This window comes from Peptoniphilus rachelemmaiella (assembly GCF_943169845.1).
Classification (GTDB): domain Bacteria; phylum Bacillota; class Clostridia; order Tissierellales; family Peptoniphilaceae; genus Aedoeadaptatus; species Aedoeadaptatus rachelemmaiella.
On record NZ_CALPBW010000014.1, the window covers coordinates 1 to 56302 of the forward strand.

The window sequence follows — 56302 nt, forward strand, 5'->3', positions numbered from 1 at the left end:
CATTCATGGGCTTTCTAAAAGGGAAGAGCAGTATCATGATCTATGAACGATGGGGAGACATGAAATTTAAATATAGGGGAAGGCAGTTTTGGTGCCGAGGCTATTACGTCGATACAGCGGGAAAAAACGCTAAAAAGATTCAAGAGTATATACAAAACCAGTTGAAAGAGGATCAAATAAGTGAGCAACTAACCTTTGACACGGCGAACCCCTTTAAGGGGTAGTCGAGTAACGTAAGCACGGGCAGACCACCGACGCCCTTCAGGCGCAGCTAGTAATACAGGCCCTTTGGGCCGAAAAAGGAAAACCCCCGGCTACGCCGGGGGATGTTTATTGTGGGCGAAAAGCCGAAAAAAACACGCCACCGATTTCGGTGACGCGTTCGCTTAACAGTAATTTTCCGCCAAAATACAGCGCATGCTTCCGCCGCCGTAGGTGGAGATCACATCCAAAGGCACGTGGATGATTCGGTGGGTGGCTTCGATCTGCGCGATTTGCTCGTCGGTGAAGTGTTCGTAGGCCTCTTCACTCATTAGGTAGAGCTTTTCATCGCCCATAAGCTCCAGGCAATTGCCGCAGAAGTGATCGATTTGCTCGCCGGTCAGCTCGATGACCGTTTTTTTCGTGGCGCGCAATTGATCCATGAGCCCCTCTTTATTTTCCGTGAGAAGCTCGGCCGCCACCACGGCGAAATCGTCGGCCACAGACAAAATCACATTGGTGTGATACACCGCCGCATCGTGTTGGCGGGCCTTAAAAGGCAGAGGCTTAAAGCCGTAGGTGCGGCAAAAAGCGAGAAAAGCCTCTTTTTCGCAGCGCTTGGAGAGGCAGCCGTAGGCGATCATTTCCTTGCGATCCAAAACCACGGAGCCCGTGCCCTCCAGCACACCGAAATTTTTATCGCGAAAATCCGTCACATCCAGCGCGGAAAAATTAAGCAGGGCGTCCAACTGATCCTTTAGCTTGGGAAACTCCCGCCGCCGGTTTTCGCTGTACATGGGGGCGATGAAAAGCTTGTCCGGGAAAGTAACGAAAATATTGTTGGGAAAAATCGAATCCGGCGTGTCGTCGCCCTTATCGTGCAAGACATCCACCTGCACACCGGCTTCCTCCAGGGCGCGAACCACGGCGGAAAACTCCTCGTTCGCCCGATCCTGCACCTCGCTGGCCGTGCGGGTCGTGTCGTTAATTTGATAGACATTGTCTGCGGCGGTTTCCATATTAAAACGAAAGGCCGAGGGGCGAACCATTATGACCTTACGAGCAATCATAGCCACTCCTTTCATCTGCTACATAACATTTACATCCCGTCTATTTTACAACAGATGGCGACCTTTGCCCAGAGGGCGTGGGGGAAAAGGGTCTTATGGCTTTTCAGAGAAGAAAGTTCGCAGACGAAAGCGTGAAAAGCTTTTGCGTTTTTTGCATTCTCGTAAAAACCACACGAAAAGAACGGTTAAAAAAGCACGGATAAATGAATCAAATTGCCAAGATCTGTTTGAAACCCGTGAAATAACACGGATTCAGGCTGCTTTGGGGATTGATATTTTCTAAACCACCATGGAAATTTCAATTGCCTTGTGTTATGATGAATACGTTGGAGCGAGGGCGTTCTCACGTGGCAAATAGTCACCGCATTTTTTATTTCCCGAAAGGGAAAGCCTTTGCTCTTCTAACGAGGCATTAAGCCAACTCATTTTCTTTAAGGAGGAATATTGTATGAGCTATCTTGAAAGTGTAATCGAACGTGTTAAAGAAAGACACGCCAGCGAACCTGAATTCTGCCAAACCGTAGAAGAAGTATTAGGTTCTTTAAAACCGGTTATTGATCAACATCCGGAATACGAACGCGTAGACCTTTTAGGCCGCATGGTTGAACCGGAACGTCTCTTCAGCTTCCGTGTTGTATGGCAAGACGACGAAGGTCAATACCACACCAACATTGGCTACCGTTGCCAATTTAACGGGGCGCTTGGGCCGTACAAGGGCGGTATCCGCTTCCATCCCACCGTTAACCAATCCGTTATTAAGTTCCTCGGCTTCGAACAATGCTTCAAGAACTCCATGACCGGCCTCCCCATCGGCGGCGGCAAGGGCGGCAGTGACTTCGACCCCCGCGGTAGAAGTGACGACGAAATCATGCGTTTCTGCCAAAGCTTTATCAGCACCCTTTATCACTACATCGGGCCCGACACCGACGTTCCGGCAGGTGACATGGGCGTTGGCGCAAGAGAAGTCGGCTTCATGTACGGTCAATATCGCCACTTAAAAGCTAAATTCGAAAACGGTACCTTCACCGGTAAAGGCTTCAGCTTCGGTGGTTCCCGCGTACGTCCCGAAGCTACCGGCTACGGCGCAGTTTACTACCTCTTGAACGTCCTCGATCACTTCGGCGAAGACATCAAAGACAAGAAGATCGCTGTTTCCGGTTTCGGTAACGTATCTTGGGGTATCTGCAAGAAAGTTCAACAACTGGGCGGTAAAGTCGTTACCATCGCAGGTCCCGACGGATACATCTACGATAAAGACGGTATCAACACCGAAGAAAAAGTTAACTACATGCTCGAGATGCGTGCTTCCGGTCGCGACAAGGTTCAAGACTACGCAGACAAATTCGGCGTAGACTTCTTCCCCGGTGAAAAACCCTGGATCAACGCAGAATACGACATCGCTATGCCGGCTGCTTACCAAAATGAAATCACCATCGAAGAAGCAAAAGCCATGGTTGAAAAGGGCGTAGAATACTACATCGAAGTAGCTAACATGCCTACCACCAACGAAGCTTTGAACTACCTCATCGAAAACGTGAAGGTTGTTGCTCCTTCCAAGGCTGTTAACGCCGGTGGTGTTGCAGGTTCCGCACTCGAAATGAGCCAAAATAGTGCTCGCCTGAGCTGGCCCGCAGAAGAAGTTGACAAACAACTTCACATGATCATGGACAACATCTACAAGATGTCCGTCGAAGCAGCTGAACAATACGGCTTAGGCTACAACCTCGTAGCCGGTGCTAACATTGCCGGTTTCGTTCGCTTAGCAGACGCCATGATGGCACAAGGTGTATTCTAGAATACAAAAAGAGCAGTACTCTTTTCGTAAAAGAATAAAATGACTACAAAAGATCGCGTACGACCTACGCGGTCTTTTTGTATGTTATGAGTGGCGGGCATGATTTCGGAAGAAGCGGGTACAAGAGAAAAAAGGGGGAATAGGAAATGAATGTAAATGAAAAAGACGCACTGAATCTGCTTATGAAATACAACACCGATCCCTTTCACCTGCGCCACGCCCTCACCGTAAAAGAAGTGATGGCATCCTTCGCACGGGAACTGGGCTACGAGGATGAGGCGGACTTCTGGGCCATGGCGGGCCTTTTACACGACGTGGATTACGAGCAGTTTCCCGAGGAACACTGCAAAAGGGCGCCGGAGCTCTTGGCGGAAATCGACGCCCCCGATGCACTCGTTCGCGCCATTGTGAGCCACGGCAGGGGAATTTGCGCCGACGTGGAGCCGGAGCACACCATGGAAAAAGTGCTTTACGCCACCGATGAGCTCACGGGCTTGATTTACGTCTACGCCATTATGCGGCCCTCGGGCTCCGTGCAGGACATGAAGCTGAAGAGCTTAAAGAAAAAATTCAAAGACAAGAAATTTGCCGCCGGCGTGGACTGAGACACCATTCTTCGCGGCGCGGATATGCTGGGCTGGGAGACGGACGAGCTCCTTACCCGCACCATGGCCGCCATGGCGGAAACGGAAGAAGCCGTAGCCGAGCAGCTCGCTTCTTTAACCGCAGAAAAATAAAAGCAAAAAAAGAAGGCGCCTTGAAAAATCAAGGGGCCTTTTTCGTATCCTTTGTTCCTTTCTTAAAAACGTGCTACACTGAATTTAGCGGATCTCAGCCACCACATAGGCGAGGATTTTTTCCGACACGTCGATGCCCGTGGCTTGTTGAAAGCCCAAGTAGCTCATATTGGAATTGATTTCCACCAAAAGGGGGCCGCTGTGGGAGTCGATAAGGTCGATGCCCGAAAAGGCGAGGTGTGCCCCTTTATGGGCGGCGAGGGCCAGTTCTTTTTCTTCCTCGGTGAGATCAATGGGCCGTGCCGTGGATCCTGCGGCGATGTTGGCGCGGAAGTCGTGCTCGTTTCTGCGCTCGATGGCGCCGAGGATCCCGTCGCCCACGACGAGCACCCGCTTGTCGACCCCGGCGGATTCGGCGATAAAGGGCTGAAAGAGATAATCTTCCGCCCCCATGTTTGTCGCAATCACCTTCGCTTCGTCGCGATTGTTTGCGAGAAACACCTGCTCGCCGAAGGAGCCTTTGGCGGCTTTAATGACCATGGGGTAGCCGAAGCGGCCTTCCACATAGGCGAGAAAGTCGTCTGTGGGCACCTGCGCCCGGTAGTGGAAGGGGGCGGGGACGGTGTCGATCATGGGAAGGAAAGGCGCCAGGGCGTCGAAGGTGGCGATTTTGTCGTCGGCCAAGGCGATGGCGTTCGCCGGATTAAAGAGGGGGCATTGCTTTTCCAGTGCCCGGGCGAGGCGCACGTCTTTGTCGAAAAACAAGATGGCGTCGGGGGCGGGATCGCCCTTTATGTCGCGGGCGAGGAAGCCCTCTTTTCCCGCCGAAAGCACGTAGTCTGTGTGGGGCTTGGCAAGAATGTCCGCCCCTTTGGCGGCGAGATCCTGCACCACCTTGTGGATGGCGAAGGAAAAGTAACCGTGATAAATAATGTGAATCATGAAACCTCCGGAGGTAGTATGTCTATAGAATCTATTCGAAATGAAATCGACGCCGTGGACGACGCGCTGGCGGATCTTTTAAAGGCCCGCTTCGATTTGTCTCGCGCCATGGGCGAGGAGAAGAAGAAGGTGGGCCGGGCGGTTTACGATCCCGACAGGGAGGCAGCCCTCCTCGCCCGAGTGGAGAAGAAGGCTGCGCCCTATGGCGGCGAAGTGCGTGCCCTCTATGAAAAAATGATGGAACTTTCCCGAAACCTTCAGGAGTAAAACCTCCTCTTGATTATAACCGATTTCACCTATGATATAATCAAGGGAGGAGGGATCCTATGAAAATTTTAATTACAGAAGACGAATCGGCCATTGCCGAAATCATCGCATACAATTTATCCAACGAAGGCTACGAAACCGCCATGGCAAAAGACGGCGTAGACTGCTTGGAAACCTTCGACACCTGGGCGCCGGATTTGGTGCTTTTGGATGTCATGATGCCGCGCATGGACGGCTTTGAAACCTTGCGGGAGATCCGCAAGAAAAGTCGGGTGCCGGTGATTATGCTTACGGCGAAAGATTCCGAAGGCGATCGCATTCGCGGTTTGGAACTGGGCGCCGACGATTATGTGGTGAAGCCCTTCAGCATGGGGGAATTAATCGCCCGCGTGAAGGCGAATTTCCGCCGCCAGGATTTCGAAAACGAAGGCTATTTGCCCGACGAGGTCATCGAAGAGGCGGATCTGAACATCGATCCCGTGAAGTATGAAGTGACGAAGCGGGGGAAAGTGATCGAGCTCACCCTTCGTGAGTTTGAGCTTCTGAAGTACTTAGCCCAGTCGCCGGGCACGGTCTTTAGCCGGGAAACCCTCCTGGAAGAGGTGTGGGGCTATGAATATTACGGCGACATTCGCACCGTGGATGTGACGGTGCGCCGTTTGCGTGAAAAAATTGAAGATGCGGGGGAAGATTTCCGCTACATTCTGACGAAGCGAGGAGTGGGCTATTACTTTGGAGGATAAGCATTATTCCAGCATTAAGTGGCGATTTATTTTTATCTACGTTCTTCTCGTCTTGGTGGTTATGGCCATTATCGGCGCTTTTATCGTCAATCGACTGGAAGACGCGCAGCTGGAGAAAGTACAGACGGACATGGAGCAGACCCTAAGCTCCATGGCCAATTCATCGCCCTATTTGACGGAAACGCCCTGGGATGAGGTGCACAGCCGCATTCAAAACACCTTGGACGCCTGGCGCATCGGAAGCGACGAGGCCATTTATGCCATTGGCCCCGGGCGGGTGCCCAAGATTATTGCCTCCACCAACAATTCCGGGGAGCTGGTGGCGGGGCAAAATGCCCTGGGCGATTCCGATTTATCGCCGAAACTGATTTTAGACGGCTTCCGCGGCGAAGGCTCTTCCGTGATTCGCGAAGACGCCAAGACCAAGGTGCGCCACGCCCATTACACCATGCCGGTTTTCGCAAAAGACGGCAGCGTTATGGGCTTATTTTACATGGTCTCCGATTTAAGCGGCCTTTACGGCGTGGTAGACGACGCCCGGGTCATTATGACCTACGCCATGGTGGTGGCCATGGGCATTACCACCCTTCTCGCCTATATTTTGGCCCGCTCCATCACCTTGCCCATTCGGGATGTGACCCGTCAGGCACGGGAAATGGCCGAGGGGAATTTCAATCAAAAGGTGGAGGTTAAGAGCAACGACGAAATCGGCCGGCTGGGGAGCATGTTTAATTACCTTACTACGGAACTGGAAGAGACCATCTCCCGCATGGATTCCGAGCGTTCCAAGCTGGACACCATGTTCCACTACATGTCCGAGGGGATCGTCGCCGTGGACGCCATGGGCCGATTGGTTCATGTGAATCCCGTGGCGAAGGAGATTTTGGATCTGGCCGACGACGCCGTGGGCGAAGCCTTCGACATGAAGCGGCTGAACATTCAAAAGATTAATTACTACGACGCCGGCTCCTTAACGGGCCTGAGCCAAATCGAAATTAAAAACAAGTTCTACAACATTCGCTACGCCCCCTACAAAGGGGAGAGCAAGCGGCCTCAGGGGATTATCGCCGTGTTGCAGGATATTACGGAAGAGCACAATTTGGACGTGCTCCGGAAAGATTTCGTGGCCAATGTGGGCCACGAGCTGAAGACGCCCATTACCACCATTAAATCCTACACGGAAACCTTGATGACGGCATCTTTAAATCGAGATGCTCAGCTGCGGTTTTTAGGCATTATCGACCGTGAAAGCGACCGCATGACTCACCTGGTCACGGATTTGTTGCAGCTTTCCAATATGGATGCCAAGCGCACCAATTGGGAGCCCGTGTCCATGGATGCCTACGAGGTGGTGACGGCGATTTTGGAATCCTTGCAGCCCATGATTAAGGAGCGCCACCACAAGGTGTATCTGGACATTCCCGTGGACATTCGCCCCTTCTTGGCGGACAAGCACGGGGCCTATCAGGTCATTACCAATATTTTGACCAATGCCTTTAAGTACACTACCTACGCGGGAAAAATCGAAGTCATCGGCAGAAATTTCGGTTCTCGGGTGCATATCCAGATCAAGGACAACGGCATCGGCATTGCCCGCAGCGATCTGGAACGAATTTACGAACGCTTTTACCGCGTGGAAAAGGGCAGGAGCCGCGCCATGGGCGGAAGCGGCCTGGGCCTTTCCATCGCCAAGGACATTATGGAAAACATGGGGGGCCGCATCCGCATTAAAAGCGAGCTCAATGTGGGCACGGAAGTGCTTTTGAGCTTTCCCATGGATCAGGAGGAAGCATGAAAGAGCGACTTAAAACCATCGTCCTCGCTGCCCTTCTGGTGCTGACCTTGATTCTCGCCAGGCAAATCTGGCTCTCTCCGCCGCCGACGGGCAACAAACTCATTGCCGCAGCGGATCCCAAGCTTACCGATGCCGTCATCGGGCGCATGATGCCTGCGGCCATGGTGGTGAATTTCGGCGGCGGCGCCCACACGCAGACGGTGCAGCTGAAAAACCTCTGGCCCTTTTACCGCAACATCTTAAAGCAAAGTTTCGACGGCAAAGAAGACATTCACTGGAAAAAAATGCCCTACAAAGACTATTTAAAATGCCACGACAAGCCCTCGGTGGTTTTCGAAGTGGCCAAGGGCACTTACTCCGATCTCTTTAAAAACGTGTACAATCTTCACGATTTACACGGCGAGATTTCCGCCATCTATTTTTCCGAATCCGAAGGCGTGATTTTCGAAACGGAGGAAGGGGCCATGAAGCCCGAGTTCACCGTGAACCTTTCGGACATCAACAAATACATTCGCTCCCTGGAGCGGGAGACCAATCCGCCCTACAGCTCCCTTTGGGAGCGCTACGGCATTCAGCGGGCGGTGTACCTTCCCGACGAAAAGCCCGTCTTTGAAGGGGGCGTGGTCTATGAAAACGACCTGGCCCACATGAAAAACACCTACAAAAGCGATTTGCTTCGCCGCCTCTTGAAGGCCAACATCGACGACCTTCACGAAATCGGCGAAGAGGATTCCACCCTCTACGTCTACGGTCAGCGCACGGTGCGTTTGTATAATAACGGCCTTTTGGACTACAAAGACCAGACGGAAGTGGCGAAGGAAGTCATGGATCCCGCCGGTGCCGTGGAGCGGGCCTTTGAGTTTGTGGCGAAAAACACCGGCACCATCGACGACGTGTATTTGGAAAAGCTGGAGCCCATTACAAACGGCGGCGTCCGCGGCTTTCGCGTCACCATGAACCATTCGCAAAAAGGCTTGCCCGTCTTTCCCGTGCAAGACGAAAACACCGATTACATCGTGGTGGATTTGTTTAACAATCAGGTGAAGCGCATGACCTATCTCTACCGCAACAAGGCCGAGGAAGAAAGCGAAAGCCACGCCGTCAAAGGCATGGACTTCGCCGAGGTGGTGGCCATGCATCCGGAGATTTTCGGCGCGAAAGGAGAAGGCTACGATCAATTACTCAAGCCCTTAAAGCGGGTGAGCCTTTGCTATTTAGACGACGGCAGGGAAGAGAAAAAGGCCCTCGTACCCGGCTACTACGTTCTTTACGGGGAGCAGGTTTATCTTTTCGACGCCATGAGCGGGGACTGTGTAGGCGGTGAGCGACCATGAATTGGGAAAAAGCAAAAACGGTGCTCATCGTGGCCCTTCTTATCACCGATTTGTTCCTTGCCGGCGTCCTCTACGTGGACCGGATCCGCGTGGCCCCGGCGGAAAATGCCGCCGCCTTTCACCGGGAGACGAAATCCCTTTTGAAAGAGGCGGGCATTACCGTGGAGGCGGACATTCCCAAAGACGGATCCACCTTGCCCGTCTTGGATGTGGCCTACGAAACGGACACGGAAAACAATTTGAATCGCCGCTTTTTTAGAGGCCATGGCCGCATTGCCGAGGGCGACGACCGACGCCTTGTGCTTCGTACGGCGCGGGCGCAGCTGAAAGTGCTGGACAAGCGGCGGCTTATTTATGAAGCCGACTCCACCTCCAATGCCTTTTTAAGCGAGAAGGAGGCGGAGAAAAAAGCCCTGGACTTTTTAGAGGCCCGGGAATTTCCCACCGACGACCTCGCCCTGTTTTACAGTGAAGCTTCGGGCAATCGCAGGAAGCTCATGTTCACCAAGACCTACAAAAACAATTACGTGGAATCCGCCTACACGGAAATCGACCTGGTGGGCGACAAGGTGGTGCGCATGGACCGGCTCTGGATCGACGTCATCGACGAAACCGACGAGCGGGAGCCACTGCCCATGGCCACCCAATCCCTGCTCCGCCTTCTCTCCCACGACAGCTTAAAGGGCAGGACCATTAAAAAAATCGATCCCTGTTACTACTTCAATCCCGAAGAGCAAGGCGCCGTGGAAAACCTCTCCCACGGCATTCGCGGCTACGCCACCGTGGCATGGCGCATGGAACTTGACGGAGGGGAAGAATTGGTACTCTTACACTAAAGACCGCGCGGGCGGTCTTTTTTGTTGCATAAAGAAAAAATTCACCCGATAAAAAGCGAGCGGCCCTGTGGTTCGAATGATTGCACAGCGGTGAAATCCATGGCATTTTCCGTGTAATCACCTTGAAGAAGGCGTGTTTGTGCAATGCATTGTGAATAGTGTATACAAAACAGAAAAAAGTGCTGAAAACCTGTAAATTTGCCGATTTTTTTTGCTTTAAGCTGTTGTGTTTTTCACAAACAGCGTTATAATAAATGAGTAAGTAGTAGAAGCCTTAGTAGATGATTGGCTTTTATTTAGACATTAATTTAAGGAGGTATTTATGACCACATTTCTCATCGGCCTCGCGATTTTGCTCATCGGCGGAATCGCCTATGGTCGTTTCACCGAGAAAGTCTTCCAACCGGATGACAGAGAAACGCCGGCCATTAAGAGTCAAGACGGCGTAGACTACGTCCCCATGGACAAAAAGAAAAACGCACTAATCGAATTATTGAACATCGCCGGTACGGGCCCGATCTTAGGACCGATCCAAGGGATTTTATTCGGACCTTTAGCATTTATTATGATTCCCGTCGGCTGTGTTCTCGGCGGTGCCGTTCACGACTACATGAGCGGGATGATTTCCCTGCGCTCCGACGGGGCACAAATGCCGGCATTGATTAAGCGCAATTTAGGCGGCAAGGTATACTCCGTCTACAACATTTTCGTCATCGTACTCATGATTTTAGTCGGTGCCGTATTTATTTACACCCCCGGGGACTTAATCGTCGCCAATGTATTGCATCAAGAAGCCATCGCCTCGAATCCCGTGGTATGGATTGTTTATGCCTGCATTTTCGCATACTACATCATTGCGACGCTGTTCCCCATCGACAAGATCATCGGCCGCGTTTACCCGATTTTCGGCTGCATCCTCTTGCTCTCGGCCATCGGCATTTTCTTCGGTCTCTTCTTCAAGGGCTATCAATTAGATAATCTGACCATGAGCAACTTTGGCAGCATGCACCCCCAAGGCACACCCATTCTGCCCGTCTTCTTCGTCACCGTTGCTTGCGGTATCGTATCGGGCTTCCACTCCACCCAAGCAACCTTAATCGGTCGCTCCGTGAAGAGTGAAAGAGAAGGCCGCTTCGTCTTCTACGACATGATGATCTTAGAAGGCTTCATCGCCATGATCTGGGCCGCTGCCGCTATGGGTATTTACAACAAGGGCATCGACGCCGGGTTAATCGGCAAACCCGCCGTTATCGGTCTCGTCGCCAACGACATGTTAGGTTCCATCGGCGGTTTAATTGCCGTTATCGGCATTATCGTGCTCCCCATTACTTCCGGGGATACGGCCCTTCGTTCCGCCCGCTTAATGATCGCCGATCACTTGAACATTTCCCAAAAGGATATGAAAAACCGCGTAAGCCTTTCCTTGGCTATTTTCGCCGGCGTGCTCGTGATCTTGATTTTCGCTAAATTAAGCCCCAACGGCTTCAATGTTTTATGGCAATACTTTGCTTGGGCAAACCAAACCATCGCAGTCTTTGCCTTTGCCATGATCGCCATTTACCTGAAACGCCACGGCAGAGCCTATATCATCTCCTTGATTCCGGGAATGTTCTACACCTATATTATTACGTCTTACATTTTCGGCGCCAAGATCGGTTTCCGCCTGCCCTACATGGCAGCCAATGTCATCGGCATTGCCATTGCATTGGTCTATGGCTACGTTGTCTCCAAAGAAGGCGGCAAACAAAAAGACCTCGCCAATGCGTAAATTTTATTGAAATGAAAGAGTGCGGCATGCTCCGCGCTCTTTTTTTGTGCAAATTTTTAAAAAATATCGGCGGCCTCACCCTTTCGGGCGATGTTTCCTTTCCGTGAAGGTGGTAATTTATAGACAAGAAAATTCCCTTGCACAAAAAGAAGGAGGCCGTTTATGAAAAAGAAATTACTGTGGATCGTCCTGGCGATGATGATGCTCGTAGCCCTTCCCGCCTGCAGCAAAAAATCTGACACGGATCTGGCGAAGGAATCGGTCGAAGGCTTTATGACCGCTCTCGGCGAAATGAAAGTGGATGACGCGCAAAAATACGTCTTGGAAAAGGATAAAGGCGCCTTAAAAGACGACGACTTCATGAAGGAAATGGACAAACCGGAAAATAAATTTTTCGTAGACATTCTTAAAAGTGCCAAGTTTGAATTTAAGTCCGGCGAAATTAAAGACGGCGCCGAAGAAGGCAAATTGGTTTATGCCATTACGGCGAAGGACATGATGAGCATCATTTCCCAATCCATGGATGACATTCTGGCAGGCAAGTCGGAAGAAGAAATCATGGCCGGAATCGACGTATCGAAGATGGAAGAAAAGACGAAAGATGTGGAAATCGAAGTGAAGAAGGAAGGCGACAGCTGGAAGGTTGCCGATCCTGAAACCATTATGATGGAAATGTCCGGCGTCGGCGGCATGGGCGATTTAATGGAAGGCGGAGAATAAATACCATCCCTTGCATGAAAAAATGCATGAAAAAAACCGAGGTGCATCCTCGGTTTTTTGTGTGTAATCAATCGTTTTGCCGCTGGGGCTCGTAGTGGGGATAGTATTTCCGCGTGGAGATGCGCCGGCGCATGTAATCCAGCCAGCGGGGAAGGGAGCGGTCTTTTTCGTACCACTGGGTAAAGGTGAAGCCGCCTTTCAGAGAGGCTTCGATTAAATCTCGGTCTTTTTCGCTGCCGTATTTTCTTAAGACGGCGGGATCCACAAAGAGCCAGAGCCCGCGGGCATCGTGGTAGTGGCAGGGCGTGGATTCACAGGCGATGAGATCCTGCACCGGGTAGGTCATAAAATTGCAGCCGCCGGCGGTCATGTAGTAGGATGAGCGGCCCTGGCGAATGTTGATTTCGAAGACCTTGTAGGTATTGTCCCGCACGTCGTATTTCAAATCGAAATTGGCGAAGCCGCGGTAGTCGATGGCCTTTAAAAAGGCTTCGTACTGATCGTAAAGGGCCTGATCCCCCATGGTCAGAAGGGCATTGTAATTGCCGATTTCATAGGGCAAACATTCGTCTAGAAGGCATTTGCCCAGACACATCATGGTCACCGCACCGCGGGTATCCACATAAGCATTTAATACATACATGGCCGAGGAGTTGCCGGGAATAAAATCCTGGGCGATGAGATCCCCCTTGTAGCCGGCGGCATAAATGGCATCCACCACCTGGGCCATTTCCTCGGCGTCTTCGATTTTGTAAAACTTCTTTTTCCCCTCGAAATGCAGATGCACAAAGGCGATGCTGTCGTTGGCCTTCAGGCCCACGGGGTAGGTGAGGCCCAGATCCAAGTTGTCTTTGTTTTCTTCCGTAATAATCACGGTCTTCGGGTAAGGGAGCCCGTATTCCTCGCAAATGGCGTAGAAATCTTCTTTGTTTTCCAACTTTTGTTGAAGGTCGTAGTCGATGTAATTAAAGCGGAAGCGGCCGTTCAACTGATCCTTGTACTTGGCGATGAGGGCGGTGTAGCCGTCGGAGCAGGAAGTGAGGAGCAGGGGTAGGCCCTCGTCCTTGAAACGATCATAAATGGCATCCATGACGGGCATAAAACCCGCCTCCGTGTCGAATCCTTCGTGAATTTCCACATCCACGATTTTCGATTTCCGCGTAAAGCGCAGGGGCTTGATGCCGTAAGCGTGGGAATGTATGCCGTAGGCCTCGTGAAGGGAGCGAGCCACGCCGTAGGCATTGTTGTCTGTGCCTAAAATAATTGATATAAATTCCATTAAACCCTCTTTCTGCCGCAGCGGGCGATAATGACGTCGCCTAAGACTTCGGTGGTGTCCACGACCCGCGAATGGTCGATGCCGATGGTGGAAAGCTCCGTACAGGCGAGAATCACCACGGCGTCATTCGTGTACTTGGCGATGAGTTCGTCCATGACGGGGAAGCGGGTCTCGCCCAGCTCCTTCACGTCGTAGATCACCCGAGTAATCTGCGCCTGTTCCTCGGCGGTGGGATAGATGACGGCCAGGTCGTGTGCCTTTGCGTAGCGATCGTAAAGCTTTGCGGATCGGGTGCCTTCCGTGGCGAAGACCGCCACTTTATCCGCTCCCATGGCTTTGCAGCGAGCCAAGGTTTCGTCGATCATATTGATGATTTTGCCGTCGGCCATAGCCTCCATGGCTTCGAAAAAGTAGTGGCCCGTGTTGCAGGGAAAGGCGATGAGGGGCACCTTCAGTGCGTTTAAAATGTCGTAGTCGCCTTTTACGGCGTCGAGAAAATCCTCGTCTTTGCCGCGGAGGATCACCTCCGTGCGATCGGGCAGGGTCGAGTGATTTAATATCAAGGCGTTAATATGGTCTTGGTCTTTATGGGCTTCGGTGTGGCGGACGATGTAGTCGAAGAGGACGGAAGTGGCCAAGGGCCCCATGCCGCCGACGATGCCTAATTCATAGTTCATAGTCTCAGATCCTTTATCCTGTTTTCTTTATTGTACCACACCAATCCCCGAGGCGAATCAGGTGCCGCAAAAGGTTTTGTAGCCGGGAATGGCCGGGGCGCCCCTTAAGGCCATCTGCTCCTCGTTGTGGGCGTAGGGATCTTCCAAAAGTGTCATAAAGTGAAGCAGGAAGCTTTTATCTCCCGCCTCCGCTTCCTGAATGGCCCGCTCCACCAGGTAATTGCGGGGGAAAATGGCGGGATTGTTTGCGCGGCGAATGGTATCGCCTGCATTTCCTGTGGCTGCGATGATTTTTTCGTAAAGGGCGGCGAAAGCGGGGGACCAATCCTTGCGCTCGTCGCCGTAGGTGAGGCGCAGGAAGGATTCGTTGTAGTCCAATTGCTCTTTCATCAAGAGGTCAAGCCATTCATTAATCAATGCGTAGACCGATTCGTCTGCATCATCAAAGCCCAAGCGACGGGCCATGTAGCGGAAATAGGCCTTTTGGAAGGTGTCGCCGTAGATTTTAAGGGCAGCCGTGATTTTTTCATCCCGGGCCTTTTCGTCGCCGAGAATGTCCCCTAAAGCCTCGCCCAGTTTCGATAGATTGTACACGCCGATTTGCCCCTGATTTTCAAAGCGGTAGCGGCCGAAGTGGTCGATGGAGCTGAACACCGCCTTGGGATTGAAGGTATCCAAAAAGGCGCAGGGGCCGTAGTCGATGGTTTCGCCGGAAATGGTCATATTGTCCGTGTTCATGACCCCGTGGACGAAGCCCAGGGCCATCCAGCGGGCGATGAGATCCGCCTGCCGCTCGGCCACACGAACGAGCCACTTCCCCCCGCGATCCGGGGCGAGGAGCAGATCCGGGTCGTGGCGCTTAAGAGCGTAGTCTAAAAGCACGGCCACGTCGCCGCCGATGGAGGCGAGCCACTCGAAGGTGCCCACCCGCAAATGGCTCTCGGCCACCCGCGTTAAAATGGCGCCCGGCTCCCGCTCTGTGCGCTGCACGTATTGCCCCGTACTCACCACGGCCAGGGCCCGTGTCGTGGGCACGCCCAAGTGGTACATGGCCTCGCTTAAAATGTATTCGCGGAGCATGGGGCCCAGGGCCGCCCGGCCGTCGCCCATGCGAGAGAAAGGCGTCTGCCCCGCCCCCTTCAGCTGAATGTCCACGCGGCGGCCATCGGGCGTGATCTGCTCGCCGAGAAGAATGGCCCGCCCGTCGCCCAGCATGGCCGGGTAGCCGAACTGATGGCCCATGTAGGCCATGGCAAGAGAGGCGGCCCCTTCGGGCAGGGCATTGCCGCTTAAGAAAGCCAAGCCTTTCTCGGAAAAAAGGGCCTCGTCGTCGATGCCCAAGTCCCGGGCCAAAGCATTGTTCGTAATAAAAAATGCGGGATCCGCCACCGGCGTCGGCTCCACCTTTCGGTAAAACCGCCGCGGCAGCCGCCCGTAAGAATTGTCAAAATTAAACATAGCATCACCGGTAAATAGATACCCAAAGAAGGGGAAATTACAGGGTTGTGGTATAATGCCATAGACAGAAAAGGAGGCATTATGGCGAAAAAATATGTAGAAGGCGAAATCATTCAGCGGCATTTCCCCAACAAATCCGTGGTGGAAACGGAAGACGGCACCCGTGTCGTGGTGAAAGGCGGTCTGCCCGGGCAAAAAGTGGGCGTGCGCATCACGAGAAACCGAAAGGACAACAAAAAGGGAAAAATCGTGGAGCTTTTGGCCCCCTCACCCATGGAAGAGGCGCCCGATTGCCCTCATGCGGCCATTTGCGGCGGCTGCACCTACCAAAGCCTGAGCTACGAAAAGGAATCGGCCCTGAAAAAAGCCATGATCGACGATCTCTACGGCAGGGATGTGCCCTACACGCCGGCGCCCAAGGAATACCACTACCGCAACAAAATGGAATACACCTTCGGCGATGCGGAAAAGGGCGGCCCCCTCACCCTGGGCCTGCACCACAAAAAGGGCTTTTACGACATCGTCTCCACCGCAGGTTGCCTCCTGGTGCCGGAAGACATGGAAACCATTCGCGGGGCCGTGGAAGGCTATTTCCGCGAGCTGAACACCCCCTTTTACCACCGCATGAAGCACGAAGGTACCCTGCGCTTTCTCGTCGTGCGACACGCCCGGGCCACGGACAGCTATTTGGTGAACCTGGTCACCTCCTCCGATGAGGTGGACGAGGTGGCCTTTGTGGATTTCCTTCGTGGTTTGAAGCTAAAAGGCACCGTGGCAAGCATTTACCGCACCATCACCGACGACTGGGCCGACGCCATTAAGCCCGAAGAGGTGCGCCACCTTTTTGGCGAGGAAGTCATCGGCGAAGAGCTTCTGGACCTTCACTTCGACATCGGGCCCTTTTCCTTCTTTCAGCCCAATCCCGACACGGCCACGTTGATTTACGAAAAAGCCCGGGCTTTGGCGGCGGAAGAAAAAGGCGTGGTCTTCGACCTTTATTCCGGCACCGGCACTATCGGCCAGGTGCTGGCCAAGGCGGCGAAAAAAGTGGTGGGCATCGAAATCGTTGAATCCGCCGTGGAAGATGCCAATCGCTCCGCCGCGCGTAATGGCATCGACAACGCCCGCTTCATTGCCGGCGACGTGCTGGAGATGATCGACACCGTGGATGAGGCCTGCGACCTTCTCGTCGTGGATCCGCCTCGCGACGGCATCCACCCGAAAGCCATCGATAAGCTGGCCGCCCTCGGCGCGGGACGCATCCTCTACATCAGCTGCAATCCCGTAACCCAAGTAAGAGACATCGAAATACTTGAGGCGAAGGGGTATAAGGTGCAACATTTAGAGGCCGTGGACCAATTCCCCAGGACGGCGCACTGCGAGGCGATTTGTCTGCTGTCACGAAAATAAGATTTAATAGAGAGCGTGTAAAATGCCATGATAACTGATAGCTTCTAAAATAGAGATTAGAAATACATGAAGCGCTAGATCAAATGACGAGGAAAGGAATATGGAAAGAAATATTATAGATAAAATATGGGTAGATGCAAAAATTTTTGAAAACAATACAGTCAGTAGTATTAAAAACATGAGTAGAATTAATGGATTAATTAATGCTTATAAAATTTGGGAAGAAGCAAATAATACGATACTGAATTGCAAGGGAAATGAAGAAAAGTTAAATCAAGGATTTTTATCTTTAAACAAAGTATAAATTTCTAATTATCTTTTTATATTTTCTTAAATGCTCGTAAAGCCTTATTCTATGTGCTTTCGAGTATTTTTACTGTAGGAAGATACTTCACGTTTCTTTGCATATTTCCTCATGTCTTAGCTGTCAGAAGTGGTAAATAAGTAGTAAATTCATTTGTACTACTAAGCAACAAGACGCTCCTGTTGCTTCTCTTTATTCAAGCGTTTCATTTCTGCCATTGCAGAATCGAATGTTGCATGTGCGTAATAGTTCAGCGTCATGGCTATATTAGCATGTCCCATAATGTACTGTAATGCCTTTGGATTCATTCCTGCATTTGCATAGTTGGTACAGAATGTATGTCGCAAACTATGTGGAGTGATGTGTGGCAATTTATCCTCGTTATACTTATTGTATTTCTTAACAAGACCTTTCATCATGCCGTTGTAATCACTTGCCACTTTTGGATAGTTCTTTCTATTAAGAAAGAGGAAATCACTATATCCATCAATCTCAACACGCTTATCATTCTTTCGATTCGCTAACACTCGCTTAAATGCTTGATAGGCTTCTTCAACCATAGGAACTTGACGTTCGCCACTTTTGGTCTTTGGTGTTTCAATGTAGTACCCAATTTCAGTATCTCTCAATAGCTGATGGTCTATATTGACAAGACGATTCTCAAAATCTAAATCTGGAAGTGTCAAACCACCAAACTCTGAAATACGAAGACCTGTTTTTAAGAGTATCAGAATTTCATCATAATTTTTGCTGTAGGTTTTATCAGCTTTTGCAAAGGCTAACAGTTTTTCTTCCTGTTCTTCTGTTAGTACGGTCTTAGGGACAGTATCATCATCAAGAACTGCTTTCAGTTGAAAGTCAAATGGATTCTTCCGAACACAATCATCTTGTATAGCAATATAGAATGAAGCCTTTAAAGAACGTTTGTAGTTATTGATGGTTTGATAAGCATAACCATTTTCACTCATTCTAATAGCCCATTCTTTAGCGTCTGATGGCTTAATACTGTCAATACTTCTTACACCTAACTTGTCTTTCTTCAAAATATCCATAAGATATTTGCGTCCAGTTTCAGTGTTTTTTCTAACCTTTGGTCTTTGAGCGTTCTGTTTTGCGTAAAGCTGGCAGAGTGTCATTTTCTTTCCTACAACATCAATACCATCATGAATGTCTTTCTGTAACTCTGCGATTTTCTCTCTAAGTGAGATACAATCACGCTTTCCTGCTGGTACTCGGTCTGTAGCCACAAGTTTCCACGAGTAAACAAATTGCGGTTCTCCAAATGAATCTACATATTTATATAAGTATCTTCCGTCTTTTCGTTGGCTCTCCCCAGTCTTTAAAATGCGACCTTTATTGTCACGTCTTTTCTCTGACATGGCTTTCGCTCCTTTCCAAAATGGAAAGAGCCTTGATACGACTTAATGCTATTTTATCATATCCAAGACCCTTTGGCGACGCTAGATTGCGTCCAATTTATCAATAATTTTTTCAAACTGTTTTCGCTTTATCTGAATACGATTGCCATTCATAATCAGCCAATCAGCATTTTTATTTTCATCTGCCAAACGACGGAGCTTATTTTCGCCAATACGGAAATACTTAGACGCTTCTTCAATGGTCAGGGTATAACGCTCCCAGATAGGAATATCTGTCTGCTTCATAAAATCCTCCTTTCCCAATCACACGTTAGATTTCATAAAAGTAGTTTTACAAGCAATCGAACAGCTTTAGCAAAGCTCACGGGAGTTCCACCCTTGCACGGTTCTCGTCCAACTGTACTCATTGCCTGCGACGCTTTTAACGCTCGGACTATGACGATACAGGAGTATCATTATTACGATAAGAATGTCTTCGCTGGCAATCCTGCTAAAGATTACTTCTCGGATCACTGACATGAATCGCTCGCTATCTTTACAGGGCAGGTCATGGCGGTCAGCTCCGTTGGCTCTTTTCTTATCGAAATGTATTCGACTGCTGTTATTCAGTTTTCAAAGAACAGATGGCTTGTCAGCCTATCAAAACATACTGAAAGACAATATGCTTTGATGGAATAACAAACCTCCCCAATCGGGAAGTATGGAAAGCTCGTCCGCACTTCCACGAAAAGAGAGATAAATCGGTGCTACTCAATCTCAAATGACAGGATTTTTGTAATCAACCTGGTTTCCATTCGTCCACGTAAGACCTCATCAACGACCATACTTTGATTGCCATATTCATCTTTCATCAACCGTAGAGAGCGTTTAGCAATGTACCCTCTGTAATAATGTAGAATCTGGTTAATCGCTTCTGTATCGCCATCACAAGCCTTTACAATCAATGGGAATGGAATTCTGGAATATTCTTTTCTCATTCTTCGTTTTCCTCCTCCATAAACTTCTTGATTAAGGCTAGTCCACTGGTTCTATGCCGATAGACAGTAGAACGGTTCAATTTCAACAGGTCTGCAATTTCTGAATCGCTCATGTCCATAAAGTAAAACAGCAGTAGAATTTCACGTTTCTTGTCTGGCAACTCACGTAATGCTTCACTCAACAAATCATTTTCAACGCCTACTGATAACCCATTGAGTGTAAAAATCTGAAAGTCAGTTGAATAGTTATCTGTTGTCGCAAACTGGCTAACAAGATAATCGCCAACATCCGAAAAGGACACCTCACGCTTTGCAATCCTTGAAAGATAAAGCATATAATTCTTTCGCTCGTCTTCCATAGCACGTTTACAGATATAGTCAAACTGATTTTCTATTGTGGTCTGAAAAGAAGATGGTTTCATGTTTCTCACCCCCTTTCTGTCTAGGAAAGGAAGTGAGCCTTGCTCGTTTATCTCCTTTCACTCTTAGTCCCAATGTGAAAGGGGGATTTGTTGCATTACTGATAAATAAACTTTGTAAAAAAGTTCTGAATAGCCAAAAAAGCATATAAACAGATTTATTTCTCTGTTTACATGCTTCTGTTATTCTATCTATATGATTTATAAAACCACATTGGTGGACGTACTTATCTATTGCAGATAGACGACTTTTTTTGACAAGAACCCAATGTAAGGAAATTTATTGTATATGATGTACTTCATGGCGACGTTGACCTCCAACAAACCGCCATTTGGAAGTAATATACAATATTTTAACAGCGTAAATAGCACTACCATATAACGGTTTTTTTTATTGGCGTTTAGTAGTGCTTTTTATTAAATATAAACCTATAAACCATATAACACGTTTTTCTATACCTGTTTTTAATTCAGTAGGAACAATAAAATGTATAGAGGTGGTCTACTATGCGTAAAAAAGAAGATAAATATGATTTTAGAGCCTTTGGTTTAGCCATTAAAGAAGCTCGATTGAAACGAGGTTTAACTCGTGAACAAGTGGGAGCATTGATTGAAATTGACCCACGGTACTTAACTAATATTGAAAATAAAGGGCAACACCCCAGCATACAAGTTCTTTATGACCTTGTATCGTTACTTCATGTTTCCGTTGATGAATTTTTCTTACCTGCTAATAACTTGGTAAAAAGCACCCGACGATTACAGATAGAGAAATACATGGATAGCTTTACAGACAAAGAACTATCCTTAATGGAATCTTTAGCCAGCGGTATCAACGAAGCAAGAAACATCGAAGACTAATTAAAAGAATCCATACATAACGGAAAGAGCCGATAAAATGAGATTGTATTAATCTCATTTTATCGGCTCTGCGTCTTTGCGTCTGGCTCTGTAATCACAGTTACTTTGAACTGCTTTATTTCAATTAAATTTTCTTGTCTGCATTTCGGACAATAGAGGGGGAATTTTTTTAATTCAGTATCTTCCCTTATCTTTAATCGTGTTTTATTTCCACATACAGGACACAATATCCACTTGTAGTTTATAATAACTATCTCCTCCTTTACACTTTAATTCAAATCTTTATTAAAAAATATTTCATCTTATTTAACAAGAAACCATATTTATATAACAACATAAAATACACTAAGTTATTTTATTGAACATATATCGTACTTTATCTATCCGACTATTTGGACGACGGGGCTGGCAAACAGGTTCACCGGTAGTAACATGGTACCCTTTTAACTCTGTTAAACAAACACTACGTCCATTTGTAAAGAAAGTTAAATCACTACGATATTCTTGAATACACCGAGCAGGGATTTCTCCACTAAGAATGACCTCATTATTTTTCAATTGAGTGTCTACGATGTTCGCACAATATTTAGGAGCATCGTTGTATGCTCGTGAAAGATATTCCTGTGGCGCATAAATTTTAAAACTAAGATATGGCTCTAACAATTCTGTTCCAGCTTTTTTTAAGACTTGTTCCAATACAATAGGAGCAAGCATCCGAAAATCTGCTGGGGTACTAACAGGGCTATAGTATAAGCCATACTTAAAACAGATTTTACAGTCCGTCACATTCCAACCATATAATCCTTGTTCGCAACCATAGCGTATCCCTTCCATAACTGCATTTTGAAATGATTGATTTAAGTATCCAAGAGAAACCGAGCTCTCATACTGCATTCCACTTCCCAACGGAAGCGGTGATACAGATAAACCAATGGAAGCCCAGAAAGGATTTGGCGGCACTTCGATGTGAATGGTATATTCTGCATTTTTTAACGGTCTCTCCATATAAATGACTGTAGGCTCTTTTAGTTCTATCTCCACATGATACTTTTCTTGCAACAGTGCACTAATCACTTCCATTTGTACTTTCCCTAAGAAAGAAAGTATAATTTCATGTGTCGTAGAATCCACGTAATATCGTAGAAGCGGATCACTATCTGAGATTTCCAAAAGGGCATCAAGCAACATTTCTCTCTGTTCAGGTTTACTCGGTTCAACAGTTGTTTGTAGTAGAGGGTGCGGATTTTCAATCTTTTTTCTCTGTGGCAATAGTTTTGTATCTCCAAGAACACTATTTAACTTCAAAAACTCATTTTGCAAAATAACAATTTCTCCAGAATAAGCTCTATCAATCTTACATAATTCACCATTTATTGAAGTATACATTTCTGTAACTTTTATTTTTTCTTTTTCTGATACTCTAACCGAATCTCGTAAATGTAGTACTCCACTATAAAGGCGTATATATGCAAGACGTTGTCTTTTTTTTGTATATTCAATTTTGAAAACATTTCCGCAAAGTTCAGACGGACCTCGATGTGTTGATGAATAAAATTTATTCGTAATCACTTCTATAAGGTTATCAATCCCTATATTGTTTTTTGCACTTCCGTGATAAACAGGGAACAGGGAACAATTATGAAATCTTATGCTTTCCTCTTGTTCGAGTTCCAATGCTTCTAATGATTTACCGGACATATATTTCTCTAAAAGGTCATCGTTTCCCTCTATTACCGTATCCCATTGTTCAGATTCGGTAAAGTTCGTCACACACATATTAGGATACAGTTCTACCTTCTGTTTGATTACAATTTCGGCAGAAAGTTTCTCTTTAATATCCTGATAAACCGTTGATAAATCAATTCCATTTTGGTCAATCTTATTGATAAAAAAGATTGTGGGAATCCCCATTTTCCTAAGTGCATGAAATAATATACGAGTTTGTGCTTGTACGCCATCTTTTGCAGAAATCAGTAGAATTGCCCCATCTAAAACTGATAATGAACGATATACTTCTGCTAAGAAATCCATATGTCCTGGCGTGTCTATGATGTTCACCTTCGTATTTTCCCACTGAAAAGAGGTTATTCCTGTCTGAATTGTAATTCCTCTCTGACGTTCTAAAAGCGTATTATCCGTCCTCGTTGTACCTTTGTCCACGCTTCCTAATTCTGTAATCGCTCCACTGTTATATAATAAGCTTTCTGTTAAGGTAGTTTTTCCTGCATCAACATGAGCTAAAACTCCAATATTAATAATTTTCATGTGATTTTCCTCCATTCAAAAACCCAAAAGGGCATAAAAATCCCAGTGATAAATACTTTTATCACTGGGATTTTTATGCATAACCATAGGTATACAAAGCATACAGATATTCTCTGGATACTTTAGAATCACATGATAAAGGTATTCTTAAACTGGGTACAAAAAACTAAGCCCTCCTAAAAAAGGACATCTAATTATTTGTTCCCGCTATCAAATTGACAGTTTATTTAAGAATACCTTGCCGCATATTTATTAACTCCTTTTAAATAGTCACTTAAATAATAGCACGTAAGAGCATATTTGTAAAGGAATCTCCAATTTTTTATCAAAAAGAGTACATGATTACAAAGTATCTGTAATCATGTACCAATATTTGTTATTTTACAATCTTCCAATTACTCCCGTTCTTTTCAAGTACCAAATCAAATTGAGATACCTGCGTTGCTTTGGTCTGCTGGTCGATATACTCCACTGTCAGCGATACCGTGACTTGATTATCCTTACGATTGTGAATAGGATTTACCAGTTCTTGAAAGATGTACTCTTTTCCGATTGGTTTTAATATCCCGTCATTCACATAGTAGGAAAGTTCACTGGCTGTCGCTGTAGGATAGAGCTTGAAGAACGTCGTTAAAAACTCATTGATTTCATTGGTTGTAATGGAATCAACCGTCCCCTCACTTTCAATGGCTTTTGGTTTATAACTTGATTTCTTAGGTATGTTGGTAATGGTCGGATTCTTAACCAGTACCATATTTCCAGAACCATCTACATAGACACTCACTATATAAGCAGAGTGGACGGTCTTTGTATTTTCTCCCTCTGTAATGAGCTGGTCTACACTGTAGGTTACATTAAACTCATTGTCGCCAGTTGGCTCTACCGTCCATATCTGAAATCCTCTTACAGAAGACGATACAGGAATATCTTTGCGTACTGTATCAACATTGAGAGCTTGAAGTTCATCTGTCAGATAGCCTTTTAGACTTTCCATTCGATTATCAATGGACTTATCGGATTGCTCCCATGAATAGTAGACTTTCGCAAAGTTCTCTACAAAATTTTCTACATGATGAGTATCAACGTATTCCTTTTCTATGATAGTTGTTTCGTGAATAGTATGAGTATCTATAGCTGTAAAGTGCTTGAATATCGCAAAGCTGAAACTAAGCCCTAAAAGTACCCACAAGGCAATCACAACCTTTTTATGAGGATTGACCTTATAGACACGAGGTTTCTTTTCCTTTGGTATCTGTTTTTCTTTATTCTGATTTTTTCTAAATTTCATCATTAAATCTTCCTTTCTCATTGTTTGATTCGTCCTGCTCCCACTAAATGCTGTTGCCAGTAGGGGCTTGTTAAGTCGGCATAACCGATTGGGTCGCCTGCATGAAACATACGGTTATTGCCAAGGTATATCCCAACATGAGTAATATAAGAGCCAGCGTTATAGGTAGAATGAAAGAAAACCAAATCGCCAGCTTGTGCTTCCGATAGTGGGATATGCTGGGTCACATCATATTGCTGTTGTGCGGTTCGTGGTAAGTTAATTCCAGCTTTTCCATACGTCCATTGTGTCAGTCCGCTACAATCAAAAGAAGTAGTCGGGGAAGCTCCACCGTAAACGTATCGCCAGCCCTCATATTTCAGTGCTTCGTCCATGATGGCTTGTACCGTATCATCATCAAACTCTGTTATGACAAGATACTGCGTTACCAGTTGCACATAAAACATATTGCCATAGTTGTATCGCCAGCCCCCATTGATAGGTATGGCTATGGGATTGGGGTAAGACACTTTTTCGCCACCTGAATACTCTTTTGAGAAACTTTGAGCCAGTTCAAAGGTATATTTATTTCCACGATTAGCCACATACCCTAAGAAACCACCACCATAATTGTAGGACTGGATAACCGATTCTAAATCTACACTGAGCCTTTCGCTACTGGCTAATAATTCACTGAAATACTTCACACCTTGCTTAATGGATTCTTCTGTACTCAATGAATTAGGTGGAAGACCGAGGGATTCCGAGGACTGCATAACATCTTCCGCAGTACCGCCCGATTCCACCTGTATAATCGCAAGAAGTATGTTGACATATTCTTCAACGCCATATTCTTTGGCATATTTTTCTACCATAGGCTTATGAGCCAGCACTTCTGCGGAAACATTCACACCTCCATAATGAATATTGGAAATTCCGCTGTCCTGTTCATCTGAAAATAAAATGGCAACAAACAGAAGCAGTGAGAAGACCATCAAGAATAATCCAGAACCACCAATCACTAAAGTTTTCAACTTCATGGTTTCTTACCGACTTTCTTAATGGTGGCGGTTTTGATTGGTGGTCTACTTCTTGTATTTTGTAGTGGTACTCTTTGAACAGTAGACGGACGTTCTTTTGTGATTGGACGTTGTGAAGTTCTATCTGCTGTAGTGGTTGAAGTTGCTGGCTTTTGAACGGTTTTTTCTTGAACGGTATTGCCTTGGCGTTCCACTTTTGGACTTGAAAAATCGGACTTAACTGCTGGACGCTCTTGTTTGGCTTGTTGAGATTCCTTATATGAAGTCTGAATATTAGACTGTTTTGAGGTCTGTTCATCATGATATTGTTCTTGTCTTGTAGTCGGTCTTTCATGAACAGAAGAAGCAGGCTGTTTTTTCTGTTTGACCTGTTCCATTTCAGAGCGACGCTTCGCAATGGTTTTTCGCCTTTGTTCCTGCTGTTCCTTGCGTCCACTGGCTCTGTCCGCTTTGGTTTGAGAAATACTACTGGTTAAATCACGGACATTCTCTTTTACTTTGGATTTTCCTTGATATACTGCATATCTTGCATTGGTCGGCAAATCTTTAACCTGTTCTTTCAAACCACTAGCAGTGTCTACCATTCTGTCTTTGGTATCAGCTACTGTACCGATGGTTTGACCGATACGTTTTCCAAGTGTTGATTTTTCCTTTCCGTCTGGTCGGGAGTGATCTGCTTGTGTCCTTGCAGAACTCCCCGAACCCGACTGTCCTTTTTTACCTGTAACAATGGCAGACCCAGCCCCTAGAGTAGTCATGGAACGTCCAAGTTTCCGCTGTAGACGGTGCATGTGAGCGTGCATAAGCATACGAGGTTTTCTCATCACACGACTTCCCACACTTTGAGAATCGTTACTCTGTAGAGAAAACATACTCATTAAATCGCCCAGCTTGAAGTAGATTCCTGCAAAGGTCACAATCTGTAGAAAAGCAATCAAAAAGAACGGATAACCAGCCGATAAGGTATAGAGCATGGTTGAAATACTAAATGCTGTCGTAATAATCAATGTGATTCCAGCTCGTGTCAAAATGGTATTAAAGAGCTTTGTTATGGCTCGTTTTGACATACCATCAAATGATGGAATCATGCTTAAAATAAAGCTCACAGGCAGAAACATAGCATAGATGATAAAAAGTACCTGCGAGAAAATCATGATTCCTGTTAATAGGAATACAAATATGGAAATCCCAATATTGAAGACAAATAGGAAGAAGACTGTACCTAAACGGTTAATGGTCTTTGTAATGGTTAGATTGGTATTGCTTCTGTCTTCAATTTCTTCCGCAACAATTTTTTCTCTGTCTTCGCCATTGTTGGAATCTGGGCTGGTGGAGAGCAGGCTTTCCACACGGTCAATACCGATACTTTCAATGTCTGAACTGTTGTATTGAAGCAGTAGCCACGGTTGCTGAACCTGTATGGAAAACAGGCTATCTCTGATTAAGTCCACGCTGTCCTTGCCTTGACTATCGGAATGGGGCATGACAATCTTCGTGCCAAGTGATAAACTGGCATTACTGATGTCTGATGAAAAGTCATTGATTTTTTTAATGTAGTCGGGAGCGTAGGCAATAAAGGAAGCCGATAGGATAAACACCAGCACAAAATTCATAATGGCATGAATTGCCTTTGTGGTTTCTCTCTTTATCAGTCCCGTATAGGCAACATAAACCCCAAGAACCAAAATCAAGAGTAAGAGGAATCCAACATAGAAACCCTCTGTTGAAAATCCGTTTGCACTCACACCAGCTAAGGTCTGCATATTCTTACCAATGGAATCTGCTGTAGCGGAAATGAAGTCTAAGGAATAGGCTTCCTGTACTAAGTAACCTGTCGCATTGGAAACATACAAACTGATTGTCCAAATAAAATTGGTAATGGCATATAGTCCATACATGACCTGTTTTCCAATCCCGTCCGACCAGTTCCACGGAAGCCAGCCCCAGCTATTATCCACATAAAAATCCAGTTGATAGTTTTCAAGTGGGTATCGGCTGTATTCATTTGCCACATTGACCGTATCATCTACCAAGCCCGCAGCTTGAACCACCGTTCCCAGCATGGCTAAAAGAAAAATGGCAATCACAAGTGTGAAAGCCACTGTCATTGCCACTTTACCTAGACGTTTCAGCGTCCAGTTTGATTTTATTCTGTTTACTATTGATGGTTTCACATTTACACCTCTTTTCGCACAGGTGGTCTGGTATCAAAGGCATGGAGCAGTTCTTCAAATACAGGGTGGAACTGTATCACACCGACACGACCATATAAATCACTGATAAGGCATTGCCCGTTTTCCAAATCACGCAATCGCTTCTGATTGTTTTCGTCCTCTGGGTCTACACCAAAAAAGGCTAAGGTCTTTTTAATCTCGTTAAGGTCAGTGGAACGAAATGCAAATTTTAAGCCGAGGTTATTTTTCAGTTTTTCATCTAAGAGGTCGTCTGTATTTTGGGTCACGAAATATACCCCAGCGTTCATAGCACGACCAGCCCGAACCAGCTTCATAGATAGTGTTTTTCCTTGTGCTACCTGTAAAAAGCTCCATGCTTCGTCTAAATCTACAATCTTGAAAATGCTTCGGTCTGTATGGATAAAGTCTAAAGCAAAGGTACTAATGACAATCAGCATAGCAACGGATAAAAGCTCCATAGTGGTATATTCCTCAAAGGAAGTTTCCTTGTCGGGAAGTACCAAGTCCGCAACCTGTATAATGTTCAGTTGTTTTTCTAAGCTGATAGACTGCTCCACATAACCATTACTGAATAATAAATGTGCAAAGTCATAGTCTGTAAAACTTTCGATATGGTCGGCTATACTGGTACTTAGTGGCGTATTCTCAACCCGTAATTCCTCAATCACTTTCATCAACCCTCGTACTTCACTATTGGTTACTGCACGAATGGCTTTTCTAAGGATTGGGAAGCGTTCCCCATCACGAGAGGAAATCCCCGTAAGGAATGTCAGAATATCAATAGCCAGTGATTCAGAATCTTTGGGATTTTTCATAATCACATAAGGGTCAAGTAAGCCTTTGTTTTTCTCATCAGAAGTCAGAGTGACGATATTGATTTCATGGGAAATCTCTGGCAAGGTTTCTTTCCATCTGCCACGTTCTGCTTTTGGGTCTACAATCACTGCTTGTGCCCCATAAAGCACCGCATAATAGACGATAAGGTTATTCGCAAAGGATTTACCACCACCCAGCGAACCAACAAAAGCCGACGCTAACGCATTGGTTACTGAACCCTTAACCCCTTGACTGGCAAGAGCAGGTTTCAGATAGACATTGCGTCCAGTATCTAAGCTGTAGCCAACATAAATCCCCTCATTTTCCCCCAGCATTTGAGTAGCACCAAAACCTAAACCAGCGAGGAAATCAGAGGTCACGTATTGAATATAATCATTCATATAACGCTTGCTGGCAGGTAAAAATTCTTCATGTAAGCCGAGCATATCCCCAAATGGTCGTACCAGTTTTACGCTTAAATCGTCATAAAAATCTTTCACTTCATTACAACGACGTTTGAGTTCGTCAAGATCATTTGCTGATACCCTTACCACATAAGACAGCTTGTACATAGATTCCTTGCTTTGGTCTAAATTGGTTTCCAGCTCATTCACACTTTCCAGAGCTTCCGCCACATTGGAGCTGGTTTCATTATCACTTTGCCAAGCGTGGTTATCCAAGTCTTTCAGTTCTTTCTTTTTATTGCGGACAGTAGATAGGGCTTTACGATTCGCTACAATTTCCACATTCATTGACGTATCAATCGGGAATGTAAATTGCTGTTGCTGGTAGTAGAAGATTTCAGAGGACGGGAAGTCCAGTTCTCCGACAATGCTGTTAATGGTAAAGTAAGCTACATAGACGGTTTCATCTTCCTGCTGGATTTTCAAATATCGCTGTTTTTCTTCCACCAAACAGCGAGTAGGCTTAATCAAGTCATAGTATTTAATCAGCGTTTCATTATCCAGCTTTTTCTTTGATAGATGGTACTCATACTCTTCATAGGCAGTGCCTGTCTGTCCGTAAAGGTGTTCAATCAGATAGCCGAAGTCGTCCTTATCTAACCTGCGGATTTTGAAACGACGAGAGATTTTATTTTCTAAGAGCTTTTCCATCTTCTGAAAACGCAGGATTTCATCATTACTCATACTAACAAAATCGCCCATCAGCTTATGGTTCACATCATAGACAAAATCAGACAAAGCATTTTTTGCTTCAACGGTAAGACTTTTCATAGAAAACTCCTGATCGTTGAGAAGCAACTTAAAGCCGATAAAGAAACGGTAGTTCACTTGATTTTCGCCAATCATGGATATTAAAGCGTCTGTCTGTTGGTCGATTTTGTCATAGGCAACCGCTTTGAGCTTGCCAGTGACTTCATTTTTGGAACGCTCTTGTGCAGAACGTATGCTGGATTCTGTACTGATTTGTAAAGCATGAATTTTGCCATCACGATTTTGTGCGATAAGCTGTCTGAAAGAATCATGCACTTGTATTTTCTGTTCTGGACTTAGAAATGAGTAATTGTAAGGAACAAGCTCATAGTAAGCATAACATTCCCCGTCTTTATTCCAGACGAGATTGTTTTCAATGTATTTAATTGGATATGCCATAAAATTCACTCCTAACTGCTGTAATGGCTTCTTGTGGCTGGTTTCTGCCAAGCGTTACTTTTTTTCCTGCATAGGTCAGCTTTGGTCGCAGTGCATAAGCAATGACAGACTTCAAAAATCCATAAGGCTTTTTACCATCAAAAGTTTTTGTAGACATAAACCATGTGAAAGCCACAGGAATCCCAAAGTATTTGAGAAATGCTCCCTCTATCATGGAAAGAGGGGGCAAGTTGCCAAGTATCATCACTGCAAAGAGTGACACGACAAACCATGTCATTTGCGTAAAGGTTATGGGAAACGGAAGTCTAAAATCATTGATAGAATACAGTACCTTTTCCACAGACCAGATACTGGTATAGCTTCGTATTTTCTTCATGTAATCAATCCTTTCATAAAAAATAGGGGTAGCTGATTGAGCCACCCCGTAAAATAGAAAATCTGCCAGTAGTAATGTACCGACAGATTTAATAGACGATTTCAAAAATCCCATGATTGGTTGAGATAAACGTTCCTGAAAGGTCTAAATCCCGACCATAGGCTTGATAATCAATATAGTTTTGAAGACTAGCTGGTACTTCGCCTAAAGCACCCGTTTCTTCAATGTAGTAGCGTGCCACGTCATACATATCATCACAATCGGAATGAATGATAATATCCTCTTGATGTTCGCTTAGTTCTTCAATGCTTGAAAAATGAGTGAGCAGAGCAGATAGCTCCGATTGTAATTCTTCGGGTAATTCCGATACCATTTCCCATAGTCGATTGAGTTCGCCAATGGAAGTGTATTCGTCAACCGTAAAGGGTAACTCGTAGTCATGAATGGCGTATTCCTCATATTCATCATTCAAGCCGATTTTCTCTTTGACTTCCTCAAAGTCAATGGGAAAGGTAAACCACGCACCGACCAATTCGCCCTCATTGTATTTGCCTAAATTCGCAATATAGACTTGCATATCGTCCATATATTCACGTCCTTTCTTTGTAGAGATTCAAAAATCCCTACCGCACTTCGTTTGGTGTACCATTCCTTTGCGGAACATAAGAAAACCACTTATATTCCACAAAAGAACGGTTTTATTTAAGCACCAATAATGCGATTGAATAGCTCTAGTAAAATGTCTTTTACTCCAGCAGCGTTGAAGACTAAGCCAACCGCAATAATCGCAATAATTAAAAAGCCAATCAGTTTGCTAAACTCACGCTTGAAGCCAAGATACAAGCCAATCACAACGATTGCTAAAAGCACCAGTGATTGAGCGTTTGATAGAAACCAGTTATAAAGGTTTTGTCCAAAATTCATAAAAATGTTCTCCTCTCTATATTCAATGAATTTGTATTTGAGTTATTTTTTTGTTGTTATCACGTCCTGTTCTTTTACTGACTGTTGCTTCAAAATCTGCTTGTGTCGGTCTGTCAGTTTCGCATGGTCGAGAATGTCTTTTACAACCTGCGTCTGGTTGATTTCATCAAGTTTAATCGCAACCTTTAAGGTCGGGGCAACTTGATGAGATAGCCAGTTCAGCGTCCTTTGGAAGGAGTAAGGCTCTGGTTTTGTGGTTAGTTTTAATCGTTCACGATTGTTCCCAATAAACCAAGCCCATTCTTCATTCAGTTTCCAATCAGAACGAGGTTTGGAATCGTCTTTATCTACAAAACGGATATACCGATTGATAATTTTAAAGGCGGTATGCTCTGGATTGTCATAGACGAGTAAATCACGGACTGCATAATAGGCACGCTCATTTTTCAATCGAATCTCAAAACGGTTTTTTACTTCTGCGTCTTCAATGGGAATATCATTTTTCTTGTACTGCTCGTAGTCCTTTTCATAGATACAGAAATAAACTTCACTTTGTAATGAACCGATATAGAGGGTGTTTCCCATACATTCCTTTTCCTCTTTGCGTACCAGTTCGCCACTGCGATAGCTTTTAAAACTGCGGAAGACGGAGATACATTCTTCCTGTTGGCACTTTTCAGTGAGTACAGGGATATTTAAAATCCCTGTCTTATCGTTAATGGCAAGGTCAAGGCGTTTCATCACACCGCCAGCCACCAAAACGTCCATAAAGAACTCATACCAGCTTCTTTGTTGTGCCAGAAGATAGCTTTCAAATTGTCTGCACCCACGACCTTTCAATTCCACCAGAACTCCTTTGTCCAGTTCATGGGAGCAAAGGACGAATATGTCGCCTAAAGCATAATGCTCTGAATAAGAATAGAAACCATAGTCCTCATGAAGAAAATAGGACAGTTTCAGTTGTAAGATGTTTTCGACCACCTGCTGTACGTCTGTTGTCGGAAAGCGAATTCTTACATAATCAAACAGCATTTCAAGGGGAGCGTCGGGATTGAAGCGTTCCAGAGCTTCCCAAAGGGACTGCTGTAAATCCTCTGATGGCTTGACTTTTCCTGTTTCAATATCGCTTAGATACTGCCTTGTAATACCAGTCGCAACAGCTAAACGGTTTTGAGATAGTCCATAAGCCAAGCGTTTTTCTTTTAAATGCTGTAACCAAGTTTGTTCATTCAGTAAAAATCCCTCCAATCAAAAAGGCGTATGTCAACTTTTAAAGCCCATTTGACATACGCTGAAATTTTGTAAATCCCTTGTAACCAAAGGATTTTCTAATGTTTTTTTGACTGTTTCCTGTCGATTTGTACCCCCCTGTTAGATACGGGGGGTTAAGTGCTGGCGTGGCTATTGCCACACCAGCCAGCAAGATCAGTCCACACCTGCGACTTCCGCTTCGCACGTCGCCTGCGTGGACTGTCTGCTGTTGGATAACTTTTTAATTTCCTCCAAGAAATCATATCCTTTTGGTACAAGGGGAGTATAAAACTCTGATATGACACTTGTTCCTACATCAACATAGCCACGACCTTTGATTCGCTTTAAGAAGAAATCCTTTTGTACGTCACTGCCAAACATCATGCCATAGCCCATTTCAGACATACGACCTAAAGCCACTCTGAAATTAAACTGATCACGGATTCCGTCGCCTAAATATTTTGCGTCTGGACGTTGACAAGCCAGTATTAGAAAGAAGCCAGCTTGACGACCTAACATGACAATCTGTTTCAGCTTATTCATAACTGCGGTGTTTTCTTTTGTTCCCAGCATTTCCATGAAAGCGACGTATTCATCAAAGATTAAGAAGTGTGCCGGGAGACCTAAGTAAGCATAATTTTTGCCAGTCTTATAGTTCTTCATCTGCTTCATTTCCTCACTACGTTTCATCATTTCTTCATAGAATGTTTCAATGCAAGAAAGCAAGTCTTCTTTTCTATAGTAGACATTTGCCATCACAGAACCTAAGTCCGCAAGATCAGCATTTTTCGGGTCAAGAATATACAGTTTTGAATCTGTATGAAGCAAGGCTTCAATCAGTGTCAGTATAAAGTAAGTTTTACCGCCACCTGTACCACCAGCAATCAACATATGAGGGAGCTTATCATATTCCCACCATACGTTTTTCATTAAGCGAAGTTTACCATCTTTAGCTTCTACTTCATCAATAGAAATACGACTGGCTATGGTGTCATAGAGCAAAGTATATTCCACATAGGAATCCTTTAACTCTTTATCCGTCAGCTCACAGTACAAGCCACTCTCTAATTTCTTTTCCAAGTGTAAGAGTTGGTCTTGATATTTTCCCAGCGTGATTTCCACCCGTATCTGTATCAAGCCATTTTTAAGTCGATAATACATTTTAGGGAAGTAGGTTATCTTTTCCTTTGTACGACCAGCACTATCTTTAAAGAAACCCTCTGTTTTGACCTGTTCAGATTCATACCACTTGTTTTCAAGTATCATCTTTGCCAGTTTTTGACGGTGGTAAAGTTGTTTAACCGTATCATAGCGAACCCGTTTGAATACAAACGCTACCAGCAAGCAGATAAGAATTGCGACACTGAAACTGATAATTAAATAGGGAATGTCAATCTTATCTGCTTGTGATAGGTTAAAATCCTGCCAGTTGATCTGCTGGATTGTCTTCACATGAAACAGTCCGACAACCAGCAGGAAAACAGGCAGGAGTGACGCTATCGTAAAATGAAAGACTAAATCTTTACCAGATGGGCGAATCCTTTTACCACGCTGTTTCATGCGAAAAAGTCTCCTTTCTACCTAGCGACTATTTGTCTTGTGTCGGTTCTTTCTTTGCTTGTGGTTGAGCTTTGAATGAACTAGAATCCTTTGTCAGCACAATATCGTCTGCCTTGATATACCAGTCAACATCTGCTCCTTGATAGGTGGCAGTAGCAACGGTGTCCGCAATGGGATTGATAAGTTCCACCCGTGCGTTATAATCAAACTCTTTCAAAGGCACGCTGGCAGGAATACTTACTTGAATCATGCGTCCTTGTCCTTTGGATTTTAAGTCATAGGTACGTTCCTTGATTTCATCTGAAACCGACCCGTCTTCATTTTGGATTCTCACTTCACGACGTAGAGCAGAGAATTTCAATTCTCCAAAAGTCGTGTCTTTATCTAATACAATGCCATTTGCTAATCTCATCATTTTTCCTCTCTTTCTTTATTCTTTTATCATGTCGTCAGCATGTAAAAGGTAATTTGTAAAACCACGAGTGCCGATTTTGTAGCCCTCTGCGGTAATACGTGGATTGACTAACTTCACACGTTCCTCAAAGCCGAAATGTTTTTCGCCAGCTTCAGCAGGAAGCACCACCACAATATCATCTGCTCTTTGAACATCAGAATAGAGATTATAGCTTCTTGATAAGACAGTTAGCCGTCCGTTGATTCTTCGCTGAACGACTTTATCCTCGCCAGCAAATTCTAAATTGCCGAATGTTTTTTCCATGTTGGGAATCACAAATTTAAGTTCCATATTTTTACCTATCCTTTCTTTTTTATTGGCTGAATGAATGTTTGATGGTCTTAAAGAGTGGGGAACGACCTTTTGATTCTTGATTTTTTGTTTTCATAAGTTCACTTCCTTTCAAAATCGGGTAAAAAAATAGACACCTCATTTTTTGAAGTGTCTACCTATTAAATATTCAAATTTTATTGGAAGTATCTTTATATCTTCACTTTTCAAGGATAAATCGTCGTATCAAAGCTCATTCATAAGTAGTAAATTAGTAGTAAATTGAGTGGTTTTGACCTTGATAAAGTGTGATAAGTCCAGTTTTTATGCGGATAACTAGATTTTTATGCTATTTTTATTAAAAAAAGAGCATTTAATGTAACTTCTATGGAACTAAGAAAAAATTTAGGTATCGATAAGATAAAATATAAATCTAAAAGGAAAGAGAAAGATTTTCTAGGAGATTTAGAGTACTTTGAAATTATAAAAACTTTGACATTAAATAAGTATCTAAATATCAGAAACTTAATCGAGCATGAAAATCATTCGCCGCCTTCAGTTGAAGACTGCCTATCTTTATCTGAATATATATGGAATTATATTAGAAGTACAGTGAACATTTTCAATCAGTTTATAGAGACTATTAGTTTTACTAGCTCAAGTAACAGCAAAATTCTATTTGAATATACAATAGAAGAAAAGAAAAAGGCGTATATTCCTCATTTATATGTAACTGCATTTGTAGGATCAAGTTACATTTCCTTCGTCCATAAAGAAAACGCGATGAAAGTAGAAAAGATAAAGCTATTAAACAAGTTCGATCTACAGAGAGAAATAGAATTTGAGAAAAAGGCGGGTTTTATAGATGATTTAGAGCATATTGCATTTAAGGGAGAAATTCTTGATCCAAATGTACTTGCTGGGTATATAAAAGTTTTGACGTTACCGGAGTATGGGGGGTTAGATGACACATCAATTCAATCGATTTTCTCAGAAGTATGAAAAAAATGATTTCGAAATCTTTTTAACATCCGCTCACGATTACGAAGATGTCATAAAAGGGAAAATGGTATTTTTTGATCATTTATGTTCAGATGGAGTAGAAGCTAAAAAGCGAATAGCTACAATAATTTTTTATATTTTCAACATTTATGATCTTAAAGATATGTTGCCATTAGCAGATTGTATTTCTGGTGATTTGGAATATGTAGCAAGTGCTTATAATATTTATTGTAACGAATTCGGAGGATTAGGATCTATTGCCATATTAGATGAATTCATTCTGACAGATGACGTAAATGACTATAATGAAGAAATACAAATGATTAAATGTTTTTTAGCGAAAACAATAGAAAAATTACAAATAATAGGTACAGGGACACTACTTTTTATGTCCAAGGCTTTAATTTTTAGCCTTAATAAATCAGATAGAATTTTCTTAATAAATGAACTACTCGATATTAGTTGCATACCAATATACCAAGATGAGAAAGATGTAGTTTTAGCTAGAAACCTTGACTATTCAGTATAGTTTAATTAACATTGATTAACACCATATGTAGGGGCTAAATAAAGTTAATAATGGAACTGACACATAAATTGTTAAAAGGGAAAAATATTTCGTGATTCTAAATATCTTAAGTGGCACCATTACGTAAGAATTATTATATTTGCAGATAATAAAGTTAAAAATGATTTATTGGAAAATATTGGAAGTTTTTAGGTTGAATGTAAGTGGAGTATATATATGACTAAAGAAATGAAAACATCGAAAGAAGAAATATGTGAGTATCGGTTTTCTAGAATTGATGAAAGCGACTTAAGTGTGGATGCATCGGAAGCACTAGAAAGATGCTGGAGATGTGGATCTAAGAGAAGCCTTGAGAGATGTCATATAATTCCAAGATCCTTGGGTGGTGAAGATGTTCCATCGAATTATGTGTTACTTTGCGAAAGATGTCATTTAGAAAATCCTAATGTTTATGATCCTGAAATTATGTGGGATTGGCTTAAAGCATATAAAGAAAATTATTATGATACGTTTTGGATAAATCGAGCATTAGAGGAATATGAAAAAATTTACAAAAGAAAGTTTAAAGATGATATTGCCCCATTTAATCAATATTTAACAGATGAAGTAGCCAAAGAATTTTTAGACAAAGAAATGGATAATTATGCTACACACCATTTTGGGCAAGCATATTTAAATTCTGCAACGATAGCTGGTTTAATGAGAATTTTAATTAAGAAATTAATAAGAAAATATGATGTTAATATTTAAAGGATGAAATTAATTTTTATAAAATACAGTATAAAAACGACTATAGGGGGGTAAAAATAAGTTACAAGTCTGGGTTTAAGTTAAATTTGATAAACAGAGAAGGAACAATGGCAAAAACAAACCTATATGTGAGTTTGAAAAAATTGACAAATCGCGGTAATTACTGTATTATAATAAATAACAGTACCCGACACGCCTCTTAACAATGCGGACCAAGTCGGGTCTTTTGATTATAAGGAGAAATAAAGTGAAGAAGTCCCACCAAGCTCCAATAGATTTAAACGAGCAAATTGAAAACTTAATATCTTTAGGTTTAGAAATAGAAGATAAAGGTTATGCAAAAAGTGTGCTTAACAAAGTATCTTATTATAGGATTGTCAAGGCTTATAGTATAACTTTAAAAGAAAATGGAAAGTACATAGAAGGAACCACTTTTAAAGATATAGTTGACCTATATTTATTTGATATGGAACTTAGACATATTTTGTTTTCGTTAATAGAGCATATAGAAGTTTATTTAAGAGCTGTAATTACTAATTACTTTTCATTAAAATATGGGAATTTTGGATATAAAGATTTAAGTAACTATAAGAAAAAGAATTTTCAGAAGAGTACCCTAAAGGAATTAGAAAGAGAAATAAAAAGAAATAAGAAATCACCATTTATACATAACTTCGAAAAAAATTATGAAGGCGGAGAGATTCCATTCTATGCTGCAATAGAGGTAGCAAGTTTTGGTACACTTTCTAAAATGTACAAGAATATGGAGAATGAAGATAAGAAAGAAATTGCCAAAGAATTCGAGGTTGACTATATTTATTTAGAATCTTGGATTGAAAACTTATCTTATGTAAGAAATATATGTGCTCATTATGGACGATTATATGGTGCGAAACTGACAAAAACTCCAAAGCTATATAGAGAATATTTAAGACAAGGCATATCTAATAATACTATCTTTGCTAGTATTATTAATCTGAAGATACTGTCTAATCAAGAGTATTTTGAGAAATTTTATAGTGACTTATTAGAAATAATTAATAAATATCCAACAGTAGAATTGAAGCACTTAGGGTTTATAGAGACTTGGGAAAGCATTTTTTAATGATTTCAGAATAAGCCAAAAGAATAATTACTTAAAAACAGCTTCAAGTGAGCTGTTTTTTACATAATACAGGATGGTATAATAAAATCAGCAAAAATAGTAATGGAGGTGATTTTTTGACAGGTATGGAAAAAATTATAGATTTAATCAACTTAAAACAAGAAGGCAGTTATTGGGATTTTAAGAAAGAATGGTATAGATCTGATAATAAAGGTAAACAAGATTTACTTCATGATGTTATTTGTATGTCTAATAATTTGGAAAGTAAGGATGCGTTTATAATAATTGGAGTCGATGAAGATGATAACTATAACATTAGAGATGTAAGTGAAGATGAAGGAAGAAGAAATACACAAAATATCGTTGATTTTCTAAAAGATAAGAAATTTGCTGGGGGTTTAAGACCAACTGTATATGTAAAAAGCTATCAAATTTTAGGTAAAACAATTGATGTAATAGCGATATTGAATGACAATAACACACCATATTATTTGACAGATAACTTTCAGGGAATTAGAGCAAATTACATTTATACGAGAATTCAAGATACTAATACACCTATAGATAGATCAGCAGATTTAGATAAAGTTGAATTTTTATGGAAGAAGAGATTCGGATTAACTCAATCTGTATTAGAGAGATTAGAGATTTATCTTGAAGACTATGAAAATTGGAATGATGGTCCATATGGTGAGATGCAGAAGTATTATAAGTATTTTCCAGAATTCACTATAGAATATGAAAGCGCTAGAGAAGAAAGAGATGGATATAGATATTATCTTTTTTCTCAAACAGATTCAAGGCCACATTGGTATGATATAAAATTTAAATATCATCAGACATTATTGAAAGAATTAGGTGGAGTTGCTTTAGATGGAGGTAGGTACTTCACGCCTTGCCCTGAAATAGATGGAATCACATTAGACAAAAACAATAGCTTTAGTTGGGATTTTTCATATAGATATTTTACGAAGGGTACTTTTCTTTACAAATTAAATCAGTTTTTCTTTTTCCAAGAAACCTTCAGTGATGAGTTCTCAAGACAGGAATTCTTTGAAGTAATACTATTATTTCAATCGGAAGAAGAACGTATGGAATTTAAAGAATTTATTAGGAATAATTGGTATAAGAGAAACGAATATTTAAAACATGTACATATGCCAAATATTCCGAATTTTCCTCAGTACAAAGAGGGAGCATTTGTTGAAGAATATGAAAACGCATTGGTTTTAAATATAATGTTAAAAGAATTTAGAAATAGCTTAGAATAAATATGTTCCCTCATACGAGGCTTTTGAGAAATCTTAAATTTTATTCATACTGACCACTCGAGCCATGCTGAAGCCCTAACCCTCTTGGTACGAGATTCGCAAAGCGAATCGAAGTAGCAATAGAGGTAGGTCTCATGCCAAGAATCTCCAAGAGAAGCGCCCGCAAGGGTGATTCGATTGGCAAGATTCGACGGCCGAGAGTGTTGTTTTGATGTTAAGAAAATAAAATAAGAGACTCTAAGACTGTTGAAATCAATGGCTTTTAGGATTTTTAAAGAGATCTTAAAAGCCATTTTTTTTGATAAATACCTTGTAGGAACATATCGATGGTAAAAATCGTAGGGGTGTGTAGACAGGATAGATATTTATAAGGAGAGTGGAGAAGAGAAACTGAAAGTAATATTTAAGTCAGGAATTGAAATTGATATCAACAAGTAGCAGATCCGTAAAGGGTCTGCTTTTACTTATAATGGTAATGGTGTTAAACTAAATTGAGTGTATTTTTGTACTTATAATGTATAATCTAACATAGATTTAATGATTTTCAGGAGATTTTATATGAACAAGATATTACTATTAGAAGATGACAAGAGCCTTATTTATGGTTTGTCATTTTCTTTTAAGAAGCAAGGGTTTAATGCTGATATAGCTAGAACTATAAGCGAAGCTTTAGATTTATGGTCAAAAAACAAATATGAATTATTAATTTTAGATGTATATCTTCCTGATGGATCAGGGTTTGAATTTTGCAGAAAAGTCAGAGAAAACTCTGATGTACCTATTATTTTTCTAACAGCCTCTGACGAAGAAACAAGTGTAATTATGGGTCTGGATATTGGTGGAGATGACTATATAACTAAGCCATTTAGATTAAGTATTTTAATCTCAAGAATAAATGCACTTCTTAGGAGAACAGAAAAATATAATAACCAAAATATCGAATCAAATGGTATAAAAATTCATTTATCAGAAAGTGTTGCTTATAAAAATGGTCACGCTTTAGATCTAACGAGTGGTGAATATAAACTTCTTTGTTTATTAATGAAAAATCCTGATATTGTCCTATCTAAAGATCAAATTTTAGAGAAATTATGGGATATTAATGATAATTATATAGACAATAATTCCGTAACTGTATATATTCGCAGACTTAGAGTGAAAATTGAAGACAATCCTAGCCATCCCAAAATGATACAAACTATTAGAGGTCTGGGATATAAGTGGAACGTTTCTTGTTGAGGTAAACAATGATGTCAGTATTTTCAGATGAAAACAATAAAAGATATTTCAAACATATCTTTACAGTTAATATCTTATTCGCCTTATTAATTCAAATATTTACTTGGAAAGAGTTCAAAACTATTTCTACTCCTTCAATTTTTATAAGTCTTATTTTTATTTTTTTGACACCTGGTATATTTTATCTTTATTTAAAACGCCAAGAAGAAATTATAGAAAATGCAGAAGCACAAATCAATATGTATCTTGAAGGCAATCATAATGTTCAGATTGATTCTGACAAAGAAGGGACAATTTACAGGTTATTTAATTCCATAAATCAGATGGCTTCAATATTAAATGCCCGAGCCAAGAATGAAACGAAAGAGAAGAAATTTCTAAGAGATATTATATCTGATATATCTCATCAACTAAAGACACCATTAGCAGCTTTAAACATATATAATGAACTTATTTTTAATGAGGTTGATAAAGATTATCCAATTAAAGATTTGTGTGAAGCGTCAGACCATGAGCTTAATCGAATGAATACATTAATACAAAACCTTTTGAAGTTAGCTAAGTTTGATGCAGGTGTGATTGTTCTTGAAAAATTGAATGAAAATGTGTATGCAATGATTAAAGACGTAGAACTCCACTTTACATACCGTGCGAAAAGTGAAAAAAAACATCTACAAGTTTCTGGAGATGAAAAAATAAATCTTACTTGTGATAGAGATTGGCTATTGGAAGCAATAAATAATATTGTGAAAAATGCTTTTGATCATACCAAAAGCGGTGATGTAATTAAAATTGAATGGGAACAATTCTCTTCTATTTTACAGATAAAAATTACAGATAATGGCTTTGGTATACATGAGGATGATCTTTATCATATTTTCAAGCGTTTCTATAGAAGTAGACATTTAACAGATTCGCAAGGGATAGGCTTAGGACTACCCTTAGCAAAGTCTATCATCGAAGGACATGGAGGCACAATTGAAGTTTCTAGTGAATTAGGTTATGGGACTAATTTTATATTAACTTTTAGAAATCCTACAAAATTGTAGGATTTTAGTAATTTAATTGTAGGAATGGAGTGTTATTCTTTAATAAATAGAATAAGATCGAGGTGTTTTATGAGTTTATTAGAAGTTAAATCTGTTTCAAAAATATATGGAAAAGGCGACAATGCAGTGCATGCTTTAAAAGATATTAAATTTTCTGTAGATAAAGGAGAATATATAGCTATAGTAGGAGAGTCAGGTTCTGGGAAAAGCACCCTCCTAAATATAATAGGTGCGCTAGATACACCTACTGATGGTAAGGTTATTATTAATAATAAAAGTTTGTTTTCAATGAAAGATAGCGAGCTTACAGTATTTCGTCGCAGAAATATAGGTTTTATTTTTCAGGGATTTAATTTGATTCCAGAGTTGACTGTGGAACAAAACATAATCTTTCCAGTTTTATTGGATTACAAGAAACCAGATAGAAAATATCTTGAAGAACTATTAAATATATTAGGATTACTAGAGAGAAAGAATCACTTGCCAAGTGAACTTTCTGGTGGTCAGCAACAGAGGGTTGCTATAGGTAGAGCGCTTATAACAAAGCCTTCTCTAATTCTAGCAGATGAACCAACGGGAAACCTAGATTCTAAAAATAGTTCAGAGGTTATCAGTTTACTAAAAGAATCTTCACAGAAATATGAGCAAACTATAATTATGATTACACATAGCCGTTCGATAGCTCAAGCAGCAGATAGAGTTTTAAGAGTTTCAGATGGAATACTAGTTGATCAGGGAAGTGCTACAAATGAAAAGCTATCTTAGTTTAATTCCAATATCAGCTAAAATTCGTAAAAAACAGAATCATTTAACTATAATGTGCATAGCTATTTCAGTATTTTTGGTAACAGCAATTTTTAGTATGGCTGAAATTGGCTTACGAATGGAAATTGATAGATTGAAGTTAAAGCATACTGGTTTTAGTTTCAATGATGTATTAAAAAGTAACTTGGGGCAAACTTTAATTCCTGTAGCGATAATATTATTTATTCTAATACTTGTAGCTGCCGCTTTAATGATTTCTGGAAGTATTAACAATAGTATTGCTCAAAGAACAAAGTTTTTTGGGATGATGCGTTGCCTTGGTATGAGCAAAGGTCAGATTAAAAAGTTTGTAAGGTTAGAGTCACTAAATTGGTGCAAAACAGCTATTCCTATTGGTACGTTAATAGGTGTTGTTTCAACTTGGATTCTTTGTGGTGGACTAAGATATATAGTTGGGGAAGAATTTTCTAACATACCTATTTTTACAATAAGTGTAACTGGTATTCTAGCAGGTGTTCTGGTAGGACTTGCAAGTGTTTTAATTGCCGCACAAAAACCTGCGAAAGAAGCCTCTAAGATTTCTCCAATTGCGGCTCTTTCTGGAAATACAGAATCTAATATAGGAAATAAACAATTAGTAAATAATAGATTCTTTCATATTGAAAAATCACTAGGAATAAATCATGCTATAGAAAATAAAAAGAATTTATTTCTAATGTCAGCTTCCTTTGCATTAAGTATTATCTTGTTTCTAACATTTATAGTTTTCGGACAATTTGTAAATTATATAATGCCACAATCTTCTGCCAGAGCAGATATAGAGATTACAAGTAAGGATATTTCAAATAATATTGATCCAAATTTGTTGAATAAATTAAAAGAAGTAGATGGAGTCAAAAATGTATATGGTAGAAGAAGCGCTTTTGATGTAAATGCAATTTTAGAATCTGAATCTAACCGTAGAGAAAAAATAGATATTATCTCATATGATGATTTTGATTTAAAAAGTCTAAAAAAAGATAAAGCCCTAAAGAGAAAAAGTGATTTATCGAATGTATTTGGCAATAGCCATTATGTTTTATCCACTTGGGATAGAGATAGCAATAATAAAATTGGAGATAAAATAAAAATTAAAGGAGAAGATTTTGAAATAGCTGGACTATTGAAATATGATCCATTTAGTAGCGATGGTGAAACTGGAGGTAAAACTACAATAATAACTTCAAATGAAACATTCAAACAGATAACAAATGAAAATGGATATAACTTAGTCATGTTACAGACTGATGAGAATTTTTCAAATGAAAGTATAAATGAAGTTCAAAAGATTATGGGGAACAAGAATACAATAAACGATCGTAGAGAACAAAAGACAACAGGAACATATATGGCATTTATGTTTTTTGTATATGGTTTCATAGCGATTATCGGTCTTGTAAGTCTATTAAATAGTATCAACAGCATATCCATAAGCGTATCATCAAAAATAAAACAATATGGAATGATGCGTGCAGTTGGTATGGACAAACTTCAAATTAAGCGAATGATTAAAGTTGAATCAGCAACCTATGGTTTCTTTGGCTGTTTTATAGGGATTATTGGTGGTGTTTTGCTGAATAAAATTATATTTACAAAATTGATAGAAAATCATTTTTCCTATGCCATTTGGCAGTTTCCAATTTTGCCAACGATGATTTCGATAGGATTTATATTGATTTCAGTAATTCTTTCAACTTATAAACCTATTAAGAGAATTAATAAGATGTCCATAACTGCCAATATAAATGAATTGTAAATTATTCTTTCTTATAGCTATATTTGTTGGTCATCTTAGTAGTATTATAATTAGTTCAATTAGAGGTTTTAAACAGCTCTTTTATGGGCTGTTTTTTCTTAGTTCTAAAATGATATAATAATTATAAGATGTTTATTTATTGACATATTCCCACATACGAGGCTTTTGAGAAATATTAAAATTTATCCATACTGACCACTCAAGCCATGTTGAGACGGTAGCTCTGTTGTCCAAACTAAATACAGAACATCATTTAGATATAGAAATAGGGGAAGATGAATTATCTGAAATTGACTTTTCAAAAGACGCAACTTATGGAGAAATTAAAAAGTATGTGTTAGATAAATACGGACTAAAAGTTTCAAGCCTATATATTGCACAAATAAAAAGGAAACATGGTCTAATAGAGAGAGAAAATTATAATTTTAGTAAGAAAGAAAATCAAAGAGTGCCAAATTGCCCAGAAGAAAAAGAAAAAGCAATCGAAGATGCTTTAGAGCATTTTGGAATGATTTAAATAATATCTAAGATTGAAAATTTTAAAATGAAGACTTAAAAACTTTAAGATTAAAAAGATATGTACTTCTTATATAACCTAAGAAGATTAATTGAAAATCAGGGGAACGATGATGGTAAAATAAAAAATTTTAACAACTAAAGAAGAATTAGGCATTATTGCCAAAGAGGTTTTTATGAAGTTAAAAATACTGAAAAAGACTTGTTAGAATTGAAAATTTTAGATCATTGTGCAGGGTTTCGTGTCATAATAGTGATAGAGGCAAATAGTTATGTAAATATAAAGAGTTCAAGACTTCTACCAAAGTTTAAAACTCAAAAAATAAATAGTTGGTGTGCTGCTTAGAGTAACCATTTTGATAATGTGGATGCGAAACAAAAAGAGATAATCAGACTTCGTAAAAAATTGAAACAGGTTGAAATGGAGAATGATATTTTAAAGCAAGCTGCACTACTGTTAGGCAAAAAATAGACCTCATTATCTCGAACCGAGATAAATATAGCATTAGTGCAATGTGTAGACTACTTGGGGTCACAAGAAGTTTAGTCTATTATCATTTGAACAAAGAAAAAGATGTGAAATTAGATGAAGATGAAAAACTAATAGAAGAAATAAAAGAAATATTCAGAAGAAGTAGAAACAACTATGGAACACGCAAAATAAAAAAAACTAGGGAAAATTGGATATAAAATATCGAGAAGAAAAATAGGCCGAATAATGAAGAAAAATGGCCTAGTCTCAAACTATACAGTAGCACAATATAAAGTAATAAGATCCAAATGCAACGAAGAAGACATCCCTAACCTTTTAAATAGATAATTTGACAATAGAGACTATTTAGAAGCAATAGTAAGCGAGCTAACATATGTAAGAGTAGGAAAAACATGGAATTATATATGTTTTAATAGACTTAAACAGCCGTGAAATAATAGGATACTCATCAGGTAAAAACAAAGATGCAAATCTAGTAGCAGAAGCATTTTACTCAATAAGGCAGCCACTAAATCGTATAAAAATATTTCACACAGACAGAGGAAGAGAATTTAAAAATATAAAAATAGAAGAAATATTAAAGGTATTTGGGATAAAAAGATCGCTAAGTAAAAAAGGAAGCCCATATGATAACGCAGTAAGCGAAGCAGTCAATAAAGTAATGAAGACAGAATTCATATATCAGGAGAACTTTACTAATTTCCAAGAACTTAATCTAAAATTAGCAGAATACGTATATTGGTATAATAACCTAAGAATTCATGGATCTTTAGGATATAAAACACCAGTAGAATATAGAAAAGCAGAATAAAAAGCTCTGGAAGTTTCATAAATTAAATAAAATATATGAACAGACTGTCAAGGGCAAATTTCAACGAAATTTGGGCGAAGCCTTTACCCTTGATTGTCTGAGAATATATTTTATAATCTAAAGAAACTTTCAAGCTTGATAATGTTCGGTTATAAATTGTCTAAAAAAGGGTTGCCATTCCATGTATTTGGGTTCATTAGAAGAATGCCGAGCAATGGGTAACATGACGCTGATGTGTTTATACACAAAAAAGCTACACGTGCGTTGGCTGACAACAGGGAGCTAAGTAAATTAACACCAGCTAAAATGTTTGACGCTATTAATAAATGACAAGTATATGAAATTGGCTTTACCTAGTTTAAAAAAGAAATTATAATGAAAATATGGAGGCTAAGAATATGAAGATTAATAATGAATGTTGTTGTGGATGCAAAACAGAAAAGCCGGATCAAATTAAAGACAATTGTCCTGTATGTAATAATGAAGGGATTTCCGTTAGTAAAGTAACTGTTGAACATCTAGTGGTAGATGATTATCGTAATGCTGTTAACGGAGATCAATATAAGATTTGCATGAACGAGGACTGCGACGTTGTTTACTATAACTTAGATAATGAAATAAAATTCTTGAAAGACCAAGTTAGAGTTCCTATCTGGTTTAAGAAAGATGCAGATCCTAAGTATGCTTGTTATTGTAGCGAAGTCACAGAAAATCAGGTAATTGAAGCAGTTGTAAAGCATGGCGCGAAATCCGTAAAAGAAGTAAATGCCATCACTGGGGCAATGAAAAATTCTAATTGTAAAGAAAACAATCCGTTGGGAGTTTGTTGTCATAAGATTATTCAGGAAGCTATCGATAAAGGCTTGAAAATGAAATAATTACAGTCGATATGTTCCTACAAACGAGAGCCAATCTTTGATATGTTTCCATCTACGAGCGTGGATATGTTCCCCATAACCATAGGGGTTGAAGCTATAGCGTTGATACAAAAGATGTAAATAAGGAAGATACCAAGACGTTTTCATCAGTTTTTTCACCCTTAGTAATGTAATCTATTGTCAAATTTAGAGTTGATTTTATAGGATGTATTTTTGTAATTGCCACACTAATCATCAGAACTTTCTTTTGATTTATTAAGAAGTAGGGAATGGATCTGCCATATTTCTCTTGACAGTTTTTCTATCTGTTTATTCATTTCTTCAATTTCATTTTTGTAAATAATGCCAGTTGTATTAGTAGCCTTGGCGATCTGGTTTATATTATTTGTTGCATTTGAGAGTAGCCATTGTAAGTTTCTAAATGGTTCTAAATCTACAACATAAATTTCTTTCTCTAATACACATTTCCTAAGAAAGTGGGACATAGTTTTGCAATTTGCAAGTTTCATTTTCTTTTCAAAAAATTTTTTCTTCTTTGGTTAATTTTATTTCTATTCCTTCATTTCTAAATCTATCTGCCATTTTATTGTCCTTTATAAAATATATTTCGGGGTCTTAGGGTTCTCCCTAACAAGGTTAAAATTAAAAAAATGGAGCATTCCGTAAAGGTCTGCTCCATTAATTTTTTTGTAAGTGTCCGTACACTTACTGTGCTTGCTATTAAAGTTATAAGCGTAAAGCGTTTATTAAGTTTTATTAATTATACCGTATTTAAATAAATTAATTAAGAAGTATATGGTAGAGTAGAGCAAAATTTATAATTTGATCGATATTGAAAATACTTTCCAATTAAGCTATAATAAAAACCGAGGGAGTCCTCGGAAAAACAATCGAATGACTGGAGGTATTTTTTGAAAGATAAGGAAATAAAAGTTGGTCAAATAAGAAAAAAAGAAATTCGAGATGCAGCAATGAGATGTTTTTTGAATAAGGGATTTCAGAATACAACGATGGAAGATGTGATTAAAGAAGTTGGCATGAGCACAGGTGGCGTCTATCATCATTATAAAAGCACAGCTGAAATGCTTAAAGATTTAATGCTTGACGGAAATCAGTATAGAAATAATTTAATTGATAATTATTTAGAAGCTCACATAGGTCAAGATAAATATGAACAGATGAGTGAAATTTTAGTGGATAAATGTCTACCAGATACTGATATTACTAAGGTTTATTCTCTATTATTACAATCAAAAAAATATAATGAAGAATTAGAGAGGATGTTTCAAGATTTGAAAACAGAAACAGTAAATCAATTAGATTCAATATCTAATAAATTAGGAATTGATTCAAAGATTTTTGAAGATGGTTTTTTAGTAAATTATATAAATGGAATGATATTAAGCTCGCAAGTTCTTAATGCAAGAGATTCATATGATGAGAATAGGAAATATCTAAAAGATACAATTTTAAATTATATTTTAGATTTAGAAAAAAATAGATAACTAAGGAGGTTTCAGAAATGAATAAAAAATTAGAAGTTAGAGATTTAATTAATGTTGGTCTGTTTGCGGTACTTGGGTTTATTTTTATGCTAATAGGCTCATTTACAGCTATGGTTCCTGTTTTGATGCCAATTGTTCCATTAGTACAGGGGATTTTAGTTGGACCTAGTAACATGCTTTTTTCAACAAAAATTAAGAAGCCAGGAATGCTTTTTATTCAAACAATGCTAATATCTTTAGCTTATGTCATCATGGGTCATGGTCCATGGGCACTTTTAACAGGAGCAATTGCAGGATTTATTGGAGAAATAATATTAAAATCAGGCTCTTATGACAGTAAAGGAAAATCTAGATTAGCATTTTCTTTTTCAAGTCTTTGTACTTTAGGAAACTATGTTCCGATTATCATCTCAAGAAATGAGTATGTACAAGAGCTTTTAAATCAAGGTTATAAACAAGAATTTATTGACACGATGATGAAAGTTATGCCTGATTGGATTTTAATAGTCATGGCTATTTTAGGATTTATTGGTGCTTTTGTAGGTTGTAGCTTAGGAATTGTGTTTTTGAAAAAACATTTTTCAAAAATTGGTAAGTAAGAATTAGGGAGCAGGTTATTAGATATGATAAGGATAGATTTTAGAGCAAAATTATTTTTAATGTTGGTTATTTCTTTTATAATGACAATTGGAAATATTCAAAGTCTAAATCCTATATATTATGTATTAATATGTATGCTCCCTACTTTTTTATTATTTTTATCTGGACATATAAAATCTGGGATTAAAGCAATCATATTTTTCATAATATTGAATATTATAGAAATTAATATTAGGGAATTAAATGATTCCATAATATTATCACTTATACACATAGTTATAATTATAATAAAAAGAGTTTTTGCACCTATGGTTATGGGAAATTATATAATTTTAACAACTAGTGTAGGAGAAGCAATTTGTTCATTAAAAAAGGTGAAGTGTCCTGATCAGATAGCCATTCCTGTTGCGGTTATGGTTAGATATTTTTATGCAACAAGAATTGAGTATAGACAAATAAAACAAGCTGTTTATTTGAGGGATATAAGTTTTAAGAAATTTTTAAAGAATCCTATTTTATTAATTGAATATAGGATAATCCCACTATTGATGACCCTATCAAATTCTGCTGATGAATTGACGGTAGCTTCATTAACTAAGGGTCTTGCTGTCAATCAAAATAGATCAAATATTAGAGAAGCAAAGTTAACATTTGCTGACTATTTAATTTTTTTTGTTTCTATTTTAGTTTTATTTTTTTATATAAGAGGTAGAAAATATGCTTAAAATAAGAAAGCTTGATTTATCTTTTGATGATGAAAATATCTTAAAAAATCTAAATTTTGAATGTAAAGCTGGTGAAATTACAGTTATTACAGGACATTCTGGATGTGGAAAAAGCACACTATTAAAAGCAATTAATGGGGTAATACCTGAATACCTTGATGCTAATATTAGTGGAGAAATAAAATATAACAACCTAGATTTACTAAGTAAAAATATATTTGAAAGATCATGTATTATTTCAAATGTATTTCAAAATCCAAAATCTCAATTTTACTGTATGAATTCCACTGAGGAGTTAGCCTTTCAGCTAGAAAATAGAAATACTGACATGTTAGAGATAATCAATAGAATAAAGAAATACTCAAAACTCTTAAATATAGAATACTTATTAGACAAAAATATATTTGATTTATCTGGTGGAGAAAAGCAAATGATAGCACTTGCAGCTTGTGCAATTTCTGAAAATGATATTATCTTATTAGATGAACCATCTTCATCATTAGATAATGAATCTATAGAAAGGTTAAAAGAAGCCTTAGTGAAATTAAAAGAATTAAATAAGATAATAATTGTTGTGGAACATAGATTATTTTATTTAAAAGATATAATGGATAGGCTCTGCATTATTGATAATGAGTCTTTAAATTCATACGAAAAAGAAGATTTAAATGATTATAATTTGAAAGCTATTGCAGAAGGATATGAACTTAGAACATTTAATAAAATAGAGAAAAGTGATTTAGAGATTAATAAATATTATAAAGTAAATTTATTGGATGATAAAAATAATTTTAGCAATGGAGATTTATCGTGTCATAATTTCAAGAAAAAATATGAAAAGAATAAAATTATTGACTTCAGTATTTCCTTTAATAAGGGAGTAAATTTTATCATTGGAAAAAATGGAATAGGGAAAAGTACTTTCATTAAATTATTGACCGGTACTACAAAAGGTCACGGAGATGTATTTGTTAATCAAAAAAAAGTTACAAAACAAAATAAAGAAATTTTTATGGTAATGCAAGATCCTAGCTCCCAGCTTTTTACAGAAAGTGTATTATCGGAAGTATCAACAGTAAGTGAAGATAAAAGCCTAAATGAAAAAATGTTGGAAAAGATGGGATTATTATCAAAGCTTGAAAAACATCCTCAAAGTTTATCGGGAGGAGAGAAGCAAAGATTGTTGATTGCTATAGCAAGGCTTAGTAGTAAACCTATTATTATCTTAGATGAGCCTACAAGTGGATTATGTAAACCACAGATGGATACATTAATTAATTTCCTACACGATATGGAGAGAGAAGGAAAACTCATTATAATTATTACACACGATTATGAGTTTATAAAAAACTGTGGGGGTAATATTTATGAGTTTTCAAAATAAAATATTTTAGAATGGAGGAGTGTTGTGGACTATTTAAAACGCATTTGGGAATATGCAGAAACAGAGAAAAAGTGGATTAAACTTGCTATTTTTCTTTCTAGTATAGGGGTTTTATGTGGAATTATGCCATATATTTTTGCTAGTAGCATTATAAATAATCTAATTCAAGGGAATCATGATACCAAATATTACATGTTACTATGTCTATTTATATTTCTTGGATATAGCTTAAAATCAATTTTATATTCATTTGCACTAAAAATTTCTCATAAAGCAACCTTTTCAATTTTAAAGAACTTAAGAATAAGTATAGCTCAAAAACTTCCTAGAATGCCTTTAGGAAAGATTATAGACACAAGTAGCGGAGAATTTAAAACAACCATTGTTGACCAAGTAGAAAAAATGGAAAGACCATTAGCTCATTTGCTTCCAGAAATGACAGCAAATATATTAGGACCGCTATTTATCATTATTTATTTATTAATCATTGATTGGAGATTGGCAATTCTTTCTTTAGTTTCAATTCCAGTTGGTATGATGTTTATGGGTTTAATTATGAAAGATTACGCAAGTGATTATGCTAAATCTGTTGAGGTCAATACCAATATGAATAAGTCAATTGTCGAATATATCAATGGAATTGAGGTTATAAAAACTTTTAATCAGGGTGAGAATTCCTATTCTAAATATGAGAATAGTATTTATGCAAATGCTGAATATTTTTATAAATGGATGAAGAAGACTCAATTTTCTATGTCGTTATCTAAAGCAATATCACCTACTACTTTGATAACGATACTGCCTATAGGTTTTTTGATGTATATAGGTGGTAGCCTAGAAATTAGTAGTTTTATAATGGTCATAATACTTTCATTAGGAGTAGCAGGTCCTTTATTAGCCGCAATTAATTTTATTGACAGTTTAGCACAAGTAGGAACAACAGTTAATAGAATAGATTCTATTTTAGCAGCTGATGAACAGATTCATAGCGATAATATAACTTATTTTGAGAACTATGAAATTAATATTAAGGATTTACATTTTGCATACGATGAAAACAAAGAAATTTTAAAGGGCGTAGATTTATTTGTAGAAGAAAATACAGTTAATGCTTTAGTTGGACCTTCAGGTTCTGGGAAGTCCACTATAGCAAAGCTTATTGCTGGGTATTGGGATATTAGTGATGGAGTAATTACTATTGGAGATAAAAATATATTAGATATTCCACTTAGACAATTATATGATTTGGTAGCATTTGTATCTCAAGACACTTTTCTTTTTAATGATACTGTGATGGAAAATATAAGAATGGGAAAGGTAAATGCTAGTGATGATGAAGTAATAGAAATGGCAAAAGCTTCGGGTTGTCATGAATTTATTATGTCATTAGAAAAAGGATATCAAACGATAGTAGGTTCTGGGGGAAGTAATTTATCTGGGGGAGAAAGGCAAAGAATTACTATAGCTCGAGCTATGCTTAAAAATGCACCAATTCTTATATTAGACGAAGCAACAGCTTATATAGATCCGGAAAATGAAGTTAAGTTACAAGAATCAATTTCTAAATTGATAGAGGGGAAAACTGTTATAATTATTGCTCATAGGCTATCTACTGTAACTGATGTAGATAAGATTTTTCTAGTTGAAGATGGAAAAATATCTTGTGCCGGTAATCATGAAGAATTACTAAATAAAAGCAATACTTATAAAGATATGTGGAGAGCAAATCTAAAAAAATAAGGAGTGCAAAATGATTAGTGGACTTAAAAAAATTTGGAACTTTGCAGATCTTGAGAAATCTAATTTAAATGTCTCTGTGGTCTTTGAGTTTATTTACGCCATATTTAATATGTTACAGATTGTAGCAATTTACATTGTATTAAACTCCATCTTTTCAGATGATAAAAATATGAAAGTTTCATTAATAGTTTTAATATTACTAACTTTAAGTATTATTGGAAGAAGCTATTTTAATTCTCTTGCCCAACTTAAACAGGTACACGCAGGATATTTTATGGTAGCTAATAAAAGAGTAGAAATAGGGAAACTTTTAAAAACTGTACCTATGGGATATTTTAATAGAAATAATACTGCTTATATAACAGGAATAACTACTTCAGTATTGGATGATATAGAAAATACTGCACCATTTATTCTAGTAGGTGTATTAAGTGGTTTAATAAATTCAATAGTTTTTACTTTAATGATTTTTATTTTTGAATTTAAACTAGGATGTATTGTTTTTATAGGAACATTATTATACTTGTGCGCCGTATCCTATATGGAAAAGAAGTCAAGAGTCAGTTCTGCTGCTAGGCAAAAATCTCAATCAGAACTTGTGCAAAGAACTCTAGAATATATACAAGGGCTTTTTGTAATAAAAGCTTTTAATCTTGAAGGTATAAGAGATAAGGAAATAATATCGTCTATTACTAAGAATGAAAAAGTAAACTTAGATATGGAAGAAAGTCTTACTCCCTATATCATAATTCAAGATATTATTATAGCTTTCTTTAGTGTTATTATGATAGCAACATCATTGCAATTATTTTTTAAGGGAAGTATGAATATTTCAGACGGGATAATGGGTATAATAATGTCCTTTCTAGCTTTTAATCATATAAAATCAACGGGTAGCGTATTAGCAACTTTAAGACTAGTAACAAGTTCTATTGAAGAAGTTGAAAAAACTATGAGTATGCCTAAAATCGATATAGATGGCAAAAACATAGATCCAGAAAAATGTGATATAGAATTTAATGAAGTTTCTTTTTCCTACGAGGATAAAAAAATATTAAAAAACATATCTTGTAAAATTAAAGAAAATACAATGACTGCAATTGTAGGACTTTCAGGTTCAGGGAAAACAACTATGTGCAATCTAATTTCCAGGTTTTGGGACGTTGATAAAGGAAGTATAAAGATAGGTGGAATAGATATAAGAAAATATAAGTTAGAATCACTTATGGAATTAATAAGTACAGTTTTCCAAGATGTATATCTCTTCGAAGACACTATTGAAAACAATATAAAATTTGGAAAACAAAATGCAAGCCATGAAGAGGTTGTAGAAGCTGCAAAGAAGGCAAGGTGCCATGAATTTATAGAAGCTTTACCAGAAGGATATGACACTATCATCGGAGAAGGTGGAGCAAGCCTATCTGGTGGAGAAAAACAAAGAATTTCCATAGCTAGAGCCATGCTAAAAGATGCAGATATAATTATCTTTGATGAGGCAACTGCAAATATAGACCCAGAAAATGAAGATAAGCTTAAAGAAGCTATAGAACAACTTACAAAAAATAAAACAGTCATCATGATTGCCCACAGACTAAAAACCATAAGAAATGCAGACCAAATTTTAGTCTTAAAAGATGGAGAAATAGTAGAACGTGGAAATCACGAAGAACTGATTAAAAATAATGGACTTTATTCTGATCTTATCAACGCAAAAGCTAAGGCAGAATCATGGAAATTAAATAATTGATAGGAAGAAAGATTTAAAGTCTTTGAAGAAGAAAATTTAGATTAGAGGATTTATGCCTAATAGCATAAGTCCTTTTTTTATGTTCAAATTAATCATTGAAACTCAAAAATACTATAGAAAAATAAAAATTCTGTTTACCAAAGAGGACAAATTTCACTATATAAAGTGAGGGGTATTTTGTCATCAGGGAAGGTTCGGGCAGGAGTACATTTTATTTTCGTGCGGACAGCAAATGATTTTCGTCCAAAATGAAGCTAATTTGAATGAAAGCAGGTACGAGTGGATAAAAATGATTTAGGGGTTGGCAGAATGTTGATATTAAAAATTATACTAATGACGCTCGGCGTTGCATTTACCGTATTTGGATATAAGATTTATTTTCGAAAGAAGTATAATCTAATCAACGGCTTTGAAGAAGCTTATAAAGCAGGTAGAAAGACAGAATCAGATGCCAAGCGCGTGGGATTGGTAGAATTAATTATTGGAATTAGCCTAATTTTATTTGGATTCTATGCGATTATTATCAAATAACAGACTGAGATTTGTGAAAGGGTAGTATTAGGTGGCTAGTATTTGGTATGGGTACAATAATCTTTGCGAAATTCAATGGAATATGGCTATTTAAGGAAAATTTGCAATACTATTTTCCGGCAAGTCGTATATAGAGCATGGCAAGAAAAGTCTTGTAGGCAGAATTAGGAGCTTAGAAGAATGGAGAAGACTTTATGAGGAAGAATTTAAGCAAGAAGTTATTTTTACTTGGACTTGTACTATTTGTAATTTCTTACCTACTTCCGGTAGACATATTTCAAAGCTATACAAATCTAAGGCCAACCGGGCTTACATCGATGTTTGTCTGCCCAATTGTTGGACTAATAGGTTTAATATTTGGGGTAAAGGAAAAGGATAAGTTGTTTATGGCGTTAAATGTCCTTTTAATCTTATTACTGCCTATAGCAATGGTTGTAGGTAATCTAATAGAAGTAATGCAACTAAAACAAGAAAATAATAATCTAAACAGCTCTTTTGAGGGCTGTTTTTTTCTTTCTTTGCTCCAGAATGATATAATGTATTATAAGATACGTATTGATTAATATATGGTTCTATGTCAACCATTGGGGAGTCTAGTGAAAACTAGGCTCCTTTTTGTTTTCCTAAAAGCCATCCATCACCGATCTTTTGAACAAACAAAGAGTAATTTGGTTCGAAAATGATGAAAGTTTTGCATCCCAAAAGCCACACGCTTCACCGTCTTGATCTTGTTGTGCGTTCCTTCCACGTAGCCGTTACTCCACGGGTAATCAAAGCTGTTGGTGATCTCCTCGAACCAGTTGTTGTAGGCACGTAAGCAGTGGCGCCACTCCTTTAGCCCGCTTTTCTTTGCCTCTTCCATCC

The 56302-nt window shown here is 39.7% G+C and carries 55 protein-coding genes and 4 pseudogenes; 33 read left to right on the top strand and 26 right to left on the bottom strand.

The features are described 5' to 3' along the window. A partial coding sequence (locus KO087_RS06780; protein WP_215508547.1) for a transposase occupies positions 1-224 on the top strand: 224 nt, incomplete at its 5' end. Positions 225-386: 162 nt separating this feature from the next. On the opposite strand, the gene KO087_RS06785 is transcribed toward KO087_RS06780, so the two are convergent. Next, positions 387-1271: an arginine deiminase-related protein gene (locus KO087_RS06785; protein WP_215508548.1), complete on the bottom strand. Its 885-nt coding sequence runs from the start codon at positions 1269-1271 to the stop codon at positions 387-389. Positions 1272-1719: 448 nt separating this feature from the next. Between KO087_RS06785 and gdhA the strand changes: the two genes are divergently transcribed. Both gdhA and KO087_RS06795 read left to right on the top strand, forming a co-directional pair. Beyond that, positions 1720-3066, top strand: coding sequence for an NADP-specific glutamate dehydrogenase (gene gdhA, locus KO087_RS06790; RefSeq protein ID WP_215508549.1), 1347 nt, complete (start codon positions 1720-1722; stop codon positions 3064-3066). A gap of 146 nt (positions 3067-3212) precedes the next feature. Beyond that, positions 3213-3671, top strand: coding sequence for an HDIG domain-containing metalloprotein (locus tag KO087_RS06795; RefSeq protein WP_251374955.1), 459 nt, complete (start codon positions 3213-3215; stop codon positions 3669-3671). A gap of 216 nt (positions 3672-3887) precedes the next feature. Here KO087_RS06795 and KO087_RS06800 read toward each other — a convergent pair whose 3' ends face one another. Next, positions 3888-4745 (bottom strand): ATP-grasp domain-containing protein, encoded by an 858-nt coding sequence (locus tag KO087_RS06800; protein WP_215508550.1) that lies wholly within the window; start codon positions 4743-4745, stop codon positions 3888-3890. Between the two features lie 18 nt (positions 4746-4763). On the opposite strand from KO087_RS06800, the gene KO087_RS06805 reads away from it, so the two are divergent. From KO087_RS06805 to KO087_RS06835, 7 genes are all read left to right on the top strand, one after another. Beyond that, positions 4764-5012: a chorismate mutase gene (locus KO087_RS06805; protein ID WP_215508551.1), complete on the top strand. Its 249-nt coding sequence runs from the start codon at positions 4764-4766 to the stop codon at positions 5010-5012. 59 nt (positions 5013-5071) lie between these two features. Further along, positions 5072-5755 (top strand): response regulator, encoded by a 684-nt coding sequence (locus KO087_RS06810; RefSeq protein ID WP_215508552.1) that lies wholly within the window; start codon positions 5072-5074, stop codon positions 5753-5755. After that, positions 5745-7550 carry an ATP-binding protein gene (locus tag KO087_RS06815; protein ID WP_251374957.1) on the top strand — a complete coding sequence of 602 codons (1806 nt, stop codon included), beginning with the start codon at positions 5745-5747 and terminating at the stop codon, positions 7548-7550. Before KO087_RS06810 ends, KO087_RS06815 begins: the two co-directional genes overlap by 11 nt. Then, positions 7547-8884, top strand: coding sequence for a hypothetical protein (locus KO087_RS06820; RefSeq protein ID WP_215508553.1), 1338 nt, complete (start codon positions 7547-7549; stop codon positions 8882-8884). Before KO087_RS06815 ends, KO087_RS06820 begins: the two co-directional genes overlap by 4 nt. After that, positions 8881-9720, top strand: a complete 840-nt coding sequence (gene yycI / locus KO087_RS06825) for a two-component system regulatory protein YycI (RefSeq protein ID WP_215508554.1) — start codon at positions 8881-8883, stop codon at positions 9718-9720. Before KO087_RS06820 ends, yycI begins: the two co-directional genes overlap by 4 nt. 322 nt (positions 9721-10042) lie before the next feature. After that, positions 10043-11488: a carbon starvation CstA family protein gene (locus tag KO087_RS06830; RefSeq protein WP_215508555.1), complete on the top strand. Its 1446-nt coding sequence runs from the start codon at positions 10043-10045 to the stop codon at positions 11486-11488. A 162-nt stretch (positions 11489-11650) separates the two neighbouring features. Further along, positions 11651-12208 carry a hypothetical protein gene (locus KO087_RS06835; protein ID WP_215508556.1) on the top strand — a complete coding sequence of 186 codons (558 nt, stop codon included), beginning with the start codon at positions 11651-11653 and terminating at the stop codon, positions 12206-12208. Positions 12209-12275: 67 nt separating this feature from the next. Here KO087_RS06835 and KO087_RS06840 read toward each other — a convergent pair whose 3' ends face one another. Genes KO087_RS06840 through KO087_RS06850 form a run of 3 tightly spaced genes read right to left on the bottom strand, consistent with a single transcriptional unit; the run spans position 12276 to position 15622 of the window. After that, the gene (locus tag KO087_RS06840) at positions 12276-13487 is read right to left on the bottom strand and encodes a carboxylate--amine ligase (RefSeq protein ID WP_215508557.1); all 1212 of its coding nucleotides are present in this window, start codon (positions 13485-13487) and stop codon (positions 12276-12278) included. After that, positions 13487-14164: an aspartate/glutamate racemase family protein gene (locus KO087_RS06845; protein WP_215508558.1), complete on the bottom strand. Its 678-nt coding sequence runs from the start codon at positions 14162-14164 to the stop codon at positions 13487-13489. Before KO087_RS06845 ends, KO087_RS06840 begins: the two co-directional genes overlap by 1 nt. Positions 14165-14221: 57 nt before the next feature. Further along, entirely contained in the window at positions 14222-15622 is a 1401-nt protein-coding gene (locus KO087_RS06850; RefSeq protein WP_215508559.1) for a protein adenylyltransferase SelO, read from the bottom strand. A gap of 81 nt (positions 15623-15703) precedes the next feature. Here KO087_RS06850 and rlmD point away from each other — a divergent pair, with 81 nt between their 5' ends. Next, on the top strand, positions 15704-17032 hold the full coding sequence (rlmD, locus tag KO087_RS06855; protein WP_215508560.1) for a 23S rRNA (uracil(1939)-C(5))-methyltransferase RlmD: 1329 nt from the start codon (positions 15704-15706) through the stop codon (positions 17030-17032). Between the two features lie 100 nt (positions 17033-17132). Beyond that, positions 17133-17336: a hypothetical protein gene (locus tag KO087_RS06860; RefSeq protein ID WP_215508561.1), complete on the top strand. Its 204-nt coding sequence runs from the start codon at positions 17133-17135 to the stop codon at positions 17334-17336. 161 nt (positions 17337-17497) lie between these two features. Here the strand turns inward: KO087_RS06860 and KO087_RS06865 are convergent, their stop codons facing one another. From KO087_RS06865 to KO087_RS06880, 4 genes are all read right to left on the bottom strand, one after another. Then, positions 17498-18715: a tyrosine-type recombinase/integrase gene (locus KO087_RS06865; RefSeq protein WP_136273575.1), complete on the bottom strand. Its 1218-nt coding sequence runs from the start codon at positions 18713-18715 to the stop codon at positions 17498-17500. 81 nt (positions 18716-18796) lie between these two features. After that, complete coding sequence (locus KO087_RS06870; protein ID WP_000814510.1) at positions 18797-19000, bottom strand: excisionase; 204 nt, start codon at positions 18998-19000, stop codon at positions 18797-18799. A 461-nt stretch (positions 19001-19461) separates the two neighbouring features. Beyond that, positions 19462-19692, bottom strand: a complete 231-nt coding sequence (locus KO087_RS06875; RefSeq protein ID WP_001224508.1) for a helix-turn-helix domain-containing protein — start codon at positions 19690-19692, stop codon at positions 19462-19464. Continuing rightward, positions 19689-20114, bottom strand: coding sequence for a sigma-70 family RNA polymerase sigma factor (locus KO087_RS06880; protein ID WP_005957428.1), 426 nt, complete (start codon positions 20112-20114; stop codon positions 19689-19691). The genes KO087_RS06875 and KO087_RS06880 overlap by 4 nt, the downstream gene beginning before the upstream one ends. 504 nt (positions 20115-20618) lie before the next feature. Between KO087_RS06880 and KO087_RS06885 the strand changes: the two genes are divergently transcribed. Continuing rightward, positions 20619-20972 (top strand): helix-turn-helix transcriptional regulator, encoded by a 354-nt coding sequence (locus tag KO087_RS06885; RefSeq protein ID WP_001227347.1) that lies wholly within the window; start codon positions 20619-20621, stop codon positions 20970-20972. 59 nt (positions 20973-21031) lie between these two features. On the opposite strand, the gene KO087_RS06890 is transcribed toward KO087_RS06885, so the two are convergent. From KO087_RS06890 to KO087_RS06960, 14 genes are all read right to left on the bottom strand, one after another. Then, the gene (locus KO087_RS06890) at positions 21032-21199 is read right to left on the bottom strand and encodes a cysteine-rich KTR domain-containing protein (RefSeq protein WP_000336323.1); all 168 of its coding nucleotides are present in this window, start codon (positions 21197-21199) and stop codon (positions 21032-21034) included. 118 nt (positions 21200-21317) lie between these two features. After that, complete coding sequence (gene tet(M), locus KO087_RS06895) at positions 21318-23237, bottom strand: tetracycline resistance ribosomal protection protein Tet(M) (protein ID WP_000691727.1); 1920 nt, start codon at positions 23235-23237, stop codon at positions 21318-21320. Positions 23238-23252: 15 nt separating this feature from the next. Next, positions 23253-23339 (bottom strand): tetracycline resistance determinant leader peptide, encoded by an 87-nt coding sequence (locus KO087_RS06900; protein ID WP_011058339.1) that lies wholly within the window; start codon positions 23337-23339, stop codon positions 23253-23255. 274 nt (positions 23340-23613) lie between these two features. Beyond that, positions 23614-24528 (bottom strand): conjugal transfer protein, encoded by a 915-nt coding sequence (locus KO087_RS06905; protein WP_000975333.1) that lies wholly within the window; start codon positions 24526-24528, stop codon positions 23614-23616. Positions 24529-24542: 14 nt separating this feature from the next. Then, positions 24543-25544, bottom strand: a complete 1002-nt coding sequence (locus KO087_RS06910) for a bifunctional lytic transglycosylase/C40 family peptidase (protein WP_215508562.1) — start codon at positions 25542-25544, stop codon at positions 24543-24545. Further along, positions 25541-27718: a CD3337/EF1877 family mobilome membrane protein gene (locus KO087_RS06915; RefSeq protein WP_000804748.1), complete on the bottom strand. Its 2178-nt coding sequence runs from the start codon at positions 27716-27718 to the stop codon at positions 25541-25543. The genes KO087_RS06910 and KO087_RS06915 overlap by 4 nt, the downstream gene beginning before the upstream one ends. 2 nt (positions 27719-27720) lie before the next feature. Continuing rightward, complete coding sequence (tcpF, locus tag KO087_RS06920) at positions 27721-30168, bottom strand: conjugal transfer ATPase TcpF (protein ID WP_000331160.1); 2448 nt, start codon at positions 30166-30168, stop codon at positions 27721-27723. Continuing rightward, on the bottom strand, positions 30152-30544 hold the full coding sequence (locus tag KO087_RS06925; protein ID WP_000723888.1) for a conjugal transfer protein: 393 nt from the start codon (positions 30542-30544) through the stop codon (positions 30152-30154). Before KO087_RS06925 ends, tcpF begins: the two co-directional genes overlap by 17 nt. 88 nt (positions 30545-30632) lie before the next feature. Then, a complete protein-coding gene (locus tag KO087_RS06930; protein ID WP_000342539.1) occupies positions 30633-31130 on the bottom strand; it encodes an antirestriction protein ArdA in 498 nt (165 codons plus the stop codon). Between the two features lie 116 nt (positions 31131-31246). Further along, complete coding sequence (locus KO087_RS06935) at positions 31247-31468, bottom strand: hypothetical protein (RefSeq protein ID WP_001009056.1); 222 nt, start codon at positions 31466-31468, stop codon at positions 31247-31249. Between the two features lie 42 nt (positions 31469-31510). Beyond that, positions 31511-32716 (bottom strand): MobT family relaxase, encoded by a 1206-nt coding sequence (mobT, locus tag KO087_RS06940; protein ID WP_000398284.1) that lies wholly within the window; start codon positions 32714-32716, stop codon positions 31511-31513. Positions 32717-32893: 177 nt separating this feature from the next. Next, a complete protein-coding gene (locus tag KO087_RS06950; protein ID WP_000813488.1) occupies positions 32894-34279 on the bottom strand; it encodes an FtsK/SpoIIIE domain-containing protein in 1386 nt (461 codons plus the stop codon). 28 nt (positions 34280-34307) lie between these two features. After that, entirely contained in the window at positions 34308-34694 is a 387-nt protein-coding gene (locus KO087_RS06955) for a YdcP family protein (protein WP_000985015.1), read from the bottom strand. Positions 34695-34709: 15 nt separating this feature from the next. Continuing rightward, complete coding sequence (locus KO087_RS06960) at positions 34710-35024, bottom strand: YdcP family protein (RefSeq protein WP_000420682.1); 315 nt, start codon at positions 35022-35024, stop codon at positions 34710-34712. A 366-nt stretch (positions 35025-35390) separates the two neighbouring features. On the opposite strand from KO087_RS06960, the gene KO087_RS06965 reads away from it, so the two are divergent. The 12 genes and pseudogenes from KO087_RS06965 to KO087_RS07020 all read left to right on the top strand — a co-directional run bounded on the left by KO087_RS06965 (position 35391) and on the right by KO087_RS07020 (position 47206). After that, the gene (locus KO087_RS06965) at positions 35391-36005 is read left to right on the top strand and encodes a hypothetical protein (RefSeq protein ID WP_215508563.1); all 615 of its coding nucleotides are present in this window, start codon (positions 35391-35393) and stop codon (positions 36003-36005) included. Continuing rightward, positions 35968-36534 carry a hypothetical protein gene (locus tag KO087_RS06970; RefSeq protein ID WP_215508564.1) on the top strand — a complete coding sequence of 189 codons (567 nt, stop codon included), beginning with the start codon at positions 35968-35970 and terminating at the stop codon, positions 36532-36534. The genes KO087_RS06965 and KO087_RS06970 overlap by 38 nt, the downstream gene beginning before the upstream one ends. A 216-nt stretch (positions 36535-36750) precedes the next feature. Next, positions 36751-37284: an HNH endonuclease gene (locus KO087_RS06975; RefSeq protein WP_215508565.1), complete on the top strand. Its 534-nt coding sequence runs from the start codon at positions 36751-36753 to the stop codon at positions 37282-37284. Positions 37285-37531: 247 nt separating this feature from the next. Further along, entirely contained in the window at positions 37532-38389 is an 858-nt protein-coding gene (locus KO087_RS06980; protein ID WP_215508566.1) for an Abi family protein, read from the top strand. Positions 38390-38514: 125 nt separating this feature from the next. Continuing rightward, complete coding sequence (locus tag KO087_RS06985; RefSeq protein ID WP_251374959.1) at positions 38515-39660, top strand: AlbA family DNA-binding domain-containing protein; 1146 nt, start codon at positions 38515-38517, stop codon at positions 39658-39660. 558 nt (positions 39661-40218) lie between these two features. Further along, a complete protein-coding gene (locus KO087_RS06990) occupies positions 40219-40899 on the top strand; it encodes a response regulator transcription factor (protein ID WP_215508568.1) in 681 nt (226 codons plus the stop codon). A gap of 8 nt (positions 40900-40907) precedes the next feature. Then, positions 40908-41948, top strand: coding sequence for a sensor histidine kinase (locus KO087_RS06995; RefSeq protein ID WP_215508569.1), 1041 nt, complete (start codon positions 40908-40910; stop codon positions 41946-41948). 69 nt (positions 41949-42017) lie between these two features. Further along, the gene (locus KO087_RS07000; RefSeq protein WP_215508570.1) at positions 42018-42713 is read left to right on the top strand and encodes an ABC transporter ATP-binding protein; all 696 of its coding nucleotides are present in this window, start codon (positions 42018-42020) and stop codon (positions 42711-42713) included. After that, complete coding sequence (locus tag KO087_RS07005) at positions 42697-44508, top strand: ABC transporter permease (RefSeq protein ID WP_215508571.1); 1812 nt, start codon at positions 42697-42699, stop codon at positions 44506-44508. The genes KO087_RS07000 and KO087_RS07005 overlap by 17 nt, the downstream gene beginning before the upstream one ends. A 226-nt stretch (positions 44509-44734) precedes the next feature. Continuing rightward, positions 44735-45025 (top strand): hypothetical protein, encoded by a 291-nt coding sequence (locus KO087_RS07010; protein ID WP_002846220.1) that lies wholly within the window; start codon positions 44735-44737, stop codon positions 45023-45025. 357 nt (positions 45026-45382) lie between these two features. Further along, positions 45383-46328: pseudogene (locus KO087_RS07015) on the top strand (IS3 family transposase); the annotation flags it as partial. Positions 46329-46726: 398 nt separating this feature from the next. Further along, positions 46727-47206: a Csac_0668 family 2Fe-2S cluster-binding (seleno)protein gene (locus KO087_RS07020; protein ID WP_000700631.1), complete on the top strand. Its 480-nt coding sequence runs from the start codon at positions 46727-46729 to the stop codon at positions 47204-47206. 124 nt (positions 47207-47330) lie between these two features. Here KO087_RS07020 and KO087_RS07025 read toward each other — a convergent pair. Together KO087_RS07025 and KO087_RS07030 are read right to left on the bottom strand one after the other, a co-directional pair. After that, positions 47331-47441: pseudogene (locus KO087_RS07025) on the bottom strand (relaxase); the annotation flags it as partial. After that, positions 47434-47788 (bottom strand): annotated as a pseudogene (locus tag KO087_RS07030) (plasmid mobilization protein). The pseudogenes KO087_RS07025 and KO087_RS07030, both read right to left, overlap by 8 nt. A gap of 329 nt (positions 47789-48117) precedes the next feature. Here KO087_RS07030 and KO087_RS07035 point away from each other — a divergent pair. The 8 genes and pseudogenes from KO087_RS07035 to KO087_RS07070 all read left to right on the top strand — a co-directional run. Beyond that, a complete protein-coding gene (locus tag KO087_RS07035) occupies positions 48118-48711 on the top strand; it encodes a TetR/AcrR family transcriptional regulator (RefSeq protein ID WP_215508572.1) in 594 nt (197 codons plus the stop codon). A 17-nt stretch (positions 48712-48728) separates the two neighbouring features. Next, positions 48729-49310, top strand: a complete 582-nt coding sequence (locus tag KO087_RS07040) for an MptD family putative ECF transporter S component (protein ID WP_072470056.1) — start codon at positions 48729-48731, stop codon at positions 49308-49310. A 24-nt stretch (positions 49311-49334) separates the two neighbouring features. Next, the gene (locus KO087_RS07045) at positions 49335-50036 is read left to right on the top strand and encodes an energy-coupling factor transporter transmembrane component T (protein WP_215508573.1); all 702 of its coding nucleotides are present in this window, start codon (positions 49335-49337) and stop codon (positions 50034-50036) included. After that, complete coding sequence (locus tag KO087_RS07050; protein ID WP_215508574.1) at positions 50029-51420, top strand: ATP-binding cassette domain-containing protein; 1392 nt, start codon at positions 50029-50031, stop codon at positions 51418-51420. Before KO087_RS07045 ends, KO087_RS07050 begins: the two co-directional genes overlap by 8 nt. Positions 51421-51444: 24 nt before the next feature. Next, a complete protein-coding gene (locus KO087_RS07055; RefSeq protein WP_215508575.1) occupies positions 51445-53160 on the top strand; it encodes an ABC transporter ATP-binding protein in 1716 nt (571 codons plus the stop codon). Positions 53161-53170: 10 nt separating this feature from the next. Beyond that, positions 53171-54907 carry an ABC transporter ATP-binding protein gene (locus KO087_RS07060; RefSeq protein ID WP_215508576.1) on the top strand — a complete coding sequence of 579 codons (1737 nt, stop codon included), beginning with the start codon at positions 53171-53173 and terminating at the stop codon, positions 54905-54907. Between the two features lie 279 nt (positions 54908-55186). Continuing rightward, positions 55187-55438 (top strand): DUF3784 domain-containing protein, encoded by a 252-nt coding sequence (locus KO087_RS07065; RefSeq protein WP_349665974.1) that lies wholly within the window; start codon positions 55187-55189, stop codon positions 55436-55438. 194 nt (positions 55439-55632) lie between these two features. After that, positions 55633-55887: pseudogene (locus KO087_RS07070) on the top strand (hypothetical protein); the annotation flags it as partial. A 188-nt stretch (positions 55888-56075) separates the two neighbouring features. Here KO087_RS07070 and KO087_RS07075 read toward each other — a convergent pair. Next, the coding region (locus KO087_RS07075; protein WP_215508577.1) for a transposase at positions 56076-56302 on the bottom strand (227 nt) is incomplete at its 5' end.

Excerpts from the sequence above, each read along its gene's own strand:
- KO087_RS06875 (WP_001224508.1), bottom strand. The coding sequence starts at position 19,692 with ATGAGAAAAGAATATTCCAGAATTCCATTCCCATTGATTGTAAAGGCT.
- KO087_RS06900 (WP_011058339.1), bottom strand. The coding sequence starts at position 23,339 with ATGCTTTGTATACCTATGGTTATGCATAAAAATCCCAGTGATAAAAGT.
- KO087_RS06805 (WP_215508551.1), top strand. The coding sequence starts at position 4,764 with ATGTCTATAGAATCTATTCGAAATGAAATCGACGCCGTGGACGACGCG.
- KO087_RS06885 (WP_001227347.1), top strand. The coding sequence starts at position 20,619 with ATGCGTAAAAAAGAAGATAAATATGATTTTAGAGCCTTTGGTTTAGCC.
- KO087_RS06840 (WP_215508557.1), bottom strand. The coding sequence starts at position 13,487 with ATGGAATTTATATCAATTATTTTAGGCACAGACAACAATGCCTACGGC.
- KO087_RS07020 (WP_000700631.1), top strand. The coding sequence starts at position 46,727 with ATGAAGATTAATAATGAATGTTGTTGTGGATGCAAAACAGAAAAGCCG.
- KO087_RS07050 (WP_215508574.1), top strand. The coding sequence starts at position 50,029 with ATGCTTAAAATAAGAAAGCTTGATTTATCTTTTGATGATGAAAATATC.
- KO087_RS06865 (WP_136273575.1), bottom strand. The coding sequence starts at position 18,715 with ATGTCAGAGAAAAGACGTGACAATAAAGGTCGCATTTTAAAGACTGGG.
- KO087_RS06970 (WP_215508564.1), top strand. The coding sequence starts at position 35,968 with ATGACACATCAATTCAATCGATTTTCTCAGAAGTATGAAAAAAATGAT.
- KO087_RS06985 (WP_251374959.1), top strand. The coding sequence starts at position 38,515 with ATGGAAAAAATTATAGATTTAATCAACTTAAAACAAGAAGGCAGTTAT.
- tcpF (WP_000331160.1), bottom strand. The coding sequence starts at position 30,168 with ATGGCATATCCAATTAAATACATTGAAAACAATCTCGTCTGGAATAAA.
- KO087_RS06795 (WP_251374955.1), top strand. The coding sequence starts at position 3,213 with ATGAATGTAAATGAAAAAGACGCACTGAATCTGCTTATGAAATACAAC.
- yycI (WP_215508554.1), top strand. The coding sequence starts at position 8,881 with ATGAATTGGGAAAAAGCAAAAACGGTGCTCATCGTGGCCCTTCTTATC.
- gdhA (WP_215508549.1), top strand. The coding sequence starts at position 1,720 with ATGAGCTATCTTGAAAGTGTAATCGAACGTGTTAAAGAAAGACACGCC.
- KO087_RS06990 (WP_215508568.1), top strand. The coding sequence starts at position 40,219 with ATGAACAAGATATTACTATTAGAAGATGACAAGAGCCTTATTTATGGT.
- KO087_RS07005 (WP_215508571.1), top strand. The coding sequence starts at position 42,697 with ATGAAAAGCTATCTTAGTTTAATTCCAATATCAGCTAAAATTCGTAAA.
- KO087_RS06860 (WP_215508561.1), top strand. The coding sequence starts at position 17,133 with ATGGAAAGAAATATTATAGATAAAATATGGGTAGATGCAAAAATTTTT.
- KO087_RS06810 (WP_215508552.1), top strand. The coding sequence starts at position 5,072 with ATGAAAATTTTAATTACAGAAGACGAATCGGCCATTGCCGAAATCATC.
- KO087_RS06960 (WP_000420682.1), bottom strand. The coding sequence starts at position 35,024 with ATGGAACTTAAATTTGTGATTCCCAACATGGAAAAAACATTCGGCAAT.
- KO087_RS06950 (WP_000813488.1), bottom strand. The coding sequence starts at position 34,279 with ATGAAACAGCGTGGTAAAAGGATTCGCCCATCTGGTAAAGATTTAGTC.
- KO087_RS07000 (WP_215508570.1), top strand. The coding sequence starts at position 42,018 with ATGAGTTTATTAGAAGTTAAATCTGTTTCAAAAATATATGGAAAAGGC.
- KO087_RS07060 (WP_215508576.1), top strand. The coding sequence starts at position 53,171 with ATGATTAGTGGACTTAAAAAAATTTGGAACTTTGCAGATCTTGAGAAA.
- KO087_RS06975 (WP_215508565.1), top strand. The coding sequence starts at position 36,751 with ATGACTAAAGAAATGAAAACATCGAAAGAAGAAATATGTGAGTATCGG.
- KO087_RS06830 (WP_215508555.1), top strand. The coding sequence starts at position 10,043 with ATGACCACATTTCTCATCGGCCTCGCGATTTTGCTCATCGGCGGAATC.
- KO087_RS06905 (WP_000975333.1), bottom strand. The coding sequence starts at position 24,528 with ATGATGAAATTTAGAAAAAATCAGAATAAAGAAAAACAGATACCAAAG.
- KO087_RS06870 (WP_000814510.1), bottom strand. The coding sequence starts at position 19,000 with ATGAAGCAGACAGATATTCCTATCTGGGAGCGTTATACCCTGACCATT.
- KO087_RS06785 (WP_215508548.1), bottom strand. The coding sequence starts at position 1,271 with ATGATTGCTCGTAAGGTCATAATGGTTCGCCCCTCGGCCTTTCGTTTT.
- KO087_RS06800 (WP_215508550.1), bottom strand. The coding sequence starts at position 4,745 with ATGATTCACATTATTTATCACGGTTACTTTTCCTTCGCCATCCACAAG.
- KO087_RS06820 (WP_215508553.1), top strand. The coding sequence starts at position 7,547 with ATGAAAGAGCGACTTAAAACCATCGTCCTCGCTGCCCTTCTGGTGCTG.
- KO087_RS06845 (WP_215508558.1), bottom strand. The coding sequence starts at position 14,164 with ATGAACTATGAATTAGGCATCGTCGGCGGCATGGGGCCCTTGGCCACT.
- KO087_RS06880 (WP_005957428.1), bottom strand. The coding sequence starts at position 20,114 with ATGAAACCATCTTCTTTTCAGACCACAATAGAAAATCAGTTTGACTAT.
- KO087_RS06930 (WP_000342539.1), bottom strand. The coding sequence starts at position 31,130 with ATGGACGATATGCAAGTCTATATTGCGAATTTAGGCAAATACAATGAG.
- KO087_RS06850 (WP_215508559.1), bottom strand. The coding sequence starts at position 15,622 with ATGTTTAATTTTGACAATTCTTACGGGCGGCTGCCGCGGCGGTTTTAC.
- KO087_RS06835 (WP_215508556.1), top strand. The coding sequence starts at position 11,651 with ATGAAAAAGAAATTACTGTGGATCGTCCTGGCGATGATGATGCTCGTA.
- KO087_RS06965 (WP_215508563.1), top strand. The coding sequence starts at position 35,391 with ATGGAACTAAGAAAAAATTTAGGTATCGATAAGATAAAATATAAATCT.
- KO087_RS06955 (WP_000985015.1), bottom strand. The coding sequence starts at position 34,694 with ATGATGAGATTAGCAAATGGCATTGTATTAGATAAAGACACGACTTTT.
- KO087_RS07045 (WP_215508573.1), top strand. The coding sequence starts at position 49,335 with ATGATAAGGATAGATTTTAGAGCAAAATTATTTTTAATGTTGGTTATT.
- rlmD (WP_215508560.1), top strand. The coding sequence starts at position 15,704 with ATGGCGAAAAAATATGTAGAAGGCGAAATCATTCAGCGGCATTTCCCC.
- KO087_RS06910 (WP_215508562.1), bottom strand. The coding sequence starts at position 25,544 with ATGAAGTTGAAAACTTTAGTGATTGGTGGTTCTGGATTATTCTTGATG.
- KO087_RS06995 (WP_215508569.1), top strand. The coding sequence starts at position 40,908 with ATGATGTCAGTATTTTCAGATGAAAACAATAAAAGATATTTCAAACAT.
- KO087_RS07040 (WP_072470056.1), top strand. The coding sequence starts at position 48,729 with ATGAATAAAAAATTAGAAGTTAGAGATTTAATTAATGTTGGTCTGTTT.
- KO087_RS06925 (WP_000723888.1), bottom strand. The coding sequence starts at position 30,544 with ATGAAGAAAATACGAAGCTATACCAGTATCTGGTCTGTGGAAAAGGTA.
- KO087_RS06935 (WP_001009056.1), bottom strand. The coding sequence starts at position 31,468 with ATGAATTTTGGACAAAACCTTTATAACTGGTTTCTATCAAACGCTCAA.